This is a genomic window from Aliivibrio thorii, from assembly GCF_057368585.1.
Window position 1 is genome coordinate 1614801 of sequence record NZ_CM170654.1, and the last position, 57671, is coordinate 1672471.

The 57671-nt window shown below is 38.7% G+C and carries 47 protein-coding genes (2 of these 47 cut by a window edge); 16 read left to right on the forward strand and 31 right to left on the reverse strand.

Translation table 11 applies throughout. The features are described 5' to 3' along the window. The 5 genes from AC2IP4_RS07330 to AC2IP4_RS07350 all read right to left on the reverse strand — a co-directional run. Nucleotides 1-540, reverse strand: the 5' portion of a protein-coding gene (locus tag AC2IP4_RS07330; protein WP_486310137.1) for a sporulation protein. Its footprint begins 207 nt before the window's first position; only the first 540 of its 747 coding nucleotides appear in the window; its start codon is at nucleotides 538-540; its stop codon lies off the left edge, out of view. Nucleotides 541-620: 80 nt separating this feature from the next. Next, nucleotides 621-1703, reverse strand: a complete 1083-nt coding sequence (locus AC2IP4_RS07335) for a site-2 protease family protein (RefSeq protein ID WP_375322348.1) — start codon at nucleotides 1701-1703, stop codon at nucleotides 621-623. 17 nt (nucleotides 1704-1720) lie between these two features. Continuing rightward, complete coding sequence (yqfB, locus tag AC2IP4_RS07340; protein ID WP_375322347.1) at nucleotides 1721-2038, reverse strand: N(4)-acetylcytidine aminohydrolase; 318 nt, start codon at nucleotides 2036-2038, stop codon at nucleotides 1721-1723. Nucleotides 2039-2106: 68 nt separating this feature from the next. After that, nucleotides 2107-3462, reverse strand: a complete 1356-nt coding sequence (yegD, locus tag AC2IP4_RS07345) for a molecular chaperone (RefSeq protein ID WP_486310138.1) — start codon at nucleotides 3460-3462, stop codon at nucleotides 2107-2109. A gap of 61 nt (nucleotides 3463-3523) precedes the next feature. Then, complete coding sequence (locus AC2IP4_RS07350; RefSeq protein ID WP_486310139.1) at nucleotides 3524-4072, reverse strand: phosphatase PAP2 family protein; 549 nt, start codon at nucleotides 4070-4072, stop codon at nucleotides 3524-3526. Between the two features lie 209 nt (nucleotides 4073-4281). Between AC2IP4_RS07350 and AC2IP4_RS07355 the strand changes: the two genes are divergently transcribed. Both AC2IP4_RS07355 and AC2IP4_RS07360 read left to right on the forward strand, forming a co-directional pair. After that, nucleotides 4282-4989, forward strand: coding sequence for a DUF3581 domain-containing protein (locus tag AC2IP4_RS07355; protein WP_375322345.1), 708 nt, complete (start codon nucleotides 4282-4284; stop codon nucleotides 4987-4989). Nucleotides 4990-5112: 123 nt separating this feature from the next. Then, nucleotides 5113-6435 (forward strand): IS4 family transposase, encoded by a 1323-nt coding sequence (locus AC2IP4_RS07360; RefSeq protein ID WP_130088442.1) that lies wholly within the window; start codon nucleotides 5113-5115, stop codon nucleotides 6433-6435. 524 nt (nucleotides 6436-6959) lie between these two features. On the opposite strand, the gene gyrA is transcribed toward AC2IP4_RS07360, so the two are convergent. Continuing rightward, entirely contained in the window at nucleotides 6960-9662 is a 2703-nt protein-coding gene (gene gyrA / locus AC2IP4_RS07365) for a DNA gyrase subunit A (RefSeq protein ID WP_486310140.1), read from the reverse strand. Between the two features lie 323 nt (nucleotides 9663-9985). Between gyrA and ubiG the strand changes: the two genes are divergently transcribed. From ubiG to AC2IP4_RS07395, 6 genes are all read left to right on the forward strand, one after another. Continuing rightward, a complete protein-coding gene (ubiG, locus tag AC2IP4_RS07370) occupies nucleotides 9986-10690 on the forward strand; it encodes a bifunctional 2-polyprenyl-6-hydroxyphenol methylase/3-demethylubiquinol 3-O-methyltransferase UbiG (protein ID WP_375322343.1) in 705 nt (234 codons plus the stop codon). 486 nt (nucleotides 10691-11176) lie between these two features. Continuing rightward, nucleotides 11177-13453, forward strand: a complete 2277-nt coding sequence (nrdA, locus tag AC2IP4_RS07375; RefSeq protein ID WP_375322342.1) for a class 1a ribonucleoside-diphosphate reductase subunit alpha — start codon at nucleotides 11177-11179, stop codon at nucleotides 13451-13453. Between the two features lie 174 nt (nucleotides 13454-13627). Next, nucleotides 13628-14761, forward strand: coding sequence for a class Ia ribonucleoside-diphosphate reductase subunit beta (gene nrdB, locus AC2IP4_RS07380; protein WP_375322341.1), 1134 nt, complete (start codon nucleotides 13628-13630; stop codon nucleotides 14759-14761). 175 nt (nucleotides 14762-14936) lie between these two features. Next, nucleotides 14937-17018 (forward strand): sensor domain-containing diguanylate cyclase, encoded by a 2082-nt coding sequence (locus AC2IP4_RS07385; RefSeq protein WP_486310141.1) that lies wholly within the window; start codon nucleotides 14937-14939, stop codon nucleotides 17016-17018. Between the two features lie 543 nt (nucleotides 17019-17561). Next, entirely contained in the window at nucleotides 17562-17861 is a 300-nt protein-coding gene (locus tag AC2IP4_RS07390; RefSeq protein ID WP_375322339.1) for a hypothetical protein, read from the forward strand. Between the two features lie 84 nt (nucleotides 17862-17945). Next, entirely contained in the window at nucleotides 17946-18155 is a 210-nt protein-coding gene (locus tag AC2IP4_RS07395) for a 2Fe-2S iron-sulfur cluster-binding protein (protein ID WP_486310746.1), read from the forward strand. 46 nt (nucleotides 18156-18201) lie between these two features. Here the strand turns inward: AC2IP4_RS07395 and AC2IP4_RS07400 are convergent, their stop codons facing one another. Continuing rightward, a complete protein-coding gene (locus tag AC2IP4_RS07400; RefSeq protein WP_375322337.1) occupies nucleotides 18202-19437 on the reverse strand; it encodes a CinA family nicotinamide mononucleotide deamidase-related protein in 1236 nt (411 codons plus the stop codon). A 238-nt stretch (nucleotides 19438-19675) separates the two neighbouring features. On the opposite strand from AC2IP4_RS07400, the gene AC2IP4_RS07405 reads away from it, so the two are divergent. Continuing rightward, a complete protein-coding gene (locus tag AC2IP4_RS07405; protein WP_105054605.1) occupies nucleotides 19676-20848 on the forward strand; it encodes an aromatic amino acid transport family protein in 1173 nt (390 codons plus the stop codon). 179 nt (nucleotides 20849-21027) lie between these two features. Then, nucleotides 21028-21945, forward strand: coding sequence for a DUF3943 domain-containing protein (locus AC2IP4_RS07410; RefSeq protein WP_375322336.1), 918 nt, complete (start codon nucleotides 21028-21030; stop codon nucleotides 21943-21945). Nucleotides 21946-22106: 161 nt separating this feature from the next. On the opposite strand, the gene AC2IP4_RS07415 is transcribed toward AC2IP4_RS07410, so the two are convergent. The 13 genes from AC2IP4_RS07415 to AC2IP4_RS07475 all read right to left on the reverse strand — a co-directional run bounded on the left by AC2IP4_RS07415 (nucleotide 22107) and on the right by AC2IP4_RS07475 (nucleotide 38420). Then, entirely contained in the window at nucleotides 22107-22493 is a 387-nt protein-coding gene (locus AC2IP4_RS07415; protein ID WP_375322335.1) for a hypothetical protein, read from the reverse strand. Between the two features lie 203 nt (nucleotides 22494-22696). Further along, a complete protein-coding gene (locus AC2IP4_RS07420; RefSeq protein WP_375322334.1) occupies nucleotides 22697-23350 on the reverse strand; it encodes an MBL fold metallo-hydrolase in 654 nt (217 codons plus the stop codon). Between the two features lie 98 nt (nucleotides 23351-23448). After that, nucleotides 23449-24558, reverse strand: coding sequence for a DUF1513 domain-containing protein (locus AC2IP4_RS07425; RefSeq protein WP_486310142.1), 1110 nt, complete (start codon nucleotides 24556-24558; stop codon nucleotides 23449-23451). Beyond that, entirely contained in the window at nucleotides 24539-25558 is a 1020-nt protein-coding gene (locus AC2IP4_RS07430) for an imelysin family protein (protein ID WP_486310143.1), read from the reverse strand. The genes AC2IP4_RS07425 and AC2IP4_RS07430 overlap by 20 nt, the downstream gene beginning before the upstream one ends. 10 nt (nucleotides 25559-25568) lie before the next feature. Further along, nucleotides 25569-26978, reverse strand: coding sequence for a di-heme oxidoreductase family protein (locus AC2IP4_RS07435; protein WP_375322331.1), 1410 nt, complete (start codon nucleotides 26976-26978; stop codon nucleotides 25569-25571). Nucleotides 26979-27158: 180 nt separating this feature from the next. Beyond that, the gene (locus AC2IP4_RS07440) at nucleotides 27159-28412 is read right to left on the reverse strand and encodes an imelysin family protein (RefSeq protein WP_486310144.1); all 1254 of its coding nucleotides are present in this window, start codon (nucleotides 28410-28412) and stop codon (nucleotides 27159-27161) included. A 218-nt stretch (nucleotides 28413-28630) separates the two neighbouring features. Beyond that, a complete protein-coding gene (locus tag AC2IP4_RS07445) occupies nucleotides 28631-29227 on the reverse strand; it encodes a GTP cyclohydrolase II (RefSeq protein WP_375322329.1) in 597 nt (198 codons plus the stop codon). A gap of 221 nt (nucleotides 29228-29448) precedes the next feature. Beyond that, nucleotides 29449-30594, reverse strand: a complete 1146-nt coding sequence (gene yiaY / locus AC2IP4_RS07450; RefSeq protein WP_375322328.1) for an L-threonine dehydrogenase — start codon at nucleotides 30592-30594, stop codon at nucleotides 29449-29451. Between the two features lie 197 nt (nucleotides 30595-30791). Continuing rightward, nucleotides 30792-31508 carry a M48 family metallopeptidase gene (locus AC2IP4_RS07455; RefSeq protein WP_486310145.1) on the reverse strand — a complete coding sequence of 239 codons (717 nt, stop codon included), beginning with the start codon at nucleotides 31506-31508 and terminating at the stop codon, nucleotides 30792-30794. Nucleotide 31509: 1 nt separating this feature from the next. Then, nucleotides 31510-34728, reverse strand: a complete 3219-nt coding sequence (locus AC2IP4_RS07460) for a type I restriction endonuclease subunit R (protein WP_486310146.1) — start codon at nucleotides 34726-34728, stop codon at nucleotides 31510-31512. Between the two features lie 124 nt (nucleotides 34729-34852). Next, on the reverse strand, nucleotides 34853-36115 hold the full coding sequence (locus AC2IP4_RS07465; protein WP_486307228.1) for a restriction endonuclease subunit S: 1263 nt from the start codon (nucleotides 36113-36115) through the stop codon (nucleotides 34853-34855). After that, a complete protein-coding gene (locus AC2IP4_RS07470; RefSeq protein WP_486307227.1) occupies nucleotides 36108-37871 on the reverse strand; it encodes a type I restriction-modification system subunit M in 1764 nt (587 codons plus the stop codon). Before AC2IP4_RS07470 ends, AC2IP4_RS07465 begins: the two co-directional genes overlap by 8 nt. A 198-nt stretch (nucleotides 37872-38069) precedes the next feature. Further along, a complete protein-coding gene (locus AC2IP4_RS07475) occupies nucleotides 38070-38420 on the reverse strand; it encodes a hypothetical protein (RefSeq protein ID WP_375322323.1) in 351 nt (116 codons plus the stop codon). A 154-nt stretch (nucleotides 38421-38574) separates the two neighbouring features. Between AC2IP4_RS07475 and AC2IP4_RS07480 the strand changes: the two genes are divergently transcribed. Further along, nucleotides 38575-39765: a cystathionine beta-lyase gene (locus tag AC2IP4_RS07480; RefSeq protein ID WP_486307226.1), complete on the forward strand. Its 1191-nt coding sequence runs from the start codon at nucleotides 38575-38577 to the stop codon at nucleotides 39763-39765. Between the two features lie 111 nt (nucleotides 39766-39876). On the opposite strand, the gene AC2IP4_RS07485 is transcribed toward AC2IP4_RS07480, so the two are convergent. The 6 genes from AC2IP4_RS07485 to AC2IP4_RS07510 all read right to left on the reverse strand — a co-directional run bounded on the left by AC2IP4_RS07485 (nucleotide 39877) and on the right by AC2IP4_RS07510 (nucleotide 47879). Then, a complete protein-coding gene (locus tag AC2IP4_RS07485; protein WP_371413442.1) occupies nucleotides 39877-40239 on the reverse strand; it encodes a DUF2750 domain-containing protein in 363 nt (120 codons plus the stop codon). Between the two features lie 311 nt (nucleotides 40240-40550). Further along, nucleotides 40551-43628, reverse strand: coding sequence for an efflux RND transporter permease subunit (locus AC2IP4_RS07490; RefSeq protein ID WP_375322321.1), 3078 nt, complete (start codon nucleotides 43626-43628; stop codon nucleotides 40551-40553). Next, entirely contained in the window at nucleotides 43625-44707 is a 1083-nt protein-coding gene (locus tag AC2IP4_RS07495) for an efflux RND transporter periplasmic adaptor subunit (protein ID WP_486307225.1), read from the reverse strand. The genes AC2IP4_RS07490 and AC2IP4_RS07495 overlap by 4 nt, the downstream gene beginning before the upstream one ends. 2 nt (nucleotides 44708-44709) lie before the next feature. Next, the gene (locus AC2IP4_RS07500; RefSeq protein WP_486307224.1) at nucleotides 44710-45744 is read right to left on the reverse strand and encodes an efflux RND transporter periplasmic adaptor subunit; all 1035 of its coding nucleotides are present in this window, start codon (nucleotides 45742-45744) and stop codon (nucleotides 44710-44712) included. Nucleotides 45745-45848: 104 nt separating this feature from the next. Further along, nucleotides 45849-46205, reverse strand: a complete 357-nt coding sequence (locus AC2IP4_RS07505; RefSeq protein WP_375322318.1) for a DUF2799 domain-containing protein — start codon at nucleotides 46203-46205, stop codon at nucleotides 45849-45851. A gap of 147 nt (nucleotides 46206-46352) precedes the next feature. Next, a complete protein-coding gene (locus tag AC2IP4_RS07510) occupies nucleotides 46353-47879 on the reverse strand; it encodes a fumarate hydratase (protein ID WP_486307223.1) in 1527 nt (508 codons plus the stop codon). A 165-nt stretch (nucleotides 47880-48044) separates the two neighbouring features. Here AC2IP4_RS07510 and pabB point away from each other — a divergent pair, with 165 nt between their 5' ends. The 5 genes from pabB (at nucleotide 48045) to AC2IP4_RS07535 (ending at nucleotide 53652) form a co-directional block, all read left to right on the forward strand. After that, on the forward strand, nucleotides 48045-49415 hold the full coding sequence (gene pabB, locus AC2IP4_RS07515; RefSeq protein WP_375322316.1) for an aminodeoxychorismate synthase component I: 1371 nt from the start codon (nucleotides 48045-48047) through the stop codon (nucleotides 49413-49415). 26 nt (nucleotides 49416-49441) lie between these two features. Continuing rightward, nucleotides 49442-50023 carry a CoA pyrophosphatase gene (locus tag AC2IP4_RS07520; protein WP_375322315.1) on the forward strand — a complete coding sequence of 194 codons (582 nt, stop codon included), beginning with the start codon at nucleotides 49442-49444 and terminating at the stop codon, nucleotides 50021-50023. A gap of 189 nt (nucleotides 50024-50212) precedes the next feature. Next, entirely contained in the window at nucleotides 50213-51463 is a 1251-nt protein-coding gene (locus AC2IP4_RS07525) for an aromatic amino acid transport family protein (protein WP_375322314.1), read from the forward strand. Nucleotides 51464-51559: 96 nt separating this feature from the next. Then, entirely contained in the window at nucleotides 51560-52921 is a 1362-nt protein-coding gene (locus AC2IP4_RS07530; protein ID WP_375322313.1) for an L-serine ammonia-lyase, read from the forward strand. 179 nt (nucleotides 52922-53100) lie between these two features. Continuing rightward, on the forward strand, nucleotides 53101-53652 hold the full coding sequence (locus AC2IP4_RS07535; RefSeq protein WP_375322312.1) for a hypothetical protein: 552 nt from the start codon (nucleotides 53101-53103) through the stop codon (nucleotides 53650-53652). Nucleotides 53653-53876: 224 nt separating this feature from the next. On the opposite strand, the gene AC2IP4_RS07540 is transcribed toward AC2IP4_RS07535, so the two are convergent. From AC2IP4_RS07540 to AC2IP4_RS07560, 5 genes are all read right to left on the reverse strand, one after another. Continuing rightward, a complete protein-coding gene (locus tag AC2IP4_RS07540; protein ID WP_375322311.1) occupies nucleotides 53877-54236 on the reverse strand; it encodes a DUF2799 domain-containing protein in 360 nt (119 codons plus the stop codon). A gap of 90 nt (nucleotides 54237-54326) precedes the next feature. Continuing rightward, nucleotides 54327-54686, reverse strand: a complete 360-nt coding sequence (locus AC2IP4_RS07545) for a DUF2799 domain-containing protein (RefSeq protein ID WP_375322310.1) — start codon at nucleotides 54684-54686, stop codon at nucleotides 54327-54329. A gap of 69 nt (nucleotides 54687-54755) precedes the next feature. Beyond that, complete coding sequence (locus AC2IP4_RS07550; RefSeq protein ID WP_375322309.1) at nucleotides 54756-55922, reverse strand: amino acid permease; 1167 nt, start codon at nucleotides 55920-55922, stop codon at nucleotides 54756-54758. A 99-nt stretch (nucleotides 55923-56021) separates the two neighbouring features. After that, complete coding sequence (locus AC2IP4_RS07555; RefSeq protein WP_105054580.1) at nucleotides 56022-57176, reverse strand: amino acid permease; 1155 nt, start codon at nucleotides 57174-57176, stop codon at nucleotides 56022-56024. 414 nt (nucleotides 57177-57590) lie between these two features. Next, a protein-coding gene (locus tag AC2IP4_RS07560) for an MATE family efflux transporter (protein WP_486307222.1) crosses the window boundary here: on the reverse strand, nucleotides 57591-57671 show its 3' end. Its footprint extends 1317 nt past the window's final position; 81 of the gene's 1398 nt are visible here — the last part of the coding sequence; the start codon falls outside the window, past its right edge — the gene reads right to left on this strand; it ends in the stop codon at nucleotides 57591-57593.

The following is a 57671-nucleotide window of genomic DNA, read 5'->3' on the forward strand; positions in this document are numbered from 1 at the left end:
TTGGTAACCACCTGAGTGCGATTTAAAGTGACCACCATTAAGGTAGCCCTGCTCTATATCTGCTTTCACCATACTAAAGCCTGCGTGCTCTATTTGATGAATGATCGTTGCTGCAACAGGCATTGGTTTTACAATCAGTAAATCACGGTCGGTTGGGTCAATCGAAAAATCAATATCTAGAACAGTTTCAACCCAAACATCACAATGGTTATCACGAACATTTAATGCTGTGATCGGAGTTTCATCAGGCAGCTTAATTGTGAATCGCATCTCCTGCTTCTCCCCTGCTTGGATAACAAAAGGATTTACTGCTTGAGTATGAAACAGAGTCAATGTTTGATAACTAGTACCGTTATCGTTTTCTACTTTAACTTCTGTATTGAGTTTTAGGTGAATTGCATCAATTTTCTGCTCAACATCGCCACCTTGGATATGAACAGTCCCTATTAGAGTGTCACCTTGAAATAACTCTGGATTTTCTAAAATGGTATCTACCTTTGCGGCACCTATACCTAACGAGGCTTTTAATTTTTTAAACATCCTTTCGTCCTTTTATATGCTTTTTATTCAATTCTGTCCGAGGTTACTTGCAACTAAAAACTTAGTCTCAATCTTTTAGACTAGGTACCTAAAATTTGCATGGGTAATTGTAATAAAGCATCACCACTGCTAGCAAAGTACCAGATAATCCCAATAAGTGAACTTACTAACCCTACATACCATGCCGCTGATACCAATTGGCCATACTTATCGAGAGGCAGTAAATGGCTATGATGACGAGCACGCCATTCAAATACGATTTCAAGACTTCCCATAATAAGTAAGAAACCAAAAAGTGCGAGACCTAATTGGTAACTTAATATAACACCACCTACTGCAGCTAATGCGCATAATGTAATACCTAACTTGCTGTTCATTGAGAAGCTGATACTTTTAAGTACGTGTCCCCCATCTAACGGCAATATTGGCAATAAATTAAAGAGATTCAAAAAGGCGTTAAATACAGCAAGGCCTGCAAAAAACATCTCGCCGGTTATCCAATAAACTACCATCAATATTAAAGAGAGGATCAAACCAAAGAATGGCCCCATAATAGAGATAACAACATCTTGCCAACGTGTATTTATTTTCTCATCACTGAGTGCTAAACCACCAAGGAACGGGATTAAGTAGATACCTTTCGTTTTCATACCAAAGTATTTCATTGCGCGAATATGGCCGTATTCATGAAATACAAGGCAAGCAATAAGTGATAATGCAAACTCAATAGAAAAGAGCCATGAGTACGCGGCAATACTGGCGGAAGCTAAAGCCACTTTAATTAACTTTGCACTTTTTAACGCTTTCATCCCTAACGAAACAAGCCCTATCAAGCTGAATTTTCTTTCTGCTTTAATTGGCGTATGCGGTACTTGCTGCTCGATATCTTTAGTATTACGAGAGCCTTCTGCAATCAACTGGCCATCAACCATTGCACGATACTCAATAAGAAAAGGCTGCCATGTCACTGTAGCTTCCAAGCGGCAAGTTAATATACTTTCGCCTTGATTGAGCTGAAATTCATGCACGTAATGATCTTGATGATCAGCAGACGCCGCTTGTTGTGCAACTAAAGTATTACCCCAAAACACTTGCTGCCAACCAGCCATTGAACCTTCTAAACGGAGTGGCTGCCCTAAAAAGTCAATAGATAATAGTTCCATTACTTACCTTTACTCTCTTATACTAAATGGTACAAAATAACGTACAGCTGACCTTTATTTGGATAGATCTCTTCAATGATGTTTTTAAGCTCTTCTAAAGTCATGTTTTCTTGTTCTGCATGATACTGATTAAGATCGTCAAAATTAATTGGGTCAACAGCATCAATTGCTAGGCGACAAAAACGACGATTATCTTCATAGGTACTCACTTCGACTTCTGTTCCTACCACGTAATTTTTTTCAGATTCATCACGAATGGTGATTACTTTTTTACCTGACAAAATATCGGCTTCAAAACGTTCAAAAAATGTCATGGCTGTCGGTGCTACTTTCATTGTATTTTCCTAATATAATTCGAGCTGCGACAGTGCAGCTCGAAAATTAACTATTGATAAAAATGGTGTTATTGACCAAAACAGTAGTTAGCCCAATGCGCTAAGCCAGCAGTTACCGAACCAAAGTAATTACCCCCCACAATTTCAATGTTTGGTAATTGTTGCTGTAATGCCGCTCGCAAAATTGGTGAACGAGCTGAACCACCTGTAACATAAATAATGTCTGGCGTTCGACCGGCTTGCTGAATCGCTTCTTTTACTAACTTATTGATGTTGTCTTGTGGCTTTGCAATCGCTTCTGCTAAATCTGACTGATTAAGAGATAACGATAAACCTTCATCTAAGTAACTTAAATCAATCGCATGCTCTAGGTGTTCTGATAACGCGATTTTTGTTTGTTCTGCATCTCGCAATAATTTATAGCTTAATTTCTCATCATAAAGCTTAATTAAACGCGCTAATTTTTCAGGCTCTTGAGTATCGTTCATCATCTGTAAAAGGTGTTTACGGTTACCAAAACCAAAGAAATCTAATTGAGCCACAATATTATTGATCGCTATTGGATTCCAGAATTGAGTCATTGGTAATTCAAGACCTTTATGAGTACGACTTTGAGAACCCAATAAAGGCATTAATTGACGATGTGCTAAATGGATATCTAAATCATTACCGCCAATACGAGAACCACTGTGAGATAAGATCCCTTTGGTACGATCATGATGCTCTCTCCATGACGGTCCCATTTGGATCATTGAACAGTCTGTTGTACCACCGCCAATATCGACAATAAGAACTGTTTTGTCTTCATTTAGTGTTTGTTCGTAATCTAGGCCAGCAGCAACGGGTTCAAATTGAAATTCAATATTCTTAAAGCCAACACGTATGGCCGCACGAGATAATATTGAAATCGCTTGACTATTTGCTTCATCACTCGCTGCACCTTGAAAGTTTACAGGACGACCGATAACTGTGGAGGTGATATCTTGTTGTAGCTCTTGCTCTGCTTTGCTTTTGATGTTCTTCATCATCGCAGTAACAAGATCTTCGAACAAGCTAACTTGAACATCACGCAGACCAGAAACCCCTAGGAAGGACTTTGGTGATTTAACGTAATAAACATCTTCAGGATCATCAATGTAAGTATTCAGTGCTGCTTGGCCAAATGTCATCGACTCAGCATCGACATCAATATCTTCTTCACGGTTAAATGAAATAGCGGTATGAAGTAAACGTTCATTAATATCTGTACTTGGTTGTACACCCCAAATACGGAATAGATACTCAGAAACAGCTTCACGTGTAGGCGCACATAACGCTGAAGGAATAAAGGTGCTATCCCCTTCTAGCTTTAATAGCTTCGCTTGATTATTTTGGATGGTCGCCACTGAGCAGTTGGCGGTTCCGTAGTCAAATCCAATAAACATGTTGTACACCTAGCATCGATAAAAGGGAGCCGATTTTACTCGCTTGTTGTCCCTTTGCCAATCAAAATGAGAAAGATGCTGCTATTCCAACCTGATCTTGATTAATTATGGGCACAATCATCACTTGATTTGAGTCTATATACTTATCAGTCACCAAATATTGAATCGTTGTTGCTAATACTGCACCTGCAATAACGTCTCGCCAGTAATGATGATCATTCTCTACTCGTGAATATCCAACTAACCCTGCACCGAGGTAAGCAGGAAGACCGTACTCCCAACCGTAGCGAAACTGTAAATAAGACGCCCCTTGAAATACTGCAGATGAATGCCCCGAAGGAAAACTTAAATCATCCTCACCGTTTGGTCTCTCTTCTCTTACTGTATATTTTAATGCTTGTGTTGCTGCTAACGTATAGGTTGCGCCTTTAGCAAACATCCAAAAACCATCATAGTCTTCTTTATATAAAGCAATTGAACCTGCAATGATTGGAATTCCTACAGCACCAATATCAGCAGCCATATCTCCTGATTTTTTTTCTTCTGCACAAGCAAAAGAATTCATAAAAATGAATGAACCTGCTATTCCTATTTTTACTAATGATTTCATTGGTGCCCTTTATTTAAGCAATCACTGCATTTAGGTATTATTTCGAAATTATAACGACTAAAACGTGAAGTAATTGTCAATTTATCTACAATTTGAAACGTTTAACCGATTGTTTTTACGTTTATTATGACTGGATAGACCATTTGACGATAAGAGATTGGGTATACTAACGCCGTTATTTCATTAGCTAGGTTTTTACCAAATATATTATGCAGTTAAATCAATATTTTTCGGAAACAGATAATTCATTCGAATTCACCCGTCAGCAAGCAAGTGATTTTGCAAAAAAAGTAGCTGGTGATTTCAACCCTATTCATAACGTAGACTCAAAACGTTTCTGTGTTCCTGGTGATTTATTGTTTGCCGTTTTACTATCTAAAACGGGCATTAGTAACAAAATGCATTTTGACTTTGCCGGAATGGTCGCTGGCGGGACAGCTCTTCATATCAATCACCTTGAAGAGGGTGAATATTCATTATCAGACGAAAACGATAAAGAGTACTTGCACGTTAGCCGTAGCGGTGAGAAAAATTTAAACCCTGAGTTTATCGAGCACGTAGTAAAACAATACGTTCAATTCTCTGGCATGAACTTCCCTCACATCATGGTTCCATTAATGGAAGAAAAGCAATTAATGATTAATTGCCAACGTCCTTTAGTCATTTATGAAAGTATGGATATAGAGTTTACCCGTCTAGATATTTCAACACCAAGTGTTGAATTTACGGGAGCAACTATGGATATCGAAGGTAAACGTGGCCTTGTTAAATTAAACTTTAAATTCACTGAGGACGGTGAAGAAGTAGGACACGGCACTAAACGTATGATTGCTACGGGCTTAAAAGCTTATGATCAAGCGGCAATTGATGATCTTGTTGAAAGATTTACTGCATTGAAAGTGGCTTACAACAGTTAATCTTATAAAACATAAAGTTATTTACAAAAAGGAGCATATTGCTTAATGCCGATCGTTTAGCTACTTGAACGATCCTCCAGATGCCTCATAATCGGTCGTAACGTAAGTTACGGCCGATTTTTTATGTCTGAATTTTCAAAAGAGTTACAAATTACCGCAGAGTTTTGCCACGAACGTCCAATCGATGTGTTCAGTAAGCATATTCCTTTAGAGTGGGTTGAAGAAGCGATTCAACAAACGGGACGAACATCGCTCCGAAAACGCCGACTACCCGCTGAACAAGCTGTTTGGCTAGTTCTAGGGATTGGGCTCCAGCGTAATCGCTCCATTCAAGATGTCTGTGATAAGTTGGAGTTGGCATTCCCTGATGTGGATGGCAAATTCACGCCTATGGCAACAAGCAGTATTATCAAGGGAAAAGAACGTCTCGGTGATAAACCTATGCGCTACTTATTTAAAACTACAGCACAACAGTGGGAGCAACAGTCAGACTTTGATGAAGTTTGCGGTTTGAAGCTTCTTAGTGTCGATGGCACACATTTCAAAACTCATAATACAGAAGAAAATCAACATTTCGGCTTTGCTCAAAAAGGGGCATCGCTTCCGAGTGTACTGGCGGTAACATTGATGTCAACACGCAGCCATCTTGTCTCTGATGCTGCTTTTGGGCCAGTGACAAATAGTGAAATATCCTATGCTCAACAACTAGTGGGCTCAGCACCTGATGATTCATTAACACTCTTTGATAGAGGGTTCACTTCTGCAGAGCTATTTACCACCTGGCGTGGCGCAAGCAGTAACACTCATTGGTTAACACCAATCAAGGCTAAGATGCGTTATGACATCGTTGAGAGTTATACTGAACATGATCATCTCATTGATATGCCCGTTTCACCACAAGCTCAAAAGCTTGCTCCTTATCTTGATAAAAAGTGGCAGGCTCGACTTATTCTTATCCCAACGCCTACAGGTGAAATCAAAGGCTTTATTACTTCTTGCCTATGTCCGGAACGCTACCCATTTGATACATTGGTTAAAGTGTATTGGGAGCGTTGGGAAATCGAGCGCAGTTACGGAGAGCTCAAGCAGTATCAGTTGCAGAACAAGCCAGTATTACGAAGCAAGAAAAAAGTTGGCGTATATCAGGAGTTATGGGGAATATTAACCAGCTACAACATAGTAAGGCTGGAAATGGCTGAAATGGCTAAACAGCACGAAGTTGAGCCCCTGCGGATCAGCTTTATCAATGCACTATTTTTAATTATGGACGAGATGATTTGGGCGAGTGATACACGAAGCCCTGGAGCGATACCAAAAAACTTAAAGGCTCTCAGGGAAAGTGGGAAACGGCTTATTCTCCCCAAGAAACGGAATAGGAAACCATATCCCCGAGCAGTTTTAAAAAAGGCAGTCAAATATCCTAATAAACATACCACTCGCCCTTAAGCGAGTGGCATTAAGCATATTGCTCCTTTTTTTTGTGAATAAATCAAGATAAATCACGATCTGCGCTATTGTTTTACGATAAATATCATACGATACTTAACATATACCTATAACGATTATGAATGCTATGAGCTTCATAACATTACTAAAGCTGGCTAGAATGAAATCAACAATAAATACCAAAGAGCAAGAACAATCCAGGCGATCTACACTAAGAGATCCCCTTTCCGAAAAAACAACATCCCCACTTATAAATAATCATTACACATGCTGCGAATGTTATGCCGCTTGGTTCGGAAAACCTATCTGCATAGCGTGTGGAAAAGAAAAGTTTGTTGTCATCACTGATTTATATTCCGAAAGGGGTAAATTTGATATCTTCTAATTACTCGCTTAATTAAGATTGAAGTCTATCTCATGATAATATCTATATAACGTAAGCAGTCATTATTTGTCCTTAATACCGGACATAAAAAAGCCCACTTATTTCTAAGCGGGCTTTTTAAATACATTACAGTAAGATATTACTCTTCTGTTGTATCTTCATCAGATTCAGCTTGAGGCATATCACCAGCTTCAGTAGTTACTGCCGCTTCTGTGATCCCACCCTCTTCACCTTCAAGGATTTCAAGTTCTTCTGGTTCATCAATGCGTTGTAGGCCAACTACATTTTCATCTTCAGCAGTACGGATCAGCGTAACACCTTGGGTATTACGACCCACTTGGCTTACTTCTGATACGCGAGTACGAACTAGCGTACCTGCATCAGTAATCATCATGAACTCATCTTTAACATCAACTTGAACCGCACCAACAACGCTGCCGTTACGCTCAGAAACTTTGATAGATACAACACCTTGTGTTGCTCGGCTCTTTGTTGGGTATTCAGACAGTTTAGTACGTTTACCGTAACCATTTTGAGTTGCCGTTAATACATCCCCCACTTTTCTTGAATAAAATGCAGGCGTTAACAATGGGTTAGTTAAGTGCATTGCTGCTTTATTCAATTTAACACGAGGAACAATTAACGAAACAACCTGATCTTCACCAGTCAGTTTCATACCACGAACACCCGAAGCAGTACGACCCATTCCACGAACATGCTCTTCGTTGAAACGAACCACTTTACCTGCTTTAGAGAACAGCATGATTTCATTTGAACCATCAGTGATATCAACACCGATCAATGAATCATCTTCACGTAGATTAACTGCAATCAGGCCGTTTGCACGAACTTTAGCAAATTGATCCAGAGATGTTTTCTTAACCGTACCATCACCTGTTGCCATGAAGATAAACTTATCTTCAGAGTATTCAGATACTGGTAGAATCGCTGTAATACGCTCACCTTCTTCTAAAGGAAGAATGTTTACGATAGGCTTACCACGAGCAGTACGGCTAGCTTGAGGAAGTTGGAATACTTTCAAGCTGTATGCTTTACCACGCGTAGAGAAGCAAAGGATATTATCATGAGTATTAGCAACAAGTAGACGCTCGATATAATCGGTGTCTTTCATCTTCGTTGCACTCTTACCTTTACCACCACGACGCTGAGCTTCGTAATCACCTAGGATTTGGTACTTAACATAACCTTCACGAGAAAGCGTTACTACTACGTCTTCTTGTGTGATTAAGTCTTCCATGTCGATATCGTGAATTGCAGCACCAATTTCAGTACGACGCTCATCACCATAAGTATCACGAACGGCTACTAATTCGTCACGGATAACTTCCATTAGACGTTCAGTGCTTGCAAGGATATGCATTAGCTCTGCGATCTCATCCAATAAAGCTTTGTATTCGTCTAGAATCTTTTCATGCTCTAAACCAGTTAAACGGTGTAGGCGAAGTTCTAGAATTGCTTGAGCTTGTTGTTCCGTTAAGAAGTATTTGCCTTCACGAATACCAAACTCTGGCTCTAACCAATCAGGGCGAGCTGCATCTGTTCCTGCACGCTCTAGCATGTCAGCTACGTTGCCAAGATCCCAACCGCGAGCGACTAGGCCTAGTTTAGCTTCTGCTGGAGTTGGCGCATTTTTGATTAGCTCAATGATTTCATCAATGTTTGCTAATGCTAGTGCTAAACCTTCAAGGATATGAGCACGATCACGCGCTTTGCGTAATTCAAAAATAGTACGACGAGTTACCACTTCACGACGGTGATCAACAAAACACTTCAACATTTCTTTCAAGTTGAACAGTTTTGGTTGGCCATTGTCTAGTGCAACCATGTTTACGCCGAATGTAGTTTGAAGCTGAGTTAATGAGTACAGGTTATTAAGAACCACCTCACCGACTGCATCACGCTTACATTCAATAACAATACGCATACCATCTTTATCAGATTCGTCACGCAGTGCTGAAATGCCTTCTACTTTCTTATCTTTAACAAGCTCTGCAATCTTTTCAATTACACGGGCTTTGTTTACTTGATAAGGGATCTCAGTAACAATAATGGTTTCTTTGCCATTCTTGTCAGCTTCGATGTTTGCTTTAGAACGCATGTAAACTTTACCACGGCCTGTTTTATATGCATCAACGATGCCTTTACGACCGCTGATTAATGCAGCTGTCGGAAAGTCAGGACCTGGAATGTAGTTTATTAGCTCATCGATAGTGATATCTTCATTCTCGATAAATGCTAAGCAACCATTAACCACTTCTGTTAAGTTATGAGGTGGAATGTTTGTTGCCATACCAACAGCGATACCTGATGCACCATTAACTAATAAGTTAGGTACACGAGTTGGTAATACTGCAGGGATTTGTTCTGTACCATCATAGTTAGGAACGTAGTCTACGGTTTCTTTGTCTAAATCTGCCAACAGTTCGTGAGCAATTTTCGACATACGAACTTCGGTATAACGCATCGCCGCCGCTGAATCCCCATCGATAGAACCAAAGTTACCTTGGCCATCAACAAGCATGTAGCGTAGTGAGAACGGCTGCGCCATACGTACTATCGTGTCGTATACAGCACTATCACCGTGTGGGTGATATTTACCAATTACGTCGCCGACTACACGGGCAGATTTTTTATATGGTTTATTCCAATCATTACCTAATACATCCATCGCGAATAAAACACGGCGGTGTACAGGTTTTAGACCATCACGCACATCTGGAAGAGCACGACCAACGATTACTGACATCGCATAGTCTAGGTATGAACCTCGAAGCTCATCTTCAATATTTACGGGCGTGATCCCTTTAGCAAGATCGCTCATAGAGCCAATATCCCTCAATTAGTTCTGTCGTATCAATATCAATTACTTTATCAATCATACTATCTATAAAGACAAAGTAATTGATACTGATAAACGTGCAAGATTGCAAAATATAGCACATAACACTTCTATTTCGCATCGTTTTAATTCGTAAAACAGCTCTTAAGCTTAAGAATCCTACGAAATCGGGAGCAAGTCACATAGCTGAGCATCATATTCTTGAAAAAGCTCATAAAAACGGTGAAAAAATCACCATTTTAAAGTCTCTCTTTCTGTTTTTTTTCTGTATATAATAAGAGGAAGATAAAAAAGGAATAATTACTATGACTCAGCAGTTAAATGTCGATCCGGCAGAAATCAAAAAATTTGAAGATATGGCGTCTCGTTGGTGGGATCTAGAAGGTGAATTTAAACCACTGCATCAAATCAATCCATTGCGCCTAAACTACGTATTAGATAATGCAAATGGCTTATTTGGTAAGAAGGTATTAGATGTTGGCTGTGGTGGCGGTATCTTAGCTGAGAGCATGGCAAACCAAGGCGCTGATGTTATCGGATTAGATATGGGCAAGGAGCCTCTTACCGTTGCTCGATTACATGCCTTAGAGACAGGTACTATATTAGAGTATATTCAGTCCACAGCTGAACAGCATGCCGAAGAAAACCCTGAAACATACGATGTCATTACGTGTATGGAAATGTTAGAACACGTCCCTGACCCACTCTCTGTCATCCAATCCTGTGCAAAGATGATAAAACCCGGCGGACACGTATTTTTCTCTACATTAAATCGTAATATTAAATCTTACCTATTTGCGATTGTTGGTGCAGAGCAATTACTTAAACTTGTACCTAAAGGCACGCATGATCACGATAAGTTCATACGTCCATCAGAGCTATTAAAAATGCTAGATCAAACCGCATTGCAAGAACAAGGTATTACAGGCTTACATTACAATCCGTTAACAGATGTCTATTCATTAGGCAAAAACGTAGATGTTAACTATATCGTTCATACCTCCCTATAAGTCTCTATCATAATTTTCACTCTTTATCTGTGTTCTTAATACAAATAAAGAGTGAATTAATTTCAAAATATCTCAATTCTTAACTTGTTTACTAAAGCCGCATAAATGCTAAATTTAGAACAACAAATCAGCAATTTTTTTTGATTCTTAGAGATCCACCTAAACCACAAAAATCAAGAAAAATATTTTTTCAATTGTCTACTTCTCCACCATTACTAAATACGCTATTTCTGATGTCTTGATATAGCTAATCTCACTCGGTTAGTGCCTACTTACTGTTTTTTTTAATTCATAGGTTATCCACAGGGCAGTCTCATTTCCTGACTTGATTACCTCACAATTTATCACTATCTTGTACTCAATTACTTATTAAGCCCTACATGTTGTGTTTAGTTCCAAACTCAACACTATGAGCTTGATCACAAATTAATAACGAAAATTACAAATATTACATCTTTCGTTCTTCATCCTAAGGAAAAGTAGCAAATGACCCAACAGCTTACCGTTACTAAGCGAAATGGCACCACAGAAAAGATCAATTTGGAGAAGATCCACAAAGTGATCACCTGGGCTGCAGAAGATCTAGATAATGTTTCAGTATCTCAAGTTGAAATGAAATCTCATATCCAATTTTATGATGGTATGAAGACATCAGATATTCATGAAACCATTATCAAAGCAGCTGCCGATCTTATCTCTGAAGAAACGCCAGATTACCAATACCTTGCGGCTCGTTTGTCTGTTTTCCACCTTCGTAAAAAAGCGTATGGCGAATTTGAGCCACCAAGGCTGTTTAATCACGTACTCAATCTAATCGAATTAGGTAAATACGATAAGCACATTACTGAAGATTATACTGAAGCAGAATTCGACCTGATGGATCAAATGATCGATCACAGTCGTGATATGGACTTTTCATACGCTGCGGTTAAACAACTTGAAGGCAAATATTTCGTTCAGAACCGTGTAACGGGCGCGATCTACGAAAGTGCACAATTCCTTTATATCCTTGTTGCAGCATGTTTATTTGCAAAATACCCTAGAGATACGCGTCTTGATTATATTAAGCGTTTCTACGATGCAACATCTACTTTTAAGATTTCACTGCCAACTCCAATTATGTCAGGAGTACGTACTCCTACGCGTCAATTCAGCTCTTGTGTTCTTATTGAGTGTGACGACAGCCTAGATTCAATTAACGCAACTGCTGGTTCAATTGTACGTTATGTATCTCAACGTGCTGGTATTGGTATCAATGCAGGTCGTATTCGTGCTCTTGGCTCTGAGATCCGTGATGGTGAAGCTTTCCATACGGGTTGTATTCCATTCTACAAATACTTCCAAACAGCAGTAAAATGTTGTTCTCAAGGTGGTGTTCGTGGTGGTGCTGCTACCTTATTCTACCCTATTTGGCATCGTGAAGTTGAATCTCTACTGGTTCTAAAAAACAACCGTGGTGTTGAAGAAAACCGTGTTCGTCATATGGACTACGGCGTACAAATTAATAAACTAATGTACACTCGCCTAATTAAAGGTGGTCATATTAGTTTGTTCTCACCATCTGATGTTCCTGGTTTATATGACGCATTCTTTGCTGATCAAGTTGAATTTGAGCGTCTATATGATATCTATGAACAAGATACGTCAATCAAGCGTGAAACCGTAAAAGCAATTGACCTGTTCTCTTTGCTTATGCAAGAGCGTGCGTCAACAGGTCGTATCTACATTCAAAATGTCGATCACTGTAATACACACAGCCCATTTGACCCAAGTGTTGCACCAGTTCGTCAATCTAACTTGTGTCTAGAAATCGCGCTACCAACTAAGCCATTAACACATGTTAACGATGAAGAAGGTGAAATTGCACTTTGTACTCTATCTGCGTTTAATTTAGGTGCGATTGAGAAACTTGAAGATCTTGAAGAATTAGCTGAGCTTGCAGTTCGTGCTCTTGATGCATTACTTGATTACCAAGACTACCCTCTTCCTGCTGCATACAAATCAACCATGAATCGCCGTACATTAGGTGTTGGCGTTATTAACTACGCTTACTACCTTGCGAAAAATGGCGTGAAGTATTCTGATGGCAGTGCAAACGGACTAACACACAAAACGTTTGAAGCAATTCAGTTTTATCTTCTAAAAGCATCTGTTGGTTTAGCAAAAGAGCAAGGCGCTTGTCCTGCGTTCAATGAAACAACTTATGCGCAAGGTATCTTACCTATCGACTCTTATAAGAAAGACATCGATAACGTATGTACTGAGCAATTACATCTAGATTGGGAAACATTGCGTCAAGAGATTAAAACTCACGGCCTACGTAACTCAACACTGTCTGCATTAATGCCTTCAGAAACGTCTTCTCAAATCTCTAACGCAACCAATGGTATTGAACCACCACGTGGCTTTGTGTCAGTAAAAGCATCTAAAGATGGCATCTTGAAGCAAGTTGTTCCTGATTACGTAAATCTAAAAGATAACTATGAGTTACTTTGGAACATCGGTTCAAACGATGGTTATCTACAACTTGTAGGTATCATGCAGAAATTTGTTGACCAAGCTATCTCTGCAAATACAAATTATGATCCAAACCTTCAGCCAAATGGCAAAGTGCCAATGAAACTGTTGTTAAAAGACCTATTAACGGCTTATAAACTAGGCCTTAAAACTCTTTATTATCATAACACCCGTGATGGTGCTAGCGACTCACAAGGTGATCTTGGACAAGATGACGATTGTGCAGGCGGCGGTTGTAAGATCTAAGTTTTCATTCTAAAATCAAGCCCGCTTTCATTAGCGGGCTTATTTATCTTTTAGCTCTATATCTATAATTATTAATCCAATATGTGCCTAAATTCGTATAGGTATCTATCGGCATAATTTTTAAATAAAGAAGCCCTTCTCTATTTCTTTGGCTTTAATCACATTGAGGTTTCCATGGCGTACAGTACTTTCCGACAAGAAAAAAATGATCAATTGAAAGAACCTATGTTCTTAGGTAACTCGGTAAATGTTGCTCGTTATGACCAACAAAAATTTCAGATCTTTGAAAAACTTATCGAAAAGCAACTTTCGTTCTTCTGGCGTCCGGAAGAAGTTGATGTTTCTGGTGACCGCATTGATTACAATAATCTGCCAGAGCATGAACAACATATCTTCATCAGTAACCTAAAATACCAAACTTTATTAGATTCAATCCAAGGTCGAAGCCCAAACGTTGCTTTACTGCCTTTGGTTTCTATTCCTGAATTAGAAACATGGATTGAAACATGGTCTTTCTCTGAAACGATCCACTCACGTTCATACACTCATATTGTTCGAAATATTGTTAATGATCCTTCAGTAATTTTTGATGACATCGTTGAAAATGAAGAAATCCTAAAACGTGCAAAAGACATTGCACACTATTACGATAATTTGATCCAAGCAACAAATGATTACCACCGTCTAGGCGAAGGCACTCATACGATCAATGACGAAGAAGTTATCGTGTCAAAACGTGAATTAAAGAAAAAACTTTATCTTTGTTTAATGTCCGTTAATGCACTAGAAGCGATTCGTTTCTATGTAAGCTTCGCTTGTTCTTTTGCGTTTGCAGAACGTAAATTAATGGAAGGTAATGCAAAGATCATCAAACTCATTGCTCGTGATGAAGCCCTTCATTTAACCAGTACTCAGCATATGGTTAACCTACTCCGCACGGGGCAAGATGATCCTGAATTTGTAAAAATTGCAGCAGAGTGTGAGCAAGAATGCTTTGATTTATTTAAAGCAGCAGCGGAACAAGAAAAAGAATGGGCAAATTATTTATTTAAAGATGGCTCAATGATTGGTTTAAATAAAGATATTCTTTGTCAATACGTTGAATACATCACTAACCTACGTATGAAAGCCGTTGGTCTTAATAGTGCATACGAAGGCGCAACTCAAAACCCTATTCCATGGATTAACTCTTGGTTAAGCTCTGATAATGTTCAGGTTGCTCCTCAAGAAACAGAAATTAGTTCATATCTTGTTGGGCAAATTGATAACGATATGGATGCAGATGATTTAGGCGATTTTGAGCTTTAAGTTTATCTGAAAAATACAAGCCGAGCCTAGTTGCTCGGTTTTTTTATGCCTACAATTTATGACCTCATCCACAATTTAGACTTATCGATAGAATTAAAAATGAGACATCACTTCATATAATTATTCATATATGCAATAATTTCTTGTAATAACATAATAATTATAAAAGTAAATTATGGCAAAGAATCTATGGAATGATTATTTACTGGAGCAAGTACGCCAGTTACCCTCAGCTTCATCCAAAGAGCAGGTTCAATTTCACCTGAATACGATCACAGTTGAAGCATTAAAACAAAATCAAATTGTCCCACCACAATTTGACTATATACTTCAAGCTTACCTTCTCTCTCGTTCAGGGAAATTAATCGAATCCATCAGTTTATTTTTTGATGCCATTACTTTTGCTCAGCAAAACAAACAAGAGTTCTTAATCTGTTTCTGTAATTATAATATCGGCACACTTTATGGAATGCTTGGTAATTATTTTTATGCCCATAAGTTTTTAACAAAAGCAGAAAAATCACAGCAATTTTGTGATAATTATATAACAGGGCTTATTAAAAATAATATTGGTGATATTTTTCGTCAAATTGGTAACTTCAGTGAAGCTCTTATTTATCTTTACGAAGCAAAAAAGCGACTAGAGCAATACGGCTCAAAGTCATCAATCGCTTTACCACTCTTTAATATTGCAGAAATTAAAGCAAAACAATGTCGTTTTACTGAATCCCAAGCGATCCTCAACTCCCTTTTTCATCATATCCAAAATGAGCCTCGTTTTTTAGGTTTTTACTATAAAATCAAAGCTGAAATCTCGAATGGATTAGAGCTACTAGAAGAAGCTGAAAAATATCATCTACTTTCAATTGAAAAAATGAAAGTAAGCCAACACGATTATTATTATGCTGAAATGATTTTAGAATATTGTCAATTTTTAACCAGCTATGATAAATACTCAATGCTTGATCAATATATTAAACAAGGGCTAGATATTGCTAAAGCCATTGAGAGCGATAAGCTAATTGATGGTTTCAATGACATTATCTTACTTCGAATTAAAGATATTAAAGAAATAGACATCAGAGAAAAACATTATCAAACCTTAACCTCTTCTCTACTGAACTCTAGACGAGAATTACTTAAAAGAGAAAGTGACTACCTACAGCAGCTTTATCGTCTTAACATCGCTAAACTTGAACTTAGTACAGTAAAATCGTTGTCTGAAAACTTAGCGCTAATTAATAAGATTGGTCAATATATTAATAATAGTACCGATATTCAAAGTATCTTACCTAAGATCCAAGAAGATCTTTCTGCGTTATTCCAAACAGATACATTGGCATTAGGCTTTTATGATAAAGAAAAAGACAATATAACGATTCACTACATGGATGACAAACAACTGGTCACACACCCTTATATAACCCATTGCCAAACTGAAGCGACTTATATGAGTTATTGTATAAAAAGCGATTCCTCATTTTATTTTAATCATATGAATTCAGAACAAAAAGTAATAATGCTAGGAGATAACTGCGATAAACGAGTGACTTGTAAATCAGTCATGTTCTCTCCCATTAAGTTTAATGGAAAAGTACAAGCTTGCTTTACTGTACAAGCCAAAGAAAGCTACCAATACCAAGCATTTCACTTTGAACTGTTTATTCAATTGATTAACTATATTTCCATTGCACTTGAGAACCAATACAACCGTCAACAGTTATTGTATTTATCACAAACAGATCACCTAACCCAACTTTGGAATCGTAACTCTCTTGAGTCACATTTTAATCAACTCAAGCGACAATCGACTCAAAATTATACGGGGATCATGCTAGATATCGATCATTATAAAGAATACAACGACACTTATGGCCATATTGCTGGAGATGAAGTTTTAATCAAGATAAGTCAACTCATCAAAAAGCATTTTCATTGTTTAAAAACACGAGTATATCGCTACGGTGGTGATGAGTTTTTCATTCTAATCTCTGAGATCGTTCAAGATAAAATGCGTAACAAAATCGAATGCTTATTAAGTGAAATTAAACACTTACCGATCCCTCATAAGAACTCATGCTGCTCAGAGGTAATATCGGCATCCGTAGGAATTAGCTACGCTATCGACCCATCAGGTTCTTTAACTCTTAATAAACTTATAGAGCAAGCAGATAAAGCATTATACAAGGCAAAAGACAACGGAAGAAACTGTTACTATGAAGGCTCTCAAATGGAAATACTAACGGAAAAACCTTAGTTATCAATACCAAATGAAAGCTGACCCACTTTTTAAAAATCACCGTTTGAATATTAGTCCACTTATTTTACTTTCATCAAGTATTCCTGATTTTCTCTTTGATTATAATCTATAACTGTCCCCACTCAGCTGAAGGACAGGTAGGTACAGGTTGCTCCACTTTCCAATAGCCCATTGCCTACGAAATAATATGAAGGATTGTGGGATCTTGGCGTTAAACTGAGTTTTTGCAACAACCCCATCTTTAAATCCGAGATTAACCTGTTAGATTTCACAGTAGAAATAAGATCAATATAATAATAAATTATGTTTATTGATTAACAACGTAACGAGGTAAAAATAGAACCTATTTTCTGTCTATGTCTAGTTTTTTTATGGTTTACTCCAACCATAATAACTTTGAATGAAGCTACTATTTTAATCTTTTAGCAAGGTAACACCCTATAAAACAGTAGTTTTTTTGGCCCAGATTGGCAGCTGGGCCACTTTTTTAAGTTTGTATTTAGAACCTTGTCCAGCTCAAATTATGGGAGAAGTTTAACAGTGGATTTAGTTAAAAATCACAAAACAAATTATAAAAAAGTAGTTGATTTATCTGAACAATCTTGGGGAGAAGCATTACAACATAGTATAACATCTATTAACGCATCAGTTTCTGGTGTTAATCAGTATCAGTGTATGAATACAAACAATGTTTTTTCTCATTTTTGTACAACGTCTTACTTAGGTTTAGAGTTTCATCCATCGGTATTCTGGGATCTTGGCGTTAAACTGAATTTTTTACAACAAGCCCCCTATTTTTTACTCCTATTATGCTATTATTTTGTTATCTATTTTATCTAAATAATTCGATATTATATGCTCAAAATACACATTAATCAGATTGTCACTTTAACTAATCAAGTCAATAAATCCCTGTTAGAACTCATGGAAGATCAAGGAATGGTAATTGAATCCCATTGTCGCAATGGTGACTGTGGAACGTGTCGCTGCACACTTACCTCAGGAGAAGTCAGCTACCAATCATTCCCTTTAGCTTTTTTAGCCCCTAATGAAATCTTACCTTGTGTATGCAAGGCAGAAACTGACCTCGTCCTTGAAGGGGTTAATTTTCAAATGTCCGAAAAAAAGGCATAAAAAAACGATCCGCTTGGATCGTTTCTTTTCTTAATAGAATCAATATTTATTGCAATGTACTTTGCGGTACATAAATTTCAGATTCTCTATTTAATGACTCATAGTGACCAAACATCGGTTTCTTTTCTAGACATCGACGTAACATATCAAGCATAAGCGTTGAAACAATTGAGCGCATTTCATTATAACTATAATTACGCTTAAGACTGATCAGTTGCCCCCACTCCCCGTACGGTGTCGATAGTGCCACTGCAACCTTGCCTTGTATCATTGGACCTGATGAAAGACCAATTGCTGTTTGTGTTCTTTCGCGTGTTGCTGCCGCTAATGCTAATGCGGCGGCCAAAGGGTCTTGTCCTGCCATTTGCTGATCAACCAGTGAAGACAAAATCCAGCCTTGCTTCATATTGATACGAATTTGCTCATCTTCTTGTAGCCAACTCGTCAACCAACCACCAGTTGCTTGTTCTGCAACCGTTAAGTTTAGTGAAAACTCACTTAGTAGTGCGCCGACATTAGGAAGCATAGATTCATCAACGCTAACAACATTATCGCCGAGTAAATGATACATTCTTTCTAATACAGGAAAACGTTCATCATGATTTGCTGGACCAAATAGTTTGACTTCAATAAAAGGCAAAGATGAACGATACCCAATTTCAAATCCATGAGGTAAGTGGATTTGCTGCAATTTATCTTGAATACCAGATTCAGATAAACCAAAAGTAAACAAACGGCTGCATTCAGACGCTTCTACCATTGGGTGCCATTGTTTCATCCGAGGTAAGATCTGATGCTCTACCATAACTTTAAATTCAGACGGCACACCTGGAGTAAATATCACTATTGATTGATTTACTTCAATAAAGAAACCACAAGCTGTCCCTACTGGGTTATCAATAAGCTGAGCGCCTTCTGGAAGCATAGCCTGCTTAATATTACTGTGTGGCATCTCTTTACCTAGCTCTAAGTATCGAGCTTGCATTCGATCTAACCAATATTGAGACATTACAAGTGGGGTATTTAATACCTTTGCTGCTGCTTCTCCAGAAATATCATCCGACGTTGGCCCTAACCCACCATTTACAATAACGACAGACGCAGTCGTCGCTTGATGTTGAATTTCAGCAACTAACGCCTCAATATTATCGCCAACAGTAGAACGGTTCGATAATTTAAAACCGTGTTGATAAAATAGTTGAGACATCCATGCAGCATTGGTATCAACAATATCCCCATGTAAGACTTCTTCACCTGTGCTAATCATTGCAACTTGCAACATGCACTCTTCCTCTTTGATATTTCTATAATTATGTCTAATTTATCACATTAAGCGATTTAAAAAACCCATCTACTTCCAATTATAGTGAATATTCTAGCCATAAACCAATGTAAATAATAACTTACACTTAGTGTAATTTAAATTATACAAATAATTGAATTTAAATTCGATACGGCGTACATTTACATCATTGAAAAAAGCACTCAGTTTGAACTGATTTAGTATAGAAGATGTATAAATGAAGACAAAAGTTCTCGGAAGCTCTCTAATTATCGCAGGAACCACTATTGGTGCAGGAATGCTCGCTTTACCTCTTGTATCTGCTAGTTTAGGTTTCTTTACAGCAAGTCTACTCATGATTGGAATATGGGCAATCATGAGTTACACCAGCTTGTTGATGCTAGAAGTTCATCAGTACGGACAACGAAGTGCTACATTACATAGTCTTGCTCTTCAATTTCTAGGTAAAAATGGGCAACGAATTGCTACTTTTTCAATGTTATTTCTTTTTTATGCGTTATGTGCGGCTTATATCGCCGGTGGCAGCGAGCAATTCCATTCAAAAATTAATATCATCTCACCTTTTGAATTATCTAAAACTGGTTCAACTATTCTCTTCACTGTAATAGTTGCCATTGTTATTGCATTGGGAACAAAAACAGTTGATGTGATTAATCGTGGTTTATTTACATTAAAGCTAATCATGCTGGTATCAATTCTGTTTTTCTTGACTCCGAATATTACTGGCGAATACTTGATGTCACTTCCTGTTCATCAAGGTGTATTTATTACTGCGCTCCCTGTAATTTTCACGTCTTTTGGCTTTCATGGAAGCATTCCAGCTATCGTTAATTACCTTGATTTAGATATCAAAAAAATCAAAACAAGTTTACTCATTGGCTCTTCGCTTCCTTTGGTTATCTATTTATTTTGGCAAGGCATTACTTTAGGTCAGCTTTCTCAATCTGAATTTGAGCAAATTAACGGATTAAATCAATTTATTACAACCATTCAACAATCAATTGACCATCAGTTTATTCAATTGGCTTTATCTTTATTCGCTGATTTAGCACTATTAACTTCATTTATTGGAGTCAGCTTGGGTCTATTTGAATTTCTGAGAGATTCGTCAAAACAATGGCAGAAATCATCAGTAATTACTGCTTTATTAACCTACATTCCACCTTTAATGTTTGCTTTATTTTACCCGCAAGGTTTTATTACTGCACTAGGCTACGCAGCAATAGCTCTTGTGATATTGGCTCTATTTTTACCTGTGGCTCTGGTTATTTCAGCACGAAGAACACACAAAGAACCTGGATATACTGTGGCAGGTGGTAACCCCGCTTTGGTTATTGTTTTAATTTTTGGCTTAATCATTATTGGTAGTCAGTTATTCAGTTCTCTTTAATAAGTTCCACCCACAACAATTGAACTAAATGCACATATTATAAACCTCTGTATTTAAGGCCTATTTATCTCTTCGAATGAGGAATAAAGAGGCCTTTTTTTACTTTTATGTTTTGCTTTTCTCAATTAATAGTAGATAATTGTGATCTAGCTCAGTATTTAATTGATTAAGGACTTTCTGTGAAAAAACAAGCAATAGCCAGTTTGCTTTTAGGTTGTGCAGCGTCAACACACGTGTACGCACTCGATACTAATAGCGCTTATAACATGGAATATAAAAATGATTGTTCTACAAACATTTATTCTAGCTATTGTTCAAATGCCACTTTTAACTTTTCTCCAATGAGATTAGACGATGATACGACGCCATCAAAAGTAGCAGAAACAGATGCTTTTTCTACAGATACTCCACTGCCTCATTACTTACGCGTATCTGATGAGCGTGATTGGGATTATCTATTAGAGCAGTCTTATACCATTCTTGGTTTAAGTGTTGCGACAGTAGGTTTAATGACATTTTTACCAGAAAGCATTACAAAATGGGATTCTGAAGACTCAAGTCTCAAAGGGCTTGGTAGCAAATGGAAAGATAATGTTAGTGCAGGCCCTGTTTGGGATAAAGATGAACATTTCTTAAATTACGTTATGCACCCTTACTTTGGCGGTGTTTACTATACTGCTGCTCGTCATGCTGGCTTTAACGAGTTCGAATCTTTCTTATACTCTACGACTATGTCTACCTTCTTTTGGGAGTATGGCGTAGAGGCATTCGCTGAAGTGCCATCAATTCAAGATTTATTTGTTACTCCATTCTTTGGTGCTGTTGTTGGTGAGTTAATGCTACAACAAGAACGAAGTATTACCGAAAATGGTGGTGAAGTAATGGGCTCTGAAGCACTTGGTAGCTTTAGTCTATTCTTCTTAAACCCTGTAGGCCATATACACTATTGGGTGACAGATGCATGGGGTGGTGATACAGAAGTTAACCTAGCGTACAATGCATGGTTCAGTAATGGTGATGCTGCACAATTTGCTTATGATGCAGGCATGCCTTACACTGACCAATTTGTTGGACTTGAAGTTAAATTAAAGTTCTAAACATATAGACGGTCAAAAAAAGACATCCTAAGCGATGTCTTTTTTTATATCTGAATTTACCCTAACCCGATTTTATACCAATGTTCGCTAAGCTAAATATAGATACAAAAAAACCGAGACAATCTCGGCTTTTTTGTATCTTAAAGCTACTTACTAAAACATTAAGCTGCTTTGTAAATTACTTTATTACCAGCAAGTTGTTCACGTACAACAAGGTTTTCTTCAACTAGCTTTTTCAAACCACCTGTAGCCCATGCTGCCGCTTTTGCTTCTTCTTGACCAGCTGCTACGCCAATCTCTTTTGAATTGATACCTTCAGGATTCTGGCAAACAATATCAAATACAGTCTGTTGCTTTGGTGTAAGAGCAATGTCTGTTGCTATTACTGCGGCTTTAGGCGCTGCTGCAACTACTGCTTCCACTTTTTTCTCAACTGGTTTAGCTACTTTTGCAGGCTTAGCTGCTTTTTTCACTTCAGTTTTTGGTGCAGTTGCTTTAATGCGTTTATGCAGCTTAGACTGTACTTTACGTTTGTGAGCAATTTTCATGAAACTTAAACTCCGTTGCGCTATCTCTATTTTTCAAGCAAAATACGCTCAAAATGATAGCGGAAAAAAGATGTCAATTCCTAAAGTGAAACTCAAATAGTTGTATTGGAATTGGCGAAGCGCGTTTTATACCAAAAAACGCGCAATATTTATAGGGATGCTGGCACTGTATGGCGAAAAGTACGGCACTTTTGCCAAATTTCTTACCAAAAAGGCATTTCATCCGCAACAAACGGGTTTGTTTTACGTTCATATCCAAATGTAGATTCAGGGCCATGCCCTGGTACAAATTTCATGTTATTACCCAAAGGCCACAATTTTGTTTTAATTGAAGAAATAAGTGTCTCGTAATCCCCTTTAGGGAAATCAGATCGACCAATCGCTCCTTTAAACAATACATCACCAACAAAAGCCATCTCTGCTTCTTGGTTAAACAATACGACATGACCTGGTGTATGGCCCGGAGTATGCAACACATGTAATACTTGATTACCAAATTCAACAATATCGCCTTCATTTAGCCATTGAGTTGGTTCAAACGCATCAGTATGTGGAAAACCAAAACGTTGGCTCTGATTTGGGAGACTCTGTAGCCAAAAATCATCTTCTTTATGAGGACCAATGATTGGTGCTCCTGTTAATGCAGCTAAAGACTCAGTTCCACCCACATGGTCTAAGTGACCATGAGTTAAGACTAGCTTAACGATGTCTACATTTAATACTTCAATGGCTTGCATTAGTAAGCTAACATCACCACCAGGATCAATAACAACGCCTTTCATGGTTTCGTCACACCACACAATTGAACAGTTTTGCTCATAAGAAGTCACTGGAATAATTTGATATTGTAAACTCATAACTTTCTCTTCCTAAATTAATTACACTAAGAATACCACGGCTATTATTTTAGGGGAATGTCGATATATCTTCGTCGGCCTTTAAGGTTAATCCACTATTAAATTTGACTCCAATGGTTATCCCACATCACATTGGTTTGGTGACTGACGACCTCTCCTTTTTCCGTTCTATTAATCACCTTGCCAGTGCCTGAACTTATATGCCACTGAGGTAAATCACTACCATTACTATTCACCACGACGCCAGAAGCATCTGCTAGCGAAGCTATCTCAACTAACTGAGTGGTTTTTAAATTCCAAACACCATAACAATTACCTCTTGGGGACGTCGCTACAACGTGCTCTCCCAATACTGCAATACTTGCAATGTAATGATTAAACCTAAGCCACTCTTCTGGCTCTGCCGTTAATAATTGCAATGGTTCACCACGGCGATGTACAGCGACTAATGGAACGCCATCTTCGGCTTCTCCTCTATATTGTTGCCCACACAATACCCGTCCGTCATCGGTTAAAGATAAATGACGAATACTTAGTTTATGATCAGGAAGACCAACGCTCTCTAATACTTCACCTGTTTTAGTGGATAAATAAACCAAAGCGGGAGCCATTGATTCCAAATTAACAGGAATTCTCCCTTTAGTATGAACACCACCAACACCAATCGCTAACGTTGAGTCATCAATTCGGATCACTTCATGCGGCCCAATACCAAAATCAGTAAACTCATTTATTTTCGTTAAACGAGTACCTTGCAACTGATAAACCCCAATAATCCCTTTGCTTGTTTCTTTCTCTCCCTCTGTTGTGTACAACGTAAGCCCATCAGAAGAGAAAACACCATGTCCATAAAAGTAACGATTAGGCATTGCCGCTGTGATAGAATAACTCTGACCTGTTTTAATATTAAACAGCTGCATGTAATTTCCAGGGCGACGAGCAAAAGCAACGGCCAGCTCACCACTAGGAGAAATAGCAACACCATGTCCTCTCTCGGGTAAAGGAATCGTGTAAATAGGATAACCTTCACTATCTGCAACCACTGCTCCAAAGTGACCATTAGCTGTTCTAGAGCAAGAAATCAAAGAGGCTTTTTTATCTTTATATTGAGAAGAAGAGCAGCCTGATAGCCAAGGAGAAAACACCGCAACTCCAAACGTTCCTTTTAATAATATTCGTCGCTGATTATCAATCTCCATCGGTTGCATTAAACCCTATCGCAATGTTTAATTCGATCGCTACTTCTTCGTGAATTAAATATTTCAAATATTCCAGTTTATTATACAAAGCAAGTGTATTTTGGTAACCGGATTTAGTTTGTAGCGCAGCAAACAATGACGGCGATTCAGGCCAAGTCTCTAGCGTTGAATTCAAATGATCTTCAATTCTTTCTGCCAGATCATTATGCCCTTCTTGGCGTAAGTAATTATCTAACCCTACGCCATTTGCCAAATACAGTTCATGCATCGCCATTACATTATATTTAAGCCAAGTGAGTGACGTTTCTGAGCGCCACGACTCAGAAAAATAAGGCCGAGACTGCCCTATTTTTGCTAATGGGCGACTGAGTTTTTTCATACTGTAATCAAGCTGATTAGCAAGCAAAGCTATATACTCGTTAAGCCACATGGTTTCATCTAGTTGTGACCATGGGTTCACCTGCCATGCTTGGGCTATTTTTTTCGTATTCATCGCCAAATTTTCAGTAATCGCTTGACCTAATTGACACGATTCTACTTTTGGCAACGTCGATGCTGTATCAAATAACAACCACTCTACTGCGCCTAAACCTTGAGTCGTAACACTCTGCTGTTGAATCAACTCATTATTCCAAGTTTGATCTTTTTTCAACAGTTGAGACATTTTTCGCCCAGTGGTGTTTTTCTTATCAGGCCAAAATTGAATATTCCAATTTAATGAGAGCGCGGCTTCTGGCCCTCTCTCTTGACCTTGCAATGCCATCCACGATTGCATGGTCTGTTTCCATTGCATAACAACCGTTTCTTTTGCTATTTGATTCGTACAATACCCTTTAAAACTCTCAGCCAATCGTTGACTAGATTCAACTAAACGTTGAGCAGATTGTTGTTCAATATAATAAACATGGTCAATCATACTTATGGAGTGAGGAACTTGATTAGCCTCATTCGTACTTTGGCAGGCTGTAAGAAAAATAGTACTGCTTAACAATAAATAGATAGTTTTCATGACAACTCCCTTACAGCGAATCTAAAAATGCTAATAACGCATTACGATCTTGAGTTGATAATTGAACGACTTTATCGCGCGCTTGTTGTGCTTCACCACCGTGCCATAAAACAGCTTCTAATACATTTCGAGCTCTACCATCATGCAGCATCTCAGTATGGCCATTCACTTCTTGCGTGTAACCAAGCCCCCATAACGGTGATGTTCGCCACTCTTGACCATTAGCCAAAAACTCTGGTCTATTATCGGCAAGACCCTCTCCCATATCATGGAGTAACATGTCCGTATAAGGATGAATTAACTGATTAGATAACGCTGGTCTGTCTTCAATTTTTGCCGTCTTGATATTCGTTTTATGACAACTTTCACAGCCAATCTCTTTAAATAGTCGTTGGCCTTGAATGACTTGAGGATCTTTCGTATTTCGGCGAATAGGCACAGCTAAATGCTGTGAATAGAATTCGACAAAATTTAAGATCTTATCACTCACTTCTGGTGTTCCACCATGAGGCAGTTTTTCACAAATAGTTTGCGCTTGGGTGCAATCATCTTTAGGAAACATATTACTGGTTAAACCTAAATCACCATTAAACGCTGCGGCATTCTGTTGCATTAGTGTTGGCTGTCCTGCCTTCCAACCAAAACGACCTAAAGCTAATTCATTTGCTTCCGCGTCCCATACACGGTTAGCTTTGCCTGAAATACCGTTATTATCTTGTTTCTGTTGCTCAGAAAAACCTAAAATCGTTGATTCAGGGATAGATTCTAATAGCCCTAAACCAATCATTGGCGGAGCGATACGAGCAGACATCAATACATTCTCAGACATATCACCATAAGCTAACTCTCTAATAGTTAACTTAGGCTTTCGCAATGTGACAACGTCACCATCAGAAAGAGTGATTGTTTGTGTTGTATAGCTAATATGGATTTGTCCTTCAGGCTTTGCACCAGAGAGTGAAAAATCTTGTAGCTGTCCACCATAAATTGGCTCAGGGATAATCCCTTCAAGGATTACACGTTTTTTCTGTTCAGGTGTTAATGCCGGAATACTTAAGCGCACCAACATAGAAACTGCATTAGTGTCGCCTTCTCTTGGTGCATGGCCACGTCCATCTTTAATATGGCAATTCTGACAACCATTAGTGTTAAACAGAGGCCCTAAACCATCTCTAGCATCAGTAGAGGCCGGTGCTTGTACCCAAGGATTACGAAAAAAACTGTTTCCAACACTAAAGTCGAGGCGTTTACTCATTGGTAGGTTTGCTGCAGGTAAAGAAAACGCATTTTGGCCTTCTTTTTTCACGCTTGTTTTTCCACCAGAGGGGATGTTCATAGAAACAGTATCTACGTCAGCAGAAAAAACAGAAAAAGAGAGTGGTAATAGTAAAGCAACTGCTCCAAGCATTACTGAATTCATGATATCTAACATCCTGATAATCATTAATATTATTCTTATCGCTTGCCTAATACTGGCATTATTTATATTTGTTTTATTTCGATAAGATCAATTATTAGAAAATAAAAGAGCTCAATCACTGTCTCGGGGGGGAGAAGTGATTGAGCTAATAGCTATTTTTATTGCGTTTTTTTCTTAGAATTAAAATTCATGATCCGCGGTATCTGGATTTAGACTCGTAATACCAATGACGTTTGCAGCACGTTCGATTGACGCAGTTTGCAATACAAGCGACATGATTGATTTATTTACTAATGCATTACCCGCCGCATTATCTGATGCAATCAACTGATCGAAATGTTGATTATCTTTTTCAGCCGCTGATACTAACGTACCGACTTGAGTGCGCGTTGCATCAAATTGTTGTTTAATTTCTTTGGCTGCTTTTTTATCTTCTTTAGCAACCAGATCATGGATGCTTGGACCTGATAATAAAGAACCATCAACACGAGTATAAGTACCTGTGTAAACGTTATAGATACCTTGCTCATTATAATAATGAGAATTGTGTGTATTATCAGAGAAGCAATCGTGCTCATCTTCTGTAGAGTTAGCTTCTAATGCTACTTTCATACGCTCACCAGCTAGCTCACCAAGAGATAATGAACCCATACCAAATAACATCTTACGTAAACCTTGAGTTGATGACTCAGATAGCAGTTCAGCTCTGTAGTTTTTCTCACCTTCTTTCCACTGCTTTTCCATCCAAGACAAATCTTTAATTAACAGTTCAGAAGCTGATTTTAAGTACTCCGCACGACGCTCACAATTACCGTTCGTACATGCCGAGCCAATAACATAATCGGTATATGGGCGTTCACCAGCACCGGCCTTGGTACCATTTAGATCTTGGCCCCACACTAGAAACTCAATCGCATGATAACCTGTAGCTACATTTGCCTCAGAACCACCGAGTTCATTAAGATCCGCTAACTTGTCTACTTCAATATTTTTTACATCAAGAGTTTCTGAGCCAATTTTGATTGAAGTAGAAGCAACGATATTTGCTTTAGCGCCATCGTTACCTAATTCATATTGGTAATCATCAGCCACATAATCAATTAAGCCTTCATCTAATGGCCATGCATTTAGTTGCCCTTCCCAATCATCAACAATCGCATTACCAAAACGGAATACCTCTGATTGCTGATAAGGTACTCGCGCTGCTTTCCATGCAGTTTTAACACTTTGTAAGCCTTTCTCAGATGGGTTATTCAAAAAAGTATGAATGGCTTTATCAAGTTGCTGAGCTGTCGTTAGTGAATCACTGTATACCGCATGAGCAATATCTGCATAATGTTCAACAACTTCTGTTTGAGTCGCGGCATAAGAAAAAGTAGGCAAAATAAAGAGTGATGCTGTAACGATGTTTCGAGCAAATTTGACGTGGTTCATAAATCGTCCTTGTTGAGCAAATGAGTAGAATATGTAAATCATTAACCAGATCTTGTAAGGTTTTATTAATGATATTTATTTTTATTTGCGTAATATACCCAAAACAAATAGAAATGCAAATATTTATCATTTAGATTAGCGGTGATATTGCAGATATAAAAAAGCCCCATTCAATAATGAGGCTCTATGTATAATTGCCAGTACTTCTCGATTTTCTATCAATCTAAATCAAGTTTATGACCGTGCTCTGCTTTAGATTGCAAATATCCTTCATTGCCTTTTTTTACATGAACGTGCGTATTAAGCACTTCATCTAATTCAATCCCATAATCCTGAATATCTTGTATTTTTTTAGGATTATTAGTCACTAATTTTATTTTCGTGATCCCAAGAGCATTAAGCATTTGTGCTGCTTCTTTAAAATCACGTAAGTCATCCCCAAAACCAAGATGATTGTTTGCTTCATAAGTATTCATACCTTGGCTCTGAAGCTCGTATGCATCTAATTTATTATATAAGCCAATGCCGCGTCCCTCTTGGCGAAGGTATAAAATAATACCGCCACTCTCAGACATACGATTTATAGTCTCTTCTAATTGCTCGCCGCAGTCGCAACGTGATGAATGAAACACATCACCGGTTAAACATTCTGAATGCATACGAACTAAAGGCGTAACTTGAGTTTTATCTGCTTGCTTAAATACGACAGCAACGTGTTCTTTTTCAGTCTCTAACCCTTCAAACGAGAGCATTTCTGCTGGGATATTACTTTGTTGTCCTACCATTAACTCTATACGGGCTCTTACGTCTGCCATGCTGATTTACTGCCTTTTTCAATGAGAAGAGTAGACCTTCTACGATTTAATCAGATAAAAAGATCATAAGCATAGCTAGTAAAAATGAAAGACGCAAAAAAAAGCCTAACAAATGTTAGACCTTTATTAATAAATTACTTATTTATACTAATAACATCAATCAAGTGCTCAATTATTACGCAGAGAAGCAACATAAGAGCAAGGTGATTTTAAGATTTATGCTACATTGCCGCTTTAAAAATGCTCACAATCTCTTCATGAGTTGCTTGTTTTGGGTTTGTAAAACCACAAGCGTCTTTCAATGCGTTTTCAGCTAGGGTATCAAAATCTTCTTCTTTAGCATTTAGTTCAGTCAAACCAGAAGGAATACCAACATCTTTTGATAATTGTTTAATCGCTTCTAATGCCGCTTGAGCACCTTCTTCGTTTGTCATGCCTTCTACATTGACACCCATTGCTTCTGCAACGTCTTTTAAGCGCTCAGGACAAACTTTAGCATTGTAGCTTTGTACGTGAGGAAGAAGAATCGCATTACATACACCGTGTGGAAGATCATAGAAACCACCTAGTTGGTGCGCCATTGCATGAACATAACCTAGAGAAGCATTGTTAAACGCCATACCCGCCATGAACTGTGCGTAAGCCATTTGCTCACGTGCTTCAATATTCTGACCATCAGAAACGGCAGTACGCAAATGTGCTTGGATTAATTCCATCGCTTTAATCGCAACAGCGTCTGTAATTGGCGTTGCTGCAATAGATACATACGCTTCAATCGCATGCGTTAATGCATCCATACCTGTTGCTGCGGTTAGTGATGCAGGTTTAGCAAGCATTAACTCAGGATCATTTACCGACATTAATGGCGTTGTGTGTTTATCAACAATAGCCATTTTAATATGACGAGCTTCATCAGTAATAATACAGAAACGTGTCATTTCAGATGCCGTACCTGCCGTTGTATTAATAGCAACTAACGGCATTTGTGGTTTAGGTGATTGATCTACACCTTCATAGTCAGCAATTTCACCCCCATTAGCGGCAACTAAAGCGATGCCTTTCGCACAATCGTGTGGAGAGCCACCACCAAGCGAAATAACAAGATCACACTGATTTTCTTGTAGGATTTTAAGGCCTGCTTTTACGTTACCAATCGTTGGATTTGGTTGTGTTCCATCGAACACAGCAACGTCTACACCGCGCTCAGCTAATAGATCAGACACCTGCTTAACCATACCAATTGCAACTAGCACATTATCAGTAACGATTAACGCTTTTTTGTAGCCTTGAGATTTAATGCTGTCCATTGCTTCTGTAAGACAACCTGCACCCATTAAGTTTACTGTAGGGATAAAAAATGCACTCATAACCAACTCCATTAGTATTTATATAAATTTTAAGAACTGCTTATGTTGTAACATTGATGAGGATAATAACTTTTTGATCTAAGACAAAAAATGAAACAGGTTTATTTTATTGCAATAAAACTGTGAAGTAGAGCATTTACACTAATGCGTAGGATCACATAAAAAAACGCCAATTTATTGATAATAAAAACAATAGATTAAACAATTAACTGGTGCCCGTTCTCTTTAAGCCATTTTTTACACTCTTGAAAATCTGGCATTACTCGTTCGACTTCTTTCCAAAACTGAGGTGAATGATCGTGATGAATGAGATGGCACAATTCATGAATCACCACATAATCCACTACGCGATTTGGCGCTTGCATAATTAACCAATTAAACTCTAAATCCCCGTAAGGCGTACAACTTCCCCAGCGGCTTTTAAACTCTTTAATACGAATAACCGCGGTTTCAACCTCTACCATCGGCGCATAGCGGTGAACTTTTTCACGAATTTTCTTTTCAGCATTCCGCTTATACCAATTCACCAAAGCGCGATTAATATACTGCGGTTGATGTTTAGGTTCAGGCACGGTGACCAAAATGCGCCCTGCGACCAATTTGGTTTGAGTCAGCTCACCCGCCACTACTTTTAAACGATAATTTCGCCCAAGGTAAGGGAAAGCTTCACCCGACACATACTCTCTCGTATTCGTTGGTGTCGCATGCTGATTTAACGCGAGCTTTTCGATAATCCACGCGTGCTTATCTGTAATTACCTTTTCTATGCGATCAAGATCGAGCCTTCTTGGTACAACAACAGTGACCTTTCCCTCTTCCACTTTAATGGACGCGGTTTTTCTGCGAGAAGTGCGCTCAATGTAAACGCAATAACTTTCTCGCTGGATCAGCTCTGTCTTTTTCTCTTTTGCCATGCTACTTATTTCCAAACTTGGTTTTCGCCAAGTCCATAAAGCGATCTTGTAGAACCGTCACCAAGGCCTTATCACCAAAGGATTGGTCAAGCACAGCACGTTTGATCTCTTTCTTCATGCGTTTTATTTCATCTTGCTTATTGAAGAAATCGACAATTTCCGTTGCTTCATCAAGCATAACCACTAACGCTTGGGTTACCGCTTTGATCTCATCATGGATAGATTCGGCAATCACATCGCCATCACTGACATTGGTGACTTCAGCGATAAGAATATTGTAAAAAGCGAACTCCGTTTCAGACAAACCGACATCTTGCGCCGCTTGTTGATACTGTGACCCAATATCCCCTCTCATTTCTAACATTAACTCAAGCTGCTGTGCCCATTTGCCTGCGGTTTTTTCGATAATGTCACGCAAGCGTAAACTCAACGAACGGTAATATTCTGGGTCTTCATCCAAATTAATCGTAATGTGGTGCTTAATGGCACTTTCTATTTCAGAGGCTTTTGATTCATCTGATTTAATCGCTGTAATGCTTTCTTTAAAATTAGCTGCTAACAAATCAATCGGTGCGATTTTTGGATCAACACCTGTACTAAGAATATGCTCATCCACCAATTGACGCACTTTGGCACCAATCTCGCTCATATCTAGCCCTTCGTCTCGAAATTTGCTTTTTGAGGCGTTGTGGATCTTGCCTAATAACTTCATATCAGGAATAAACGGAGCCGCTTCGGCATCAGGCAAGATAACGTTTAATTGCTTGGCAAACTGCTTAAATGCCATGTCAAATTGCGCTCGCACCGTTTCATCTTTTAATACTAAAACGTAATCATCAATATCGTCACTCGGTTTGCCATTTTTAAGGACTTGCTTAAAGAACGACATGGCACGCGTATGCTTGGCTTTCAGCTTTGGTATTTCATCTTTTAAGCTTTGATACGAACCTTCTATATCATCGCTGCTGAACAACTCTAACGCCTCTGTAAGATGGGTCGCTAAGCCATGATAATCCACCACGTAACCACACTCTTTGCCTTTATAAGTTCGGTTCACACGAGCAATGGCTTGCATTAAGGTGTGATCTTGCAGCTTTCTGTCGATGTACATCACTTGGGCAATAGGCGCATCAAAGCCCGTTAACAGCATGTCTTTGACTATCAAAAAAGCGGTGTTATTAAACTTTTTATTTGTCTCTTCAGTGCCTTGTTTATCGATACCAAAAGGTTTTTTAAAATTAGCGATAACCTTCTTTTGATGCACTTTATCTGTGTATTGAGAGAGGTACTTTTCATCATTGTGATCGCCAGAGATAATCACCTCTGAGTGAGGTGCACCTAATTCATCTAAGGTCTTTTTAAAGATAGCCGCCGCATGACGACTACCCACCACGATCATTGCTTTAAAGCCATCAGGACGAATATGTTCTTTGTAGTGTTTGATTAAATCGATACACACCCAACGAATACGAGCAGGCGCTTCACGAACCGCCTTTTCTACACCGTATTTTCTTTTGATCTCACGTTGTTCTTCTTCAGTGTATTCACCAAAGTATTCTTCAAACAGCTTATCGAGTGAATCACCTGCGACTTCCGATTTCACTTCACGGCCTTCATAAAGCAATTTAACCGTTGCACCATCTTCTACCGCTTGGTTGATTTTGTATTCATCGATGTAACCACCAAACGCTTGACTCATTTTTTGAGTTTTCAGCAATGGTGTTCCTGTAAAACCAATTTTAGGCGCATTCGGTAACGCGGCATTAATCGTCATTGCCAAACCACCAAATTGGGTTCGGTGCGCTTCATCAGCCAAGACAATGATTTTGTCACTTGGGTTTAAATCAACAAAACCTTCGGCTACCGTTTTTTGCTTCTCTTGTTCTTTTTCAAGATCGGCAAATTTTTGCACCATCGCGGTCACAAGATCAGAGCTGTCTTTCTTTAGTAATTCTTTTAATTCTGCCACTGAACCTGCGTTATACACCGTCTCACCCTGCGCATCACGGAAGGTATTTGATAGCTGCTCATCAAGCTGAGTTCGGTCGGTAATAAACACTAATTTGTACTGTTTTAATTCTTCATCACGACGCATTTTTACAGCAAGCATCACCATGGTCAGCGATTTACCACTGCCTTGTGTATGCCAAACCACGCCACTTCTTTCTTTTCGATCCTTGCCTGATTTCAAGCGTTCAATCACTTTATTAACTGCACGATATTGCTGATAACGCGCCACTTTTTTAATTAAGCGACCATCATCAGTTTCAAATAAAATGAAGTTTTGCAGAATATCGAGAAAGTTTGAAATACTGAACATGCCCGCCAATAAACGCTGTTGCGCGGTAACTTCGGTTAATACCTCGTAACTTGCTGCTGGCTCGGCGGCTTGTTGCCACTCATCATGCCCTGCTGAGTTATCTTCACTCTCGTCTAACGCATCATCAGGGATTTGAACCGTAATAGCAGAACGAAGTGGGACGATATTATCGCGTAATAACTGTTGTGCTAATTGTGCATCAGAAAAAGGATACGCGTCTTTCCAATCACCATAATGCTGACTGTTTGAGCTGATGGTGCCCACTTTGGCTTGATCTCGGCAAGTCGATACCATGAGTTGGTTATACCAAAACAGTTTTTCAGCCCCTTCGTGATCATCGGTATGACGTAGATTCGCGTAACGGCGTAATTGATTAATGCCATCACTCATCGGCGCGGAGATATATGGTGATTTACACTCAATCACGGCGAGTGGAATGCCATTAACAAAGCAGACAATATCTGGAATGATGCTTTGGTTTGCGCCTTCTACTTTAAATTGGTTGGTACATAAGAATTCGTTGTTGCTTGGGGTTTCAAAATCAACCAGTTTAACCGTCTGCCCTTTTCGCCCTTTGCCTAAGTCTTGCTCTACTGAGAGATAATTAACCATGGTTTGATAGAAGGCGTGGTTATATTCCATTAAGGCGGCGAAATTGGGGTGCGTAACTTCACGAGAGACTTTGCGAAGGTTCTCGTCGCTTATCCACGGGTTAATGCGTTTAATCGCAGCTTCAAGGCGTTTGACTAACACCACATCACGCAGGTAAGTACGCTCAGGAACACCATCGGCACAGGCATAATCTGGCGACAGTTGTTTGCCTTGAATATAAGTCCACCCTAGTTGAACCAACTGAGCAATGGCAGGGGCTTCTACTTTATTGAATTCGTTATTTTTCATGTACCTAGCCTGATTTTTTCATCACTATTATTATGTCCCGACTTGGGGGGTGACTTAGGGGGTGACTTGGGGGGTCATTGATAATAATCACCAATGACCCAAGGTGTAATTGACGCTAATGTGGTTATTCGCTGTCTACCTTTACTCGTACTTTGCCTGTTAGGAGATCTTGCATAAGGGCTTTTTTAGTATCTGTGATTTTCAATAATCTCTTACGCTTCATTGCTATCGCTTGATCAACTGAATCTAAAGATTTAACAATTGTCTGCATTTCACCTGATGGTGGTAATGCGATTAGAGTATTTCTTATTGCCGTTAAATTAAGTCCAGCCTTTGCCCCTGCATCATTATTTGCTGTAAATTGCTTTTGAGACTCTTCAAATGATAAAAAATGACCTATCCATCGAGAAATATTTTTATCTTTTAATCTAACTAAAGATACATGCTGATTAACATATGCTTCACCAATATCGTCATTAGCAACTGCTATCACACCTAAATCAGCTGTAATAGAAATTAACACATCTCCTGTTTGAACTAATGTTCTTTTACCTTCAGCTGAATTCGGAGGTGTAACAAAAATGGTATCTTTGAACCTGAAATTAATGTGTTCACGCGTTAAATTACCGATACGAATAAAAATAGCACCTGACTTTGAATAATACTGAGCCCAGCCACGTGAACCACTAGTGACAAAAGAAGCTAATGTACCTAGTAGTTCAACCTCCCACGGCTTCGGAATCCTGCCCACTGGCGACTCTTTAAACTCCGTATGTGGTTTTCCATCTACACCGACACCGCGCGTTAGTAGCTCTTGCATCATGCCTGTTTTTAGGTCTTTGAGCTTATTAATTTGCGCCTGTGTTTTTTCTATCACTTCATCGACTGAGGTGAGAATAGAGGCGATTTTTTGTTGTTCTGGAAGTGGTGGGTAAGTTAACTGAATACCTTTTAAAGTTGTCGATGATATCTCAGAAAAGGTACTACCTGCCGATAATTTTTCTAATTCTGGTTTTATCCACGATATATGCTGATATAGATATTCATTATTTATACTCTCTCTACATTGTAAAGATTGAAAACCCTGATTAGTAGTTACAGGAATTGTATTTATAGCAACATAGCCAATACTTGCACGGCTAGTCATTAAAACAGTTCCTTTCGGATGTAATTTCGCAGAACTTTTATTTAGCCCTAGATCAGTAATCTTTTCTTTCGTCTTTGTAATATATCTACTTTTTAAAGAAGTTACTTCTGTTGGAGAAACCCATGGAATATCCCCTCCCCAATATTCAGGTTTAGCTCTCTCTGGTGTACCACCACCAACAATATTACAAATATCCGATAATTTATTTACACTCCACCCTTCAGGCACAAACTCACTCATAACCCAACTCCTTTAAGTAACCTTGCATTACTTGTTCGGCTTCGGTCACTTGTGCATCTAACTCATGCAGAGATACTTGGTATTTGTCCCACCAGTGTTCTAATTGGCTGATGATCTTCGCATCAACATCACCGACCGCTTCTTCAACAACCGCTCGGATCTGCTCTTTGCTTTCAATGCTTGGTTTGAATGCATAATAGTCGTTGTCTTTTTTATCACTTTTTATATCAAAGACGGCCGACACATCAAAGCCGTTTAACATCTCCTCTTGAATGTATTCGTCATTTACTTCACGCATTGGAATGCCACCGTGAAGGATCGCACGAACATCAAAGATCTCCGCCGGAGGTGACGTATCGGCATAACGGCGAATATTGAGGTTAAAATCGTTCTCAGCAATTTCAGATAATGGCACCACACGCGCATAACGCTTAATATCACACTGGCTTTCAAACGAGTGGTTTTCAAAGGTGGCGACAATTTTAGCGATGTCTTCTGGGCGCAGTTTGTTTTGGTTTTTGCCCTCTGCAAATTCCAATTCACCATTAATGAACAACACCTTGCCTTTACGTGCGCTTGATTTGTTTTTATTGATGATAAGCAAACACGCAGGAATGCCCGTACCGTAGAATAACCCTGATGGTAAGCCCACCACGGCTTCTAATAAATCGTCTTCTAAAATCCCTTGGCGGATCGCCTTTTCACTTGAGCCACGGAATAACACCCCATGAGGCATAACCACGCCTACCATGCCTTCGCTGTTGGTGCTGGCGATCATGTGTTGTACAAAAGCTAAATCACCTGCGTCTTTTGGTGGTGTGCCGTAAGGGAAACGTCCAAAACCGTCGTTATCACACTCGTCTTTACCCCACTTTTTCAATGAGAACGGAGGGTTGGCAATAACGCGGTCAAAGCTCATTAGCTCGCCGCCTTCGGTGTGCTGTGGGTCACGCAGTGTATCGCCTTTACGAATATCGGCATTTTGTACGCCATGTAAGAACATGTTCATCTTACAAATTGCCCATGTGTTCAAGTTCATCTCTTGACCATACAGTGACAAGTTCGCGGCATTTTCACCCTGCTTTTCTAATTGGTTACGTGTTTGAACAAGCATGCCGCCCGACCCTGATGTTGGATCGTAAATACGCATTCCTGCATGGGGCTTTAATAACTCAACCAATAGCTGAACCACTTCACTTGGGGTATAAAACTCGCCGCCTTTTTTGCCTGCGCTATCGGCAAACATTTTAATCAGGTATTCGTAAGCCGTACCCAGTAAATCAGGACGCTCAAAATCTTCATTACGTAAGCGATGCTTATTGAAATGCGACAGTAAATCTTGCAGCTTTTTATCTGACAGTTTGTTTTTGATGTTGAAGTCAATCGTCACTAACACGCCTTCTAGCGTCGAGTTGTATTCTTCGATTGATTCTGTCGCTTTGTTTAGCGTTTCACCAATGTTGTGCTTTAAATCTTTAAGTGCTGACCAACGGGCATTTTCTGGGATAAAAAAGGTACTGTCGTATTCGTCTTCATCATTAGCAAGATCTTCAGCTTGAGCCTGAGTTTTGCCTTTGTCGAGGTAGTATTGAATGACTTTTTCTTGAGATTCTTCAAAGGCATCCGATAGGCGCTTTAAAAACATCATGCCGAAGATGTAATCTTTAAATTCAGACGCATCCATGTTGCCACGAAGAATGTCGGCGGTTTCCCATAAGAAGGATTCGAGCTGTTGAAGAGATAGCTTGTTAGTCATGCAATAGAGCCTAATTAATATAAAAGGTAACGTGTATCAAGTAACACGTCTATTCAAACGAATTGATATGTGGTGGATTTTACGAGGTTATGCCGTTGGGGGCAATCGAACCGTCAGATAAACGTAGACAATAGATAAGAAAAAAGCCAACGAATCAATTCATTGGCTTTTGGAAGTCATGGAATAACTAAACTGCGATTAAGAACGCTTTGGCTGCTGGTACGTTTTACCTGCTGCTTGATACGTTTCTTTTTGCTTCATATCGAACATTGCGTAGAAGAACCAAGCGATGAATTTAATAACGTCATCACCTTCGTTCATGATCCACTCTGCAAGCTCTTGTGCTTCGCCATTTTCATCTTCATCATTAAATACGTGATAAATACGTTGCTCGCCTTCAACTTCAGCAAGACGGAATTGACCCGCTAGCGATTGTGCCGCTTCAACGATGTCTTGGTCTTCACTCGTTTTTAATGCTTCTAGCACTTGAGGAAGATTTTCTTTTTGGCATAGTTCTTTAACTAGTGTTTCAAATTCATTCTGTTGCATTTTAATTTAACTCTTTTAGTCAACATGTCATCTAGATAGCGCAATTTTAGCAGTAATTAAAATTTATTCGACAGGAATTCGTTTTAATCCTTGATATTTCGCCTTCACTTTGGCTTTATGGAGGTATTATTTACTTATAATTGAATGGATTCAGATGTCAGATAAATTAGAGACCAAATACGTCACTGCTGGTCGTAGCAAAAAATGGACAAAAGGCGTAGTAAACCCTCCTGTTCAACGCGCTTCTACCGTGGTATTTAATACCGTTGCTAAAAAAACGCACGCCATGATTAACCGCGCAAAACAAACGCTTTTTTATGGCCGTCGTGGCACAGAAACTCACTTTGCATTTCAAGATGCGATGGTTGAACTTGAAGGTGGCGCAGGTTGTGCCCTTTATCCTTGCGGTACGGCTGCGATTGCCAATGCTATTTTATGTTTTGTAAAAACCGGCGATCATATTTTAATGGTCGATGGCTGCTATGAACCGACTCGTGATTACTGTGACACCATATTGAAGAAAATGGGCATTGAAACTACCTATTACGATCCAATGATTGGTGAAGGCATTCGTGATTTAATTAAACCAAATACGACGGTGCTATTCACTGAATCCCCTTGTTCTATCACGATGGAAGTTCAAGACGTTCCGCTACTTGCTCGTATCGCGCATGAATCCGACATTGTCGTTATGCTTGATAATACATGGGCTGCGGGGGTGAACTTCTCGCCGTTTGATCATGGTGTTGATATTTCGATTCAAGCGGCAACTAAATACATTGTCGGTCACTCTGATGTGATGCTTGGTACCGCAGTAGCGAACGAAAAGCATTGGGATCAACTGCGTGAACAAAGCTATTTAATGGGCCAGTGTATTTCACCTGATGACGCCTATTTAGCGATGCGTGGTTTACGCACTATGGGCGTTCGTCTAAAACAGCACGAAGCAAGCAGCATTAAAGTGGCTAAGTGGCTTGAGCAGCATCCACTGGTTGATCACGTTCGTCACCCTGCACTTGAAAGCTGCCCGGGCAATGAGTTTTATCAACGTGATTTTAAAGGCTGTAATGGCTTGTTCTCTTTTGTGCTAAAACAATCTGATAGCAAAGCGACAACGGCCCTGCTTGATGGCATGAGTCATTTTAGTATGGGTTATTCTTGGGGTGGGTTTGAAAGCTTGATCTTAGCGAATGAACCAAAAAGCTTTAATGCGTTAAGAACGGTGGCTCATCCTCACTTTGAAGGGACTTTGATCCGCGTGCATATTGGCCTAGAAGATGTCGATGATTTGATTGAAGATTTAGAGCAAGGTTTAGCTCGATATCAAGAGATGTTATCTGCTTAATTCAGTTTATATCGTTTTTACTTACAAAAATGGCGACTACAGTTTTAAAAGATATCTGTTAGTCGCCATTTTTTATATCTGTCTATATTTAATATTACTTCTGATAAAAAATTAACGCTTTCTTTCTTGTTTTGTTAATTCAAAATCAAACTCGTCAGGGAACAATACTTGCCCTTCTTCATTTTGATTAGGGAATACAACAACCGCTAATTCATCATCTTCAAGACCTGTCGTCCAACGACTATGCCATTTGTTTAATGAAATAGACTCGGCTTTACATACATCCCATTCGCCTGTTGCCCATGCCTCTGCAAACTCTTTATTTGGCCATACAGGAACGCAATCTTCTTCTTCGGTATTCAACATCACACAACCGTGTTCATCAGTCAAAATCCAAATTTCACGATTAGCGACAACTTCTTTCATAAAGTAAGTAAAACGCTCTTCTTCATGAGAATTTACGATTTTGTCCATTGCTTGTTGATCTAATTGGCTCATTTACTGTTCCTAATATGTGGACTGCATTTGTATTATACCAATCTACATAAGTATTTGATCATTCTTGCTTGTTAAAATCGATTATATCTGCGTTATAAATTTTGTAATTAGAACCACTAGTTACTGCAATTTATGCCTTGCTCTAATCAATTTTTCCTACGCAATTATCTGAACAACTACTTATCCAGAATGGTATTATCCAGATTGATACAGATAGAATATCACAAAAAAAGCCCATACTAGATATTCTAATATGGGCTTTTGAACATTTATTCTATGCGTCTATTTTAGTATTCGACGACTTTAATTTTATGGAACATGCGGTACAGCACAGGAACCACAATCAAGGTCAGTACGGTTGCAAAACCTAAACCAAACATAATAGTTACGGCCATTGGTTTGAAGAAGGTATCTGGCAATAGTGGGATCATACCTAGAATCGTAGTGATCGCCGCCATACAAACCGGACGAACACGACTCAATGCGGCATCGACTACTGCATGATACGGTTCTTTTCCTGAGTGTATTTCTATCTCAATTTGATCAAGCAGTACGATGCCGTTTTTCAACAGCATGCCACTTAAACTCAAGAAGCCAAGTAGTGCCATAAAGCCAAATGGGGTATTAAGCAAGAGTAGACCACTGGTTACGCCAATCAGTGCTAATGGCACGGTTAACCAAACAATCACCGACTCTTTCACACTATTAAACAAGAACACTGTCACTAAGAACATGAACAGGTAACCCATTGGCATAGTTTGGAATAATGACGCTTGAGCATCACGAGACGATTCATACTCACCGCCCCACTCCAAGCTGTAACCTGTTGGGAAATCAATCGCTTCAATTTGTGGTTGTAAACGTTTTTGTAATGTTGCGGCTGTTTCTTCACCAAGGATATCTGGATCTGCCATTACGGTTAACATACGTTTACGGTTTTTACGCACGATCAGTGGATCTTCCCAAATTACGTCATAACCCAATACTACTTGTTGTAGTGGAATGTATTGTGACAGCGCTGGGCTCCAGATCTTCATGCCTTCAATAGTGCTAATATCTACACGTTCATTTTCAGGTAATCGAGTAACGATTGGCATTAATGTTGTGCCATCACGATACACACCGATCGCTTTACCAGAGAACGCCATTTCAAGCAGATCATTGACATCAGTTTTTGAAATACCATAACGACGAGCTTGGCTCTCATTAAATTGAGGTTCAATCACTTTAGTACGTTCACGCCAGTCATGACGAACGTTTGTTGCACCAGAATCGTTATGCATCACTTCAATAACTTGCGCTGCTAAACCTCGAAGTATTGTCGGATCTGCACCTACAATTCGAGCCTCAACTTTCGCACCACCACCTGGCCCTAATTCAATTTGTTTCAATTTATATTGAATTTGAGGGTAGTTAGCTTCAATGTGCTGACGGAACTTCGCCATTAAATCAGGTAAAGCTTGGTAATCATCAACCCTTGTCATGATTTCACCATACGCGGCATAACTTTTTTCTGGCGCGTAAGTCAGCATAAATCGCTGCAGACCTTTGCCTGCTGTCGTGGTTACGTGATCAATATGCTGTTGATCTAAGATCCACTCTTCTAACTCTTTTAATGTGTCGTTAGTTGAACGAATATCCGTCCCTTCAGGCATCCATACATCCACCATAAAGATTGGGGTTGTAGAAGATGGGAAGAAAGACTGTTTAACTTTAGTAAAACCGTACAAACTCCCCCCTAAAGCGACAACCAAAATAATCATGGTCGCTATCGAATAACGCATACAAAACTCAAGAAAACGCTTGTAGACAACGAAGATCATACCGTTATATGGGTCTTTTTCTTCAATACTTTCGTCTTCATTCTGAACCGTCTCTTTAAAGAAAAGAGAAGCAAAGAAAGGGGTTAATGAGATCGCGGTAAACCAACTTAGCATTAAGGAGATTAATAATACCGTAAATAATGTCCCACAATACTCACCCGTAGCATCATCAGATAAACCAATTGGCGCAAACGCGGTGACCGCGATAACGGTCGCACCAAGCAATGGCCATTTAGTCTGCGTAACAATATCGGTAGCGGCTTGCAATCGTGTTCGCCCTTTTTGCATACCAATGAGTATGCCTTCGACCACCACAATGGCATTATCTACCAACATCCCTAAGGCAATAACCAATGCTCCCAGTGAAATACGTTGTAAGTCGATTGCGAAGTACTTCATAAAGACAAAAGTACCCGATACGGTTAGTAACAGGATAAGTCCAATCAATAAGCCTGAGCGAACTCCCATAAAGAACAGTAGTACAATAATTACGATAGCAACGGCTTGACCAAGACTAACAACAAAGCCACTAACGGATTTATCGACTTCTTTCGGTTGACTGTATATCTCTGAAATATCAATGCCAATTGGCTGTTGTTCTTTCAGCTCTAGCATTCGCTGATCAACCAGTTTCCCGATCTCTACAACGTTAACGCCTGCGCTAAATGAAACACCCATGTTCAGTGCAAAGTTACCATTAAAGTTAACTAAATTACTTGGTACTTCAACATAACCACGTTTTACTTCTGCAATATCTTTTAGATAAATAAGCCCTTGAGCACCACCTTCTGTAATGATTAAGTCACCGAGTTGAGCGACGTCTTCAAACTCACCTGTTGGGTGTATTTGAATGTATTCAGAACCAATTTTTACCGCACCAGCACTAGACACTGTATTTTGATTTGATAATAGGTTGTATAAGGTTTGAGGTGAAATACCAAGACTGGTCATACGTTTTAATGACGCTTCAATAAAGACTTGTTCTTGTTGAACACCAGACACTGAGACTTTACTTACACCATCAACTAATTCTAATTCACGTCGAAGGTAATCCACATAATCAAGTAGCTCTTTATATGAATATCCTTGGCCGGTTACAGCCAAAAGTACCCCATAAACATCACCAAAATCATCAATAACAGACGGTTCACCAACCCCCGGAGGTAATTGACGTTTTAAATCATTGACCTTACGACGCAGTTCATCCCAAATTTGTGGTAAATCATCAGGGCCATAGTTATTTTTCATGGTGACGGTAATTTGAGATAACCCACGACTTGAAATTGAATTAACCTCATCAACATAGGTTAATTGTTGAATCGCCTTCTCTATTGGATAAGTAACTTCCTCTTCCACTTGCTCTGGCGTTGCTCCTGGATAGTTGGTGACAACCATTGCGTCTTTAATCGTAAAAGCAGGATCTTCTAAACGTCCTAAACCAAAAAATGCTGAAGTTCCACCAATCATAAAGATCAAAGTCAGCATCCAGCTGATGACTTTATTTTGTATAAAGTAAGCCGCTATTCCCTTTTCTTTACTCATGATTTGTCCTCCGCGTTAATGATATTTACTTCCATGCCATCACTTAAGCGCGATACCCCTTTAATCACAATTTGGTCACCTGTTGAAACACCATCAACAATTTTTAACCCTGTTGATGTGGCTTTTGTCGTAGTCACTTTTTGCTTCTTAACTTTATTATTTTCATCCACAATCCATACGTACTTATGATTCCTATCAATATCATCTCCATCCTGGTTGAAAACGGCTTCGATAGGGATCACCATGCCGAACTGATTGGAAATACTTAAATCATTTTGATCGGCTGTCACCTCTACTGCCATACCGTCTAAAATAAATTTATCTTTTGGCATTGGCATGGTGAGCGTCACTAGGTAAGCACCTGACTCTGGGTCTGGCTCTGTTGTGTATTCTTTAACTTTCGCTTGATGAGTACTTCCATCATCAAGACGAACGGTGGTTTTTATTAGATCAATCTCCCCTTGATTCGGCTGTTTTGCATATAGCTTATCAGGGACTTGAACCGTTATATCAACAGAGTCACGATTATGGATATTCACAATTTGTTGTCCAACTTGAATGTTTTCAAATTGCTCAACACTCACTCGTGAAATGATCCCATCAATCGGCGCTTTTAATTCTGTAAAACTTAAACGAAGTTTCGTTAGTTCTAAATCTGCCAATGCAATTTGTCGCTGCGCTGCTAATTCATCGAACTGCGATTTTGCAAGTAAACCTTTATCAACTAGGGGCTTTGAACGTCGATATTGACTGTTTGCTACGTTATATCGAGCTCGAGCATTATCCACATCAATGTTGTAATCAGTTTTATCTAAAACAGCCAACACTTGACCTTTTTTCACCGTTTCACCCGCTTTTACGTTGAGTTCTGTTATTTCACCAGAAAGACGAAAGCTAAGATGGGAGCGATCTGCCGCTGTTGCTACTGCTGGAAGGTAAAGACGATCACTTGCTAAACTGGAGTCCATTGTTTTTGTAAGGACATTTGGCGCTTTCATTACTGTATCAATAGATTCAGGATTACAAGCGGTAAGTAATAACGTGGTAAAAAGTAAAGAAAATCTCATTAATCTTTGCATTATTATAATCCTCTTTCCTTAACCCATTTACGTACTTTAATTCCCTCTTCTAACCCTGAAACCCCAGAAGAAACAATTCGGTCTGAATCATTAAGGCCTGAAGTGACTTGTCGTTTATCGTTCAATTGAACCGCCACTTTCTCTACAATACCATCATCAGAAACGCGCCATACATAGGTCGTATCACCATCTTGTTCAATGGCAGAAAGTGGCAACTTCTCACTTCCTCCTTTTGGAATCGTGACTTTCACTTGACCAGACATTCCCGGTAGTATTCCTAAATCCTTAGGTCTAGGCATGCTCATTTTTACAGTGTAGCTTGATGTTTTACTGTTGGCTTCTGTATCAATTTCTTCAAATTCTAAAGGGAATTTTGAATTAGGGAACGAATCAAAAGAAACACTTGCAGAGACCTCAGAAAAACTAAATCGCTGCAATAAGTAATCTGGAAGTTGGAAGACGACGTATAAAATATCATTGGTTTGAATATGCATAATTGATTGTTTCGCATTTACATATTCAAAATTTTTGGTTGGTAATAATGAAATTGTTCCATCATAAGGTGCGGATAACTTGGTGTAACTTAAATTTGCACTCGCTTGATCTAGCGTTGCTTTCGCCGTTTTTCTATTAGCTACCGCGGTATCATAATCTTGCTCTGACACAACTTGGTCTTTACGAAGCTTTTTAACCCTCTGGTATTGAACATCAATTAATCGATACTGTGCTTGGGCTTGCTTTTGAATTAAACGGTATTCATCTGGGTTTATTGTTGCTAATAATTGTCCTTTAGTGACAACCTCACCAGCATGAACATCTAAACTATTAAGCTGCCCCGGAACCCTAAAGGCAAGAACTGCCTTGTCACCCGCTTCTGCTTGCGCTGGAAATAACCGAGAAGTCTCATGATCACCAACAGAAACCGTCATTATTTTTGCAGGACGTGATTCCGGCTCCGCTATTTCAGGGACTTTAGTATCACACCCTGTTAATAAAACGGAGCTTAGCACTGCTGCAATGGCCGTTTTCTTGAACATATACTGTTCCTTGTAATGAAGAATTTATTTATATAAGAATTATTACGTATTTATTTCTATGCATCCAGCAAATAACTGACCGTTAGTTATTAAGAAATAAGTTTTTATTCCTTTTTATGGTTTAACCCTTTTTTATATTCATCTAAGAAATTAGAGTAGCCTTCGTTACATAATCCGAAGTATGGTTCTTCACTTAACCCTAATATATAAGGATTTTGATCACAGTAAATTTTAACTCCAGATTCGTGTCCTTGAAGATAAGCGTTATAGAATTGAGTCGTCATTTCATCATCGGAATAATTTTGAGCTAATTGCACTTCAGGCTGAATAATTAACCCATTACGAGCTCGATTTTCTCCAATATTAAACCAATCATCTGCATTCTTTTTTACATCCTGAGTTGCTGAAGATGTGCAACCCATAAGCGCGGTAATTAATAAACCAGTTGTTAGCCTTTTCATTGCGCCTCCATAATATATATCAAATACTTACTTTCAAATAACTCATCTTACACTCAATTCATTCACATTAAAGATACAAATATAAAAAAAGCACTCAATAAATGAGTGCTTATTAAAATTATAGAAGAAATTTAACTATTTATTGTTTTATTCCATTTCTGCTATTTTAACTTTCCAAGTATCTGGACCTATCTGGTGAGCATTTGCACCAGTTGAATCAACAGCAACAGTTACAGGCATATCTTCCACTTCAAACTCATAAATAGCTTCCATACCAAGATCTTCAAATGCAACTACGCGAGCTTTTTTAATTGCTTTAGCTACAAGATACGCTGCACCACCAACGGCCATTAAATAAACCGCTTTATTTTCTTTAATAGAAGCAACCGTTGCAGGACCGCGTTCCGCTTTACCGATCATACCTGTTAACCCTGTTGCTAACATCATGTCAGTAAACTTATCCATACGTGTTGATGTTGTAGGTCCCGCAGGGCCAACCGCTTCATCACCTACCGCATCAACTGGGCCTACGTAGTAAATAAACTTACCATTAAAGTCAACACCATCGGGTAAGCCTTCACCGCTTTCGATCATCCCTTGAAGCCGTTTATGTGCTGCGTCACGCCCTGTTAGAATTTTACCTGTTAATAGAACCGTTTCACCGGTACGCCATTCAAGCACATCGTCTTTTGTTAGCTCATCAAGATTAACTCGACGTGTATTAGCACCAGCTTCCCACGTAATGTCTGGCCATTCTTCTAATTTTGGTGGTTGTAGATCCGCAGGACCTGAGCCATCAAGTGTAAAGTGAACGTGGCGAGTGGCTGCACAGTTTGGGATCATACATACTGGTTTTGACGCAGCATGAGTTGGTGCTGATTTAATTTTCACATCAACAACAGTAGTTAAACCACCGAGGCCTTGCGCACCAATACCAAGCTTATTTACGCGATTAAAGATATCAAGACGAAGTTCTTCTTCTGCGTTCTCTGGACCACGATCAATCAATTCTTGAATGTCGATATGTTCCATTAATGATTCTTTCGCTAATACTGCTGCTTTTTCAGCCGTGCCACCAATACCTATGCCTAACATACCTGGTGGACACCAACCCGCGCCCATTAGTGGTAAGGTTTTTTCTACCCATTCAGCAACATCATCTGAAGGGTTTAACATCACCATTTTTGTTTTATTTTCAGAACCGCCGCCTTTTGCCGCAATTTGAATTTCTACTTTATCGCCCGGTACCATATTAATGTGCACCACTGCTGGTGTGTTATCTTTTGTATTTATACGCTTACCCGCAGGATCGGACAATACTGAAGCTCGAAGAGGGTTATCTGGATTCGTGTACGCTTGACGAGTACCTTCATCTATCATTTGTTGAACGGTTAAGTCCCCTTCCCATCGAACATTCATACCGATATTAACAAAGCAAGTTACAATTCCCGTATCCTGACAAATAGGACGATGTCCTTCAGCTGACATACGCGAATTTATTAAAATTTGAGCAATGGCGTCTTTCGCGGCTTGGCTTTGCTCTCTATGATATGCTTTTTCTAATGCTTGAACGAAATCAAGTGGGTGGTAGTAAGAAATATACTGCAGTGCATCAGCTACAGAGCTGATCACATCTTCATTACGGATGATAGTGTCTTTACGAACAGTCGTCATAGGGCCCTCTTAATATTTATGCTTCCATGGCTATTTTAAAATTATATTTTTTAATGACTTGAGCTATTGTCATCTATATTTTCTTTTAGAACTCGCAATATGATACTCTTGCTCTCCATTCAAGGCTATCGTTGCTCATCACACTCTGGTTATAAAAAACTCAAAATGAACAATCAATTAGATGCAAAACTACAAGTTACCCTACTTGATTATCAATCAAATTCTGTGATTGATTTATTTTCTGCAATAGAAAACCAACCTTGGGCAATGCTGCTTCATTCATCCGCTCACAAACACATAGATAATCGCTACGATATTTTAGTTGCGGATCCTATTGCTACTTTAGAAACTCACCATAACGTCACTCGTATTAATGTTATAGGAAAAGATCCGGTAACAAGTGAAGCTTGTCCTTTTCAACTACTTGCTCATTATCAAGAACGATTAACACCTCATTGTAATTCAATAAGTAAACTGCCCTTTATTGGTGGAGCATTAGGCTACTTTAGTTACGATTTAGGTCGTAGAGTTGAATCTATCCCTTCTATCGCTGATCAGGATATTCCAACAGCAGAAATGGCGGTTGGTATTTACGATTGGGCATTGATTGCGGATCATAAAACGTCGACACTTACTTTAATACAACCAGAAAGTAGTAATCGTCTTGATTGGTTAAAACAATTTGTAGCAATAAAAGAGGATAAACAAGAATTTACATTAACCTCTGACTGGCAATCAAACATGACTCAAGAGGAATATGCGAGCAAATTTGATAAAGTCCAAGCTTACCTGCAATCCGGAGATTGTTATCAAATTAACTTGGCACAACGATTTCAAGCTCAGTATGAGGGTTCTGAATGGGTTGCTTACCAGAAGCTCGCCATTAATAATGGGGCTCCTTTCTCTGCTTTTATACGTACACCTGAACTTACCATTCTTTCCGTTTCGCCTGAGCGCTTTTTACAAGTAGAAGATAAACAGATTGAAACCAAACCAATTAAAGGCACGCGCCCACGTTTACAAGATCCAATCCTTGATGCTAAAGAACCTGAAATATTACGTAATAGCCCTAAAGACCGATCAGAAAACTTAATGATTGTTGATTTATTACGTAATGATATTGGTCGAGTCGCAAAGCCTGGATCTGTAAAAGTGCCTAAACTCTTCGAAATCGAATCTTTTCCTGCGGTGCACCATCTTGTTAGTACGATCGTAGGTGAGCTAAAACCTGAATATTCTGCCTGTGATTTACTTAAGGCTTCTTTTCCCGGAGGTTCAATTACCGGCGCTCCTAAAATAAGAGCAATGGAAATAATTGAAGAGCTAGAGCCACATCGTCGTAATTTATACTGTGGTAGCATTGGTTATATCAGCCGATGTGGGTCGATGGACACAAGTATCACAATTCGTACTTTACTCGCTTATAAACAGACTTTATATGCCTCTGCTGGTGGAGGAATTGTTGCCGACAGCGAAGTTGAACTAGAATATGAAGAGACATTACATAAATTAGGGAAAATTCTGCCTATTTTATGAACATTAATTAATAAAGGATTTGGTTTATGGATAGATATTTACTTCCCCAATTACTGCTCAATAAGCCAAATTCTTACAGTGACGCTTTAATGCAACATCCACGCTTTGAAAACGACAATTTTAAGCCTGCGGCAGTTCTTGTTCCTCTTGTAAAAAGAGCTTCTGGTTTGCACTTAATTTTAACGCAAAGAGCATCTCATTTACGTCACCATCCAAACCAAATTAGCTTCCCCGGAGGCAAGGTTGAATCCTCTGATTTATCCCTCATTCACACCGCTATTCGTGAAACAAATGAAGAGATAGGTATACTCCCATCGCAGATCAAACCATTAGTAAAACTTAACACTATACCAACAATATCTGGTTATAAAGTAACCCCCATAGTCGCTCTCATTGATGAAAATTATACCTCCGCAATCGATTACGGTGAGGTTAGTAGCACATTTGAAGCACCACTCACCCATCTATTTAACCCTAAAAACACGACAAAACACAAAATTTTTAACAAAAAACATACTTATGAACTAATTTTTATCCCATTTGAGAAAAAACTCATTTGGGGAGTTACAGCCGAAATCATTCATTCAATGAATTACATTTCAACTTAGAAAAATTAGCATTATTGATAAGTTTTACTAATATCAGATTCACATCTATTGTGATCATTATCAATTATTTTCTGTTCTCCGTTCATCTTTTTTCATTTTCCGATCTGCGTCAAAGTTTTTCTCGCCAAAATAACGACAATAGCGCCGTTCCCAAAATTCCTGTTCCAAAAAATTAAGAGTATAATTATTATGCAAACAACAAATACTGCATCAGTAGGTGCAAAAAAAGCAAAGTGGACTTATAAAGATTTCACTTGGTGTCTTTCTCTATTCGGTACTGCTGTAGGTGCCGGTGTTTTATTCCTTCCAATTAAGGCTGGCGCTGGTGGTTTTTGGCCTCTAGTTATTCTTGCGTTAATTGCTGCTCCAATGACTTGGTTTGCACACAAAAGTTTGGCTCGTTTCGTTCTTTCTGCTAAAAATCCAAACGCTGATATTACCGATACGGTAGAAGAGCATTTTGGTAAAACTGGCGCGAACCTAATCACTTTTGCCTACTTTTTCGCGATTTACCCAATTGTACTTATCTACGGTGTTGGTATTACAAACACAGTAGACTCTTTCATGGTTAACCAAATGGGCATGGAATCTATTCCACGCTGGTTACTTTCAGGTGTTCTTATCACTCTGATGACGTGTGGTGTTGTATTTGGTAAAGAACTTATGCTGAAAGCAACATCAGCAATGGTTTACCCTCTTGTATTCATCTTAATGGCACTTTCTGTATACCTAATTCCTGGTTGGAACACATCAATGATGTCTGTTTCTCCTGATTGGGGTTCAATGCCTTCTGTTGTTTGGTTAGCAATTCCAATCATTGTTTTCTCTTTCAACCACAGCCCTGTGATTAGCCAGTTCTCTAAAGAACAGCGTCGTATATACGGTGACGATGCAGTTGCGAAAACTGATATGATCACTGGCGGTGCAGCAATGATGCTAATGAGCTTTGTAATGTTCTTCGTATTCTCTGTAGTTCTTTCTTTATCTCCAGAGCAACTAGCACAAGCACAAGCACAAAACATCTCTGTTCTTTCTTACCTAGCTAACGTACATGAGTCTCCAATGATTTCTATCATGGGTCCTATCGTTGCATTTGCTGCTATCACTTCAAGCTACTTCGGTCACTTCCTTGGTGCTCATGAAGGCCTTGTAGGTCTAGCTAAGTCTCGTTCGAATGCTCCAGTTGCTAAACTAGAAAAATTCTCTCTTATCTTCATCGTTGTTACTACATGGATCGTTTCTATCATCAACCCAAGCATCTTAGGTATGATTGAAACTATGGGCGCACCAATGATTGCGGCTATCCTATTCCTAATGCCTGTATTCGCAATGCGTAAAGTACCAGCTATGGCTAAGTACAAAACTTCAGCACCTGTGCAAATCTTTACAGCATTATGTGGTGTTGCGGCGATTACTTCTGTAATCTACGGCGCTCTTTAATAACTAGTTTATAAATCCTTATAAGCATTAGTTACACGAAGTTAATAATAATGATAATAAAGCCCCCTCTTTTGGGGGCTTATTCGAGGTAATAACATGATTAGTGTTTTTGATATCTACAAAATCGGAGTTGGTCCTTCTAGCTCCCACACCGTTGGTCCAATGAAAGCAGGTAAAGAGTTTATCGACGATTTACGTGGCATGGGCAAACTGCGTGATATCACTAAAATCACTGTTGATGTTTACGGTTCATTATCACTGACAGGGAAAGGTCACCATACTGATATCGCTATCATTATGGGTCTGGCAGGTAACACGCCAGAACACGTAGATATTGACTCTATTCCGGGCTTCATCGCTCGTGTTGAAGAAACAGAGCGCTTACCTGTTGGCATGCATTGCCATACAGTAGAATTTCCAAAAGAAGGTGGAATGAACTTCCACACCTCTAACCTTTCACTTCACGAAAATGGTATGCAAATCCATGCCTGGGTGGATGGCGACGTTGTTTACTCTAAAACATACTACTCTATCGGTGGTGGTTTTATTGTTGATGAAGAACATTTCGGTAAAGGAGTGGAATCATCAATCCAAGTTCCTTATGCATTCAACTACGCATCTGAGCTAGTTGATCTATGTAAAGAACATGGCTTATCTATTAGTACATTAGTGATGAAAAACGAGCATGCGATTCTTGCAGAAGATGAAGTTCGTACTTATTTCGCTAAGATCTGGAAAACCATGCGTGATTGCATGGAAAAAGGCATGAACACTGAAGGCATTCTTCCTGGGCCTCTACGTGTTCCTCGTCGTGCGGCAGCGCTTCGCCAACAGCTACTTACATCAGAAAAAACATCAAAAGACCCAATGGAAGTGGTTGATTGGGTAAACATGTATGCATTTGCTGTAAATGAAGAAAACGCAGCTGGTGGTCGTGTAGTTACTGCTCCAACCAATGGCGCATGTGGCATCATCCCTGCAGTTTTAGCTTATTACGATAAGTTTATCCAAACAGTAACAGAGAAAGATTACATCCGTTACTTTGCAGCTTCTGGTGCGATTGGTGGCCTTTACAAGAAGAATGCGTCAATCTCTGGTGCTGAAGTAGGCTGTCAAGGTGAAGTTGGCGTAGCTTGTTCTATGGCTGCTGCTGGTCTTGCTGAGCTTATGGGTGGAAGTCCTGAGCAAGTATGTATGGCCGCTGAAATTGCAATGGAGCATAACCTAGGCTTAACTTGTGACCCTGTTGCAGGTCAAGTTCAAGTTCCTTGTATCGAGCGTAATGGTATTGCTGCTGTTAAGGCAATCAACGCTACACGTATGGCACTTCGTCGTTCGTCTGCCCCTCGCGTTTCTCTTGATAAAGTTATCGAGACAATGCTTGAAACAGGTAAAGACATGAATGCTAAATATCGTGAAACCTCTCAAGGTGGCCTAGCAATCAAAGTTATCTGTTAATTAGAACTGACTTTACTAAATTATGAGGGCGTATATCGCCCTCTTTTTATTTCTCACTTTCTTTTTTATCTCTCCTATACTAAATATATACAATAAGTTGTTGAATAAACCACCTTTGCTATTAACAAATGACTCAGTTACTGTAATAATAACCTTATGCAAATAATTAGTACATTCCTATGATGAATAAGAAAAAACACACTCTCTCACCAAGAGCGCAGAAATTAAGAGCTGAATGGACAGGGATGAACAGCGATCATCGCTTTATTTCTCATTCATTCAATTGCGTTAAAATCCATATACATACTCCTGATGATGGTATGTATAATCGTTCTATCGGTTGTTTAAAAGAAGGCAGAGAAAAAGCGCTAAAAGAAGCAATTAAACAACGAAATAAAGTTGGGAAGGAACTCTGGGGAAATTGTTGGAGTATGGTACTCAACTACCCTAGTCTATTCGAGCGTCTACCACACAGCTTAGAACCCGATATTATTACCAAAAAACGTACTCTGCATTCTGGAGAGGTTCGTACTACTGATTACTATATTGTTCGTTGGAAAGAATTAGTTGATGGCGAGTATAAACCAAAAAGTCGTTTATTCTCTCATGGAAACGGTAATGATAAATTAAGTGCTTACAGCAAAGCAAAAAAAGTAATGCTTGAAGTAAACAAAGAGTTCTTACCAATTTTGAAAAAAATGGGCCGTTTTAATATTATTAAAGTGATCTAATTTATATAGTTATATAAAAAATGGCGGATTATGATCCGCCATTTTTAAAAGTAAGATAGTATTATACCAATCGTAGTAAATAACTAATCATCCTAGCTGGTTAAAATACTCGATAACTGCGTTGAAATTTTTGATTGTAGAATAACTACTTATCGAAAAACTTCGTCTTGTTCTCAAGCATTTTCCCTGTGCTATTTATGTTCACTTACTTACTGTGATTGGTATTACATCTTATCCGCTTCTGAATGGTAGCCTCTTAGGTATTCAAACTTAAAGTTTTCATCAATACTGTCACAAACTCCAGTATAAACACCTCCTTTAGCTCCTAATTCAAACGCGTCTTGTCCACAATACTCTTGTAAGCCTTTATTGTACCCTGCAACGTATGCGTCATAATTAGATACCTTAAATTCTTTGCCATCTAAAAGTTCGACTATTTGCTCTTTAGATTCAAAATTCCAGCCTTTTTCGCCTCTTTCTAAACCATAAGTACCCCAATCACTGTCTTGTGTAGACGTTAATGGTGCCATACTTGAACAAGCTGCTAGAAAAAGTGAAACTACAGCAATTAATATCTTTCTCATGTCACTACCCTCTTATTATATATTTATCCAATGATGTGGAATATTGAATACAAATCCTAATAAGTGCTTACTCAATCAGATTAGTATAAATTACATTCCACCAGCAGTTGAGTGTCTACCGCTGTTGTAATCTTGACTAAATGTCCAATCAATTTGGTCACAAATACCATTATATGGTTTACCTACAACACCTAGTATATAAGCACTTTGTTCACAGTACTCTGTTTGACCGTTTTTGTAACCCATAAGGTAGGCTTGATAGTTATTTTCTTTTAACTCGCTACCAGTCAGTAAATTATTTAATTTCGAATCAGACTGAACAATTAGCCCTTTAATCGCTCTGTCATAACCAAATTGTTGCCAATCACTGTCTAACATTGATGTTGGTGGAGGAGTAGATGAACACGCTGCAAGTAATAAAGCAGCAATACTGACAGTTAATATTTTCATTTTTCTGACCCTCTACAAAAAACACATTATATCTTACGTTAACTGTAGAGGATTAGATCATAATTTCTATTAAACTTGGCTAATTAATAATAAAAGACCAAACATTAACGTCAACCCTAAAGCTATTTTTCCACCCTCAGCTTCATACGTATGAATAGATAATTCAGCCGTATTTTTGTTTTTCTTTCTTAATGCTATCACCATGGCTAATGGAATAAAAATAGCTAAGAAAACAAGGATGACTCCTGCATAACCAAGCACTGATAGAAACTGATCTGCAGCAAGGCTTGCACCCAATAATGGCAAAATAAAAGTACTTACATACGTCACTATTTTATTATGTGAAATCATGTCTTTATTTTGATTATAAAGTGACATTGCCACACCCAAAAACGATGTTAGCAGAGCCAGAGAAGTAAAGATCGAAAGGATTATTTCAATGTATTCATTTTTCGCACTAAATGTTTGAATTAAATCTGAGATATTAGAAAAGTGAGTAAGCTCATCAGCGTTTAAGTTCCCAACAACTGCATATAGCCAAACTAAATAGCAGATCAGTGGAATGATAGAACCTAGGATAATCATATTTCTTAACTGTTTACTTGTGGCTTCTTTATTATAAGTTACAAGCGACGGTATCACAGGCATTGATGCAAAACTGGTAAACAAAATAGTGCTTGTATTGAATAACATTCCACTATCGGTATTCGTTACTTGCATTAAATTATCTGATGAAATACCAGGAACTAAAATCACCAATGTAATAGCTAACATAGATACCATAAATAAGAATAAAACACGATTAAGCTTATCTATAATTTGAGTACCGCATACCACAAACATACTTGCAACAAGTGTAAAGCCAATTTGTGCAACCTCTATACTCATCTCAATATCAAATATGGCAAGTATGCGTTTTAAAAGATCTGCAGCTCCTAAAATATAGGCAATCAACATACAGATAAGCAGCAAATAAAATAAAGCATTAGTGATAATCTGACCCCCCTTGCCTAAGGTTCTATTTGCAACGGTATTAATACCAAATGCTAACTCAGTTTTTGAACACGCCTCTGTTAGTAATAGTGCTGAATAAGTGGTCCCTGCACAAATAACTAACATTAATAAGGTGCTATAAAATAATCCGAATTGCGCCAATACCATAGGAATAGCTAACATTCCAGCGCCAAGAGCAGTACCTGAAAGGATTAATGCACTGCCAAATAATTTAAAATTCATCGTGTATTCTTATTTCGTGAAAATGATTACCCATAAAGAGTAAAGTATGTGCTCTACCTGTAACATAGAGCACCAATATATTAACTTTAGAGTCGGTAACTAAATAATTTGAGAAACCAATAAAAAAGTGCCAAAAATAAAAGAGAAAATAAGCATTACTGCACCACCTTCTGCTACATAACTTCTGTCTTGGTTTTCTACTTGTCTTAATTTAGCAACCATACCTAAAGGCACAAAAACCGCTAAAAATACTAAGATAATTCCAGCGTAACTTAGTACGGATAAAAATTGATCTGCAGCAAAAACCGCACCCAATAACGGTAAGATAAAACTTATCACATAAGTCACTACTTTATTTTGTTTAAACATATCTTCATTTTGAGTAAACAAAGCCATCGCCACACCTAAGAAAGACGTTAATAATGCAAGGCCGGTAAAACTAGAAAGTACTAAATTGATAAATGCATGATCAGCACTAAATACTGAAATTAATTCTGATACGTTAGAGAAATGCGTGATTTGTTCTGGCGTTAAATTACCAACCACCGCATACAACCATACTAAATAGCACACGAGTGGGATAGTTGACCCAATAATCACCATATTTCTCAATTGCTTTGGTGTCGCTTCATGATTATAAGAAACTAAAGATGGGATCACGACCATAAAGCCAAAACTAGTGAAAATGATCGCACTGGTTTTAATTAATTCAGAACCGCTTGAGTTTGATACTTGAGTTAAGTTATCTAATGAAATACCTGGTACTAAAAATACCAATGTAAGTAAAAGCATTAATAACATAACAGCAAAAAGAACGCGGTTTAATTTATCAATAACTGCAGTGCCTGATGCAACAATAACGCCGGCAACTAAAGTAAACGCAACTTGGCTTTGAACTAAAGATAAATTAAGACCGACATTACGCAGTAATTTATTCAGTAAATCCCCTGCCCCAAGGATATAAGCCATTAAGAGACAGATCAATAAAGCGTACAACAAGCCATTAGTGACCAATTGCCCACCTTTACCTAAACTTTTACGTGCAATGGTGTTCATCCCTAAACCACCACCGACATTAATACTTGCTTCTAATAGCAGTAAAGCGGCATAAGTTGTCCCAATAAAGATAAACAACATTAACGCAGTTCCCCATAGTAGGCCAAATTGAGCCAACACCATTGGAATTGCGAGCATACCAGCACCAAGAGCGGTACCAGAGATAATAAGTGAACTGCCGATTAATTTTAAATTCATTATTTTTCCTTCATTTTCATTCGAGTTTGAGCTTTAGTTTTAATTTTTGTCAAATTCAACACATACAAAAACACCATAAACAGGGTAATACGGTTGAAATTAGAGCTGATTAATTACGAATAAAAACGGAGAAATCGAAAATACGAGAGGAAACGAAACGCAAGAAACTGAGAAGAAAGGAAGCGTGAAGAAGTCATTGCTGTCGATGTAGAACAAATCGCGTGTGGTGAACCTTCTGTAGGCTCCAATAATGGGCCTGATGTTAGCTGGAAAATCATGTGTACATCCTAATTAGTCACATTCCATTTAATAAAACGTCAGTAAGTCCTTTACTGACCGAACTACCAATATAGTAGTCCGATCCATTTTATATACTGAGGCTTTCAATGCAACCCCTTAAGGCACAACTTTTTTCTATGTCTCTTTCTCAACTAGGTTATTTATCCATTTCTTACTTTTTAAACGATAGATACAGGCAAACCATTTAAATAATGT

What these genes read in the sequence shown, in the direction of transcription:
- AC2IP4_RS07530 (WP_375322313.1), top strand. Translation starts at nt 51,560, where the DNA reads ATGATTAGTGTTTTTGATATCTACAAAATCGGAGTTGGTCCTTCTAGC.
- AC2IP4_RS07405 (WP_105054605.1), top strand. Translation starts at nt 19,676, where the DNA reads ATGAAGACAAAAGTTCTCGGAAGCTCTCTAATTATCGCAGGAACCACT.
- AC2IP4_RS07510 (WP_486307223.1), bottom strand. Translation starts at nt 47,879, where the DNA reads ATGACGACTGTTCGTAAAGACACTATCATCCGTAATGAAGATGTGATC.
- gyrA (WP_486310140.1), bottom strand. Translation starts at nt 9,662, where the DNA reads ATGAGCGATCTTGCTAAAGGGATCACGCCCGTAAATATTGAAGATGAG.
- yiaY (WP_375322328.1), bottom strand. Translation starts at nt 30,594, where the DNA reads ATGAGTGCATTTTTTATCCCTACAGTAAACTTAATGGGTGCAGGTTGT.
- AC2IP4_RS07440 (WP_486310144.1), bottom strand. Translation starts at nt 28,412, where the DNA reads ATGAACCACGTCAAATTTGCTCGAAACATCGTTACAGCATCACTCTTT.
- nrdA (WP_375322342.1), top strand. Translation starts at nt 11,177, where the DNA reads ATGACCCAACAGCTTACCGTTACTAAGCGAAATGGCACCACAGAAAAG.
- AC2IP4_RS07535 (WP_375322312.1), top strand. Translation starts at nt 53,101, where the DNA reads ATGATGAATAAGAAAAAACACACTCTCTCACCAAGAGCGCAGAAATTA.
- AC2IP4_RS07420 (WP_375322334.1), bottom strand. Translation starts at nt 23,350, where the DNA reads ATGAGTTTACAATATCAAATTATTCCAGTGACTTCTTATGAGCAAAAC.
- AC2IP4_RS07540 (WP_375322311.1), bottom strand. Translation starts at nt 54,236, where the DNA reads ATGAGAAAGATATTAATTGCTGTAGTTTCACTTTTTCTAGCAGCTTGT.
- pabB (WP_375322316.1), top strand. Translation starts at nt 48,045, where the DNA reads ATGAACAATCAATTAGATGCAAAACTACAAGTTACCCTACTTGATTAT.
- AC2IP4_RS07400 (WP_375322337.1), bottom strand. Translation starts at nt 19,437, where the DNA reads ATGTTGCAAGTTGCAATGATTAGCACAGGTGAAGAAGTCTTACATGGG.
- ubiG (WP_375322343.1), top strand. Translation starts at nt 9,986, where the DNA reads ATGACTCAGCAGTTAAATGTCGATCCGGCAGAAATCAAAAAATTTGAA.
- AC2IP4_RS07500 (WP_486307224.1), bottom strand. Translation starts at nt 45,744, where the DNA reads ATGTTCAAGAAAACGGCCATTGCAGCAGTGCTAAGCTCCGTTTTATTA.
- AC2IP4_RS07335 (WP_375322348.1), bottom strand. Translation starts at nt 1,703, where the DNA reads ATGGAACTATTATCTATTGACTTTTTAGGGCAGCCACTCCGTTTAGAA.
- AC2IP4_RS07545 (WP_375322310.1), bottom strand. Translation starts at nt 54,686, where the DNA reads ATGAAAATATTAACTGTCAGTATTGCTGCTTTATTACTTGCAGCGTGT.
- AC2IP4_RS07465 (WP_486307228.1), bottom strand. Translation starts at nt 36,115, where the DNA reads ATGAGTGAGTTTGTGCCTGAAGGGTGGAGTGTAAATAAATTATCGGAT.
- AC2IP4_RS07495 (WP_486307225.1), bottom strand. Translation starts at nt 44,707, where the DNA reads ATGCAAAGATTAATGAGATTTTCTTTACTTTTTACCACGTTATTACTT.
- AC2IP4_RS07550 (WP_375322309.1), bottom strand. Translation starts at nt 55,922, where the DNA reads ATGAATTTTAAATTATTTGGCAGTGCATTAATCCTTTCAGGTACTGCT.
- AC2IP4_RS07555 (WP_105054580.1), bottom strand. Translation starts at nt 57,176, where the DNA reads ATGAATTTAAAATTAATCGGCAGTTCACTTATTATCTCTGGTACCGCT.
- AC2IP4_RS07415 (WP_375322335.1), bottom strand. Translation starts at nt 22,493, where the DNA reads ATGAAAATTGCTCACAAACGTAAAGTACAGTCTAAGCTGCATAAACGC.
- yqfB (WP_375322347.1), bottom strand. Translation starts at nt 2,038, where the DNA reads ATGAAAGTAGCACCGACAGCCATGACATTTTTTGAACGTTTTGAAGCC.
- AC2IP4_RS07455 (WP_486310145.1), bottom strand. Translation starts at nt 31,508, where the DNA reads ATGGCAAAAGAGAAAAAGACAGAGCTGATCCAGCGAGAAAGTTATTGC.
- AC2IP4_RS07430 (WP_486310143.1), bottom strand. Translation starts at nt 25,558, where the DNA reads ATGAAAACTATCTATTTATTGTTAAGCAGTACTATTTTTCTTACAGCC.
- yegD (WP_486310138.1), bottom strand. Translation starts at nt 3,462, where the DNA reads ATGTTTATTGGATTTGACTACGGAACCGCCAACTGCTCAGTGGCGACC.
- AC2IP4_RS07395 (WP_486310746.1), top strand. Translation starts at nt 17,946, where the DNA reads ATGGAAGATCAAGGAATGGTAATTGAATCCCATTGTCGCAATGGTGAC.
- AC2IP4_RS07475 (WP_375322323.1), bottom strand. Translation starts at nt 38,420, where the DNA reads ATGCAACAGAATGAATTTGAAACACTAGTTAAAGAACTATGCCAAAAA.
- AC2IP4_RS07520 (WP_375322315.1), top strand. Translation starts at nt 49,442, where the DNA reads ATGGATAGATATTTACTTCCCCAATTACTGCTCAATAAGCCAAATTCT.
- AC2IP4_RS07480 (WP_486307226.1), top strand. Translation starts at nt 38,575, where the DNA reads ATGTCAGATAAATTAGAGACCAAATACGTCACTGCTGGTCGTAGCAAA.
- AC2IP4_RS07360 (WP_130088442.1), top strand. Translation starts at nt 5,113, where the DNA reads ATGTCTGAATTTTCAAAAGAGTTACAAATTACCGCAGAGTTTTGCCAC.
- AC2IP4_RS07445 (WP_375322329.1), bottom strand. Translation starts at nt 29,227, where the DNA reads ATGGCAGACGTAAGAGCCCGTATAGAGTTAATGGTAGGACAACAAAGT.
- AC2IP4_RS07485 (WP_371413442.1), bottom strand. Translation starts at nt 40,239, where the DNA reads ATGGACAAAATCGTAAATTCTCATGAAGAAGAGCGTTTTACTTACTTT.
- AC2IP4_RS07460 (WP_486310146.1), bottom strand. Translation starts at nt 34,728, where the DNA reads ATGAAAAATAACGAATTCAATAAAGTAGAAGCCCCTGCCATTGCTCAG.
- AC2IP4_RS07525 (WP_375322314.1), top strand. Translation starts at nt 50,213, where the DNA reads ATGCAAACAACAAATACTGCATCAGTAGGTGCAAAAAAAGCAAAGTGG.
- AC2IP4_RS07435 (WP_375322331.1), bottom strand. Translation starts at nt 26,978, where the DNA reads ATGAATTCAGTAATGCTTGGAGCAGTTGCTTTACTATTACCACTCTCT.
- AC2IP4_RS07355 (WP_375322345.1), top strand. Translation starts at nt 4,282, where the DNA reads ATGCAGTTAAATCAATATTTTTCGGAAACAGATAATTCATTCGAATTC.
- AC2IP4_RS07490 (WP_375322321.1), bottom strand. Translation starts at nt 43,628, where the DNA reads ATGAGTAAAGAAAAGGGAATAGCGGCTTACTTTATACAAAATAAAGTC.
- AC2IP4_RS07425 (WP_486310142.1), bottom strand. Translation starts at nt 24,558, where the DNA reads ATGCAACCGATGGAGATTGATAATCAGCGACGAATATTATTAAAAGGA.
- AC2IP4_RS07385 (WP_486310141.1), top strand. Translation starts at nt 14,937, where the DNA reads ATGGCAAAGAATCTATGGAATGATTATTTACTGGAGCAAGTACGCCAG.
- nrdB (WP_375322341.1), top strand. Translation starts at nt 13,628, where the DNA reads ATGGCGTACAGTACTTTCCGACAAGAAAAAAATGATCAATTGAAAGAA.
- AC2IP4_RS07470 (WP_486307227.1), bottom strand. Translation starts at nt 37,871, where the DNA reads ATGACTAACAAGCTATCTCTTCAACAGCTCGAATCCTTCTTATGGGAA.
- AC2IP4_RS07505 (WP_375322318.1), bottom strand. Translation starts at nt 46,205, where the DNA reads ATGAAAAGGCTAACAACTGGTTTATTAATTACCGCGCTTATGGGTTGC.
- AC2IP4_RS07350 (WP_486310139.1), bottom strand. Translation starts at nt 4,072, where the DNA reads ATGAAATCATTAGTAAAAATAGGAATAGCAGGTTCATTCATTTTTATG.